Source organism: Porphyromonas sp. COT-108 OH1349 (genome assembly GCF_000768755.1).
GTDB classification, from domain to species: Bacteria; Bacteroidota; Bacteroidia; order Bacteroidales; family Porphyromonadaceae; genus Porphyromonas_A; species Porphyromonas_A canoris.
The window spans coordinates 115,344-173,014 of record NZ_JRAH01000003.1; the positions used below are offsets into that span (position 1 = coordinate 115,344).

53 protein-coding genes and 3 tRNA genes (2 of these 56 cut by a window edge) are annotated in these 57,671 nt (G+C 45.6%); 14 read left to right on the forward strand and 42 right to left on the reverse strand.

Annotation, left to right across the window (positions count from 1 at the left end):
• Together JT26_RS00705 and JT26_RS00710 are read left to right on the forward strand one after the other, a co-directional pair.
• Window positions 1–2,111: the 3' portion of a restriction endonuclease subunit S gene (locus JT26_RS00705; protein ID WP_036844710.1), read on the forward strand. Its footprint begins 1,684 nt before the window's first position; 2,111 of the gene's 3,795 nt are visible here — the last part of the coding sequence; its start codon lies beyond the left edge, outside the window; its stop codon occupies window positions 2,109–2,111.
• A gap of 4 nt (window positions 2,112–2,115) precedes the next feature.
• Window positions 2,116–3,039, forward strand: a complete 924-nt coding sequence (locus tag JT26_RS00710; protein WP_036844713.1) for a 5'-nucleotidase — start codon at window positions 2,116–2,118, stop codon at window positions 3,037–3,039.
• Window positions 3,040–3,233: 194 nt separating this feature from the next.
• Here the strand turns inward: JT26_RS00710 and JT26_RS00715 are convergent.
• The 4 genes from JT26_RS00715 to pncB form a co-directional block, all read right to left on the reverse strand.
• Window positions 3,234–3,318: transfer RNA gene (locus tag JT26_RS00715), tRNA-Ser, on the reverse strand.
• A 122-nt stretch (window positions 3,319–3,440) separates the two neighbouring features.
• A complete protein-coding gene (locus tag JT26_RS00720) occupies window positions 3,441–3,941 on the reverse strand; it encodes a hypothetical protein (protein WP_036844716.1) in 501 nt (166 codons plus the stop codon).
• Window positions 3,942–3,995: 54 nt separating this feature from the next.
• Window positions 3,996–6,014, reverse strand: coding sequence for an OPT family oligopeptide transporter (locus JT26_RS00725; RefSeq protein ID WP_036844719.1), 2,019 nt, complete (start codon window positions 6,012–6,014; stop codon window positions 3,996–3,998).
• A 75-nt stretch (window positions 6,015–6,089) separates the two neighbouring features.
• Window positions 6,090–7,277 (reverse strand): nicotinate phosphoribosyltransferase, encoded by a 1,188-nt coding sequence (gene pncB / locus JT26_RS00730; RefSeq protein ID WP_036844722.1) that lies wholly within the window; start codon window positions 7,275–7,277, stop codon window positions 6,090–6,092.
• Between the two features lie 573 nt (window positions 7,278–7,850).
• Here pncB and JT26_RS00735 point away from each other — a divergent pair.
• The 4 genes from JT26_RS00735 (at window position 7,851) to groL (ending at window position 11,661) form a co-directional block, all read left to right on the forward strand.
• Complete coding sequence (locus JT26_RS00735) at window positions 7,851–8,627, forward strand: acyl-[acyl-carrier-protein] thioesterase (protein ID WP_160217618.1); 777 nt, start codon at window positions 7,851–7,853, stop codon at window positions 8,625–8,627.
• Entirely contained in the window at window positions 8,617–9,642 is a 1,026-nt protein-coding gene (locus JT26_RS00740; RefSeq protein ID WP_036844726.1) for a type I phosphomannose isomerase catalytic subunit, read from the forward strand. Before JT26_RS00735 ends, JT26_RS00740 begins: the two co-directional genes overlap by 11 nt.
• An 81-nt stretch (window positions 9,643–9,723) precedes the next feature.
• On the forward strand, window positions 9,724–9,999 hold the full coding sequence (locus JT26_RS00745) for a co-chaperone GroES (RefSeq protein ID WP_036789922.1): 276 nt from the start codon (window positions 9,724–9,726) through the stop codon (window positions 9,997–9,999).
• 33 nt (window positions 10,000–10,032) lie between these two features.
• Window positions 10,033–11,661 (forward strand): chaperonin GroEL, encoded by a 1,629-nt coding sequence (gene groL, locus JT26_RS00750; RefSeq protein ID WP_036789926.1) that lies wholly within the window; start codon window positions 10,033–10,035, stop codon window positions 11,659–11,661.
• Window positions 11,662–11,972: 311 nt separating this feature from the next.
• Here the strand turns inward: groL and JT26_RS10575 are convergent, their stop codons facing one another.
• The 14 genes from JT26_RS10575 to rpmB all read right to left on the reverse strand — a co-directional run bounded on the left by JT26_RS10575 (window position 11,973) and on the right by rpmB (window position 17,408).
• Window positions 11,973–12,284, reverse strand: coding sequence for a hypothetical protein (locus JT26_RS10575; RefSeq protein WP_152566953.1), 312 nt, complete (start codon window positions 12,282–12,284; stop codon window positions 11,973–11,975).
• Window positions 12,197–12,613 (reverse strand): hypothetical protein, encoded by a 417-nt coding sequence (locus JT26_RS00760; RefSeq protein ID WP_036844733.1) that lies wholly within the window; start codon window positions 12,611–12,613, stop codon window positions 12,197–12,199. Before JT26_RS00760 ends, JT26_RS10575 begins: the two co-directional genes overlap by 88 nt.
• 12 nt (window positions 12,614–12,625) lie before the next feature.
• Window positions 12,626–13,339, reverse strand: coding sequence for a hypothetical protein (locus JT26_RS00765; RefSeq protein ID WP_036844736.1), 714 nt, complete (start codon window positions 13,337–13,339; stop codon window positions 12,626–12,628).
• Window positions 13,340–13,439: 100 nt separating this feature from the next.
• Complete coding sequence (locus JT26_RS00770) at window positions 13,440–13,718, reverse strand: hypothetical protein (protein ID WP_036844739.1); 279 nt, start codon at window positions 13,716–13,718, stop codon at window positions 13,440–13,442.
• Between the two features lie 155 nt (window positions 13,719–13,873).
• Window positions 13,874–14,404 carry a chromate transporter gene (locus tag JT26_RS00775; protein WP_036789936.1) on the reverse strand — a complete coding sequence of 177 codons (531 nt, stop codon included), beginning with the start codon at window positions 14,402–14,404 and terminating at the stop codon, window positions 13,874–13,876.
• 5 nt (window positions 14,405–14,409) lie between these two features.
• The gene (locus JT26_RS00780; protein WP_036844961.1) at window positions 14,410–14,967 is read right to left on the reverse strand and encodes a chromate transporter; all 558 of its coding nucleotides are present in this window, start codon (window positions 14,965–14,967) and stop codon (window positions 14,410–14,412) included.
• A 112-nt stretch (window positions 14,968–15,079) separates the two neighbouring features.
• A tRNA-Glu gene (locus JT26_RS00785) sits at window positions 15,080–15,151 on the reverse strand.
• A 28-nt stretch (window positions 15,152–15,179) separates the two neighbouring features.
• A complete protein-coding gene (gene rpsT, locus JT26_RS00790; protein WP_036789939.1) occupies window positions 15,180–15,431 on the reverse strand; it encodes a 30S ribosomal protein S20 in 252 nt (83 codons plus the stop codon).
• Window positions 15,432–15,475: 44 nt separating this feature from the next.
• A tRNA-Glu gene (locus tag JT26_RS00795) sits at window positions 15,476–15,547 on the reverse strand.
• Window positions 15,548–15,621: 74 nt separating this feature from the next.
• On the reverse strand, window positions 15,622–16,167 hold the full coding sequence (locus JT26_RS00800; RefSeq protein WP_052079527.1) for a DUF2721 domain-containing protein: 546 nt from the start codon (window positions 16,165–16,167) through the stop codon (window positions 15,622–15,624).
• 146 nt (window positions 16,168–16,313) lie between these two features.
• Window positions 16,314–16,583, reverse strand: a complete 270-nt coding sequence (gene rpsO, locus JT26_RS00805) for a 30S ribosomal protein S15 (protein WP_036790177.1) — start codon at window positions 16,581–16,583, stop codon at window positions 16,314–16,316.
• Between the two features lie 173 nt (window positions 16,584–16,756).
• Window positions 16,757–16,912, reverse strand: coding sequence for a DUF4295 domain-containing protein (locus JT26_RS10375; protein WP_081966348.1), 156 nt, complete (start codon window positions 16,910–16,912; stop codon window positions 16,757–16,759).
• 17 nt (window positions 16,913–16,929) lie between these two features.
• Window positions 16,930–17,118 carry a 50S ribosomal protein L33 gene (rpmG, locus tag JT26_RS00810; protein ID WP_036789941.1) on the reverse strand — a complete coding sequence of 63 codons (189 nt, stop codon included), beginning with the start codon at window positions 17,116–17,118 and terminating at the stop codon, window positions 16,930–16,932.
• A gap of 38 nt (window positions 17,119–17,156) precedes the next feature.
• Window positions 17,157–17,408, reverse strand: a complete 252-nt coding sequence (gene rpmB / locus JT26_RS00815) for a 50S ribosomal protein L28 (protein ID WP_036789944.1) — start codon at window positions 17,406–17,408, stop codon at window positions 17,157–17,159.
• 244 nt (window positions 17,409–17,652) lie between these two features.
• Here rpmB and JT26_RS00820 point away from each other — a divergent pair, with 244 nt between their 5' ends.
• Together JT26_RS00820 and JT26_RS00825 are read left to right on the forward strand one after the other, a co-directional pair.
• Entirely contained in the window at window positions 17,653–18,558 is a 906-nt protein-coding gene (locus tag JT26_RS00820; RefSeq protein ID WP_036844744.1) for a DUF2156 domain-containing protein, read from the forward strand.
• Complete coding sequence (locus tag JT26_RS00825) at window positions 18,551–19,210, forward strand: GNAT family N-acetyltransferase (RefSeq protein WP_036844746.1); 660 nt, start codon at window positions 18,551–18,553, stop codon at window positions 19,208–19,210. The genes JT26_RS00820 and JT26_RS00825 overlap by 8 nt, the downstream gene beginning before the upstream one ends.
• 726 nt (window positions 19,211–19,936) lie before the next feature.
• Here the strand turns inward: JT26_RS00825 and JT26_RS00830 are convergent.
• Genes JT26_RS00830 through JT26_RS10040 form a run of 8 tightly spaced genes read right to left on the reverse strand, consistent with a single transcriptional unit; the run spans window position 19,937 to window position 29,039 of the window.
• Window positions 19,937–21,463, reverse strand: coding sequence for an NAD(P)H-hydrate dehydratase (locus JT26_RS00830; protein WP_036844750.1), 1,527 nt, complete (start codon window positions 21,461–21,463; stop codon window positions 19,937–19,939).
• A 6-nt stretch (window positions 21,464–21,469) separates the two neighbouring features.
• Window positions 21,470–23,689: a cation:proton antiporter gene (locus JT26_RS00835; protein WP_052110262.1), complete on the reverse strand. Its 2,220-nt coding sequence runs from the start codon at window positions 23,687–23,689 to the stop codon at window positions 21,470–21,472.
• Window positions 23,690–23,709: 20 nt separating this feature from the next.
• Window positions 23,710–24,558 (reverse strand): 1-acyl-sn-glycerol-3-phosphate acyltransferase, encoded by an 849-nt coding sequence (locus tag JT26_RS00840; protein WP_036789954.1) that lies wholly within the window; start codon window positions 24,556–24,558, stop codon window positions 23,710–23,712.
• Entirely contained in the window at window positions 24,545–25,504 is a 960-nt protein-coding gene (locus JT26_RS00845; RefSeq protein WP_052110263.1) for a CDP-alcohol phosphatidyltransferase family protein, read from the reverse strand. Before JT26_RS00845 ends, JT26_RS00840 begins: the two co-directional genes overlap by 14 nt.
• Before the next feature lie 15 nt (window positions 25,505–25,519).
• Entirely contained in the window at window positions 25,520–26,251 is a 732-nt protein-coding gene (locus tag JT26_RS00850; protein ID WP_036844753.1) for an SDR family NAD(P)-dependent oxidoreductase, read from the reverse strand.
• A gap of 12 nt (window positions 26,252–26,263) precedes the next feature.
• Window positions 26,264–26,722, reverse strand: a complete 459-nt coding sequence (locus JT26_RS00855; protein WP_036789959.1) for an adenylyltransferase/cytidyltransferase family protein — start codon at window positions 26,720–26,722, stop codon at window positions 26,264–26,266.
• Between the two features lie 51 nt (window positions 26,723–26,773).
• Window positions 26,774–27,895 (reverse strand): 4-hydroxythreonine-4-phosphate dehydrogenase PdxA, encoded by a 1,122-nt coding sequence (gene pdxA, locus JT26_RS00860; RefSeq protein ID WP_036789962.1) that lies wholly within the window; start codon window positions 27,893–27,895, stop codon window positions 26,774–26,776.
• A gap of 31 nt (window positions 27,896–27,926) precedes the next feature.
• A complete protein-coding gene (locus tag JT26_RS10040) occupies window positions 27,927–29,039 on the reverse strand; it encodes a DUF4837 family protein (RefSeq protein ID WP_052110264.1) in 1,113 nt (370 codons plus the stop codon).
• Between the two features lie 932 nt (window positions 29,040–29,971).
• Between JT26_RS10040 and JT26_RS00875 the strand changes: the two genes are divergently transcribed.
• Window positions 29,972–30,616 (forward strand): hypothetical protein, encoded by a 645-nt coding sequence (locus tag JT26_RS00875; RefSeq protein WP_036844771.1) that lies wholly within the window; start codon window positions 29,972–29,974, stop codon window positions 30,614–30,616.
• A complete protein-coding gene (locus JT26_RS00880; RefSeq protein ID WP_036844774.1) occupies window positions 30,613–31,329 on the forward strand; it encodes a DUF3307 domain-containing protein in 717 nt (238 codons plus the stop codon). Before JT26_RS00875 ends, JT26_RS00880 begins: the two co-directional genes overlap by 4 nt.
• A 67-nt stretch (window positions 31,330–31,396) precedes the next feature.
• Here the strand turns inward: JT26_RS00880 and JT26_RS00885 are convergent, their stop codons facing one another.
• From JT26_RS00885 to JT26_RS00935, 10 genes are all read right to left on the reverse strand, one after another.
• Window positions 31,397–31,822 (reverse strand): hypothetical protein, encoded by a 426-nt coding sequence (locus JT26_RS00885; protein WP_036844777.1) that lies wholly within the window; start codon window positions 31,820–31,822, stop codon window positions 31,397–31,399.
• A gap of 15 nt (window positions 31,823–31,837) precedes the next feature.
• Window positions 31,838–33,247, reverse strand: a complete 1,410-nt coding sequence (lepB, locus tag JT26_RS00890; RefSeq protein WP_369793996.1) for a signal peptidase I — start codon at window positions 33,245–33,247, stop codon at window positions 31,838–31,840.
• A gap of 270 nt (window positions 33,248–33,517) precedes the next feature.
• On the reverse strand, window positions 33,518–36,529 hold the full coding sequence (secDF, locus tag JT26_RS00895; protein ID WP_036844783.1) for a protein translocase subunit SecDF: 3,012 nt from the start codon (window positions 36,527–36,529) through the stop codon (window positions 33,518–33,520).
• 647 nt (window positions 36,530–37,176) lie between these two features.
• Window positions 37,177–37,599, reverse strand: a complete 423-nt coding sequence (mscL, locus tag JT26_RS00905; RefSeq protein WP_036844968.1) for a large-conductance mechanosensitive channel protein MscL — start codon at window positions 37,597–37,599, stop codon at window positions 37,177–37,179.
• Window positions 37,600–37,870: 271 nt separating this feature from the next.
• Window positions 37,871–38,572, reverse strand: coding sequence for an energy transducer TonB (locus tag JT26_RS00910; protein ID WP_036789989.1), 702 nt, complete (start codon window positions 38,570–38,572; stop codon window positions 37,871–37,873).
• A gap of 110 nt (window positions 38,573–38,682) precedes the next feature.
• Window positions 38,683–39,966 (reverse strand): adenylosuccinate synthase, encoded by a 1,284-nt coding sequence (locus tag JT26_RS00915; protein ID WP_036844793.1) that lies wholly within the window; start codon window positions 39,964–39,966, stop codon window positions 38,683–38,685.
• A 39-nt stretch (window positions 39,967–40,005) separates the two neighbouring features.
• On the reverse strand, window positions 40,006–42,660 hold the full coding sequence (locus tag JT26_RS00920; RefSeq protein ID WP_052110265.1) for a hypothetical protein: 2,655 nt from the start codon (window positions 42,658–42,660) through the stop codon (window positions 40,006–40,008).
• A 508-nt stretch (window positions 42,661–43,168) separates the two neighbouring features.
• The gene (locus JT26_RS00925) at window positions 43,169–43,789 is read right to left on the reverse strand and encodes an outer membrane beta-barrel protein (RefSeq protein ID WP_036789995.1); all 621 of its coding nucleotides are present in this window, start codon (window positions 43,787–43,789) and stop codon (window positions 43,169–43,171) included.
• 51 nt (window positions 43,790–43,840) lie between these two features.
• Window positions 43,841–44,437 carry a LuxR C-terminal-related transcriptional regulator gene (locus JT26_RS00930; RefSeq protein WP_036844796.1) on the reverse strand — a complete coding sequence of 199 codons (597 nt, stop codon included), beginning with the start codon at window positions 44,435–44,437 and terminating at the stop codon, window positions 43,841–43,843.
• A 13-nt stretch (window positions 44,438–44,450) separates the two neighbouring features.
• Complete coding sequence (locus tag JT26_RS00935) at window positions 44,451–45,167, reverse strand: hypothetical protein (RefSeq protein ID WP_036844799.1); 717 nt, start codon at window positions 45,165–45,167, stop codon at window positions 44,451–44,453.
• Window positions 45,168–45,394: 227 nt separating this feature from the next.
• Here JT26_RS00935 and JT26_RS00940 point away from each other — a divergent pair, with 227 nt between their 5' ends.
• The gene (locus JT26_RS00940; RefSeq protein WP_052089953.1) at window positions 45,395–46,168 is read left to right on the forward strand and encodes an ion transporter; all 774 of its coding nucleotides are present in this window, start codon (window positions 45,395–45,397) and stop codon (window positions 46,166–46,168) included.
• Between the two features lie 156 nt (window positions 46,169–46,324).
• Here the strand turns inward: JT26_RS00940 and JT26_RS00945 are convergent, their stop codons facing one another.
• The 6 genes from JT26_RS00945 to JT26_RS00970 form a co-directional block, all read right to left on the reverse strand.
• On the reverse strand, window positions 46,325–47,488 hold the full coding sequence (locus tag JT26_RS00945; RefSeq protein ID WP_036790005.1) for a sodium ion-translocating decarboxylase subunit beta: 1,164 nt from the start codon (window positions 47,486–47,488) through the stop codon (window positions 46,325–46,327).
• Window positions 47,489–47,497: 9 nt separating this feature from the next.
• Window positions 47,498–47,980, reverse strand: a complete 483-nt coding sequence (locus tag JT26_RS00950) for a biotin/lipoyl-containing protein (RefSeq protein ID WP_036844804.1) — start codon at window positions 47,978–47,980, stop codon at window positions 47,498–47,500.
• A gap of 85 nt (window positions 47,981–48,065) precedes the next feature.
• Window positions 48,066–48,959 carry an OadG family transporter subunit gene (locus JT26_RS00955; RefSeq protein WP_036844971.1) on the reverse strand — a complete coding sequence of 298 codons (894 nt, stop codon included), beginning with the start codon at window positions 48,957–48,959 and terminating at the stop codon, window positions 48,066–48,068.
• Between the two features lie 33 nt (window positions 48,960–48,992).
• Window positions 48,993–50,546, reverse strand: coding sequence for an acyl-CoA carboxylase subunit beta (locus tag JT26_RS00960; protein WP_036844806.1), 1,554 nt, complete (start codon window positions 50,544–50,546; stop codon window positions 48,993–48,995).
• 63 nt (window positions 50,547–50,609) lie between these two features.
• Window positions 50,610–51,017, reverse strand: coding sequence for a methylmalonyl-CoA epimerase (gene mce, locus JT26_RS00965; RefSeq protein ID WP_036790014.1), 408 nt, complete (start codon window positions 51,015–51,017; stop codon window positions 50,610–50,612).
• 251 nt (window positions 51,018–51,268) lie between these two features.
• Window positions 51,269–52,645: a tryptophanase gene (locus JT26_RS00970; RefSeq protein ID WP_036790017.1), complete on the reverse strand. Its 1,377-nt coding sequence runs from the start codon at window positions 52,643–52,645 to the stop codon at window positions 51,269–51,271.
• A gap of 910 nt (window positions 52,646–53,555) precedes the next feature.
• On the opposite strand from JT26_RS00970, the gene JT26_RS00980 reads away from it, so the two are divergent.
• The 3 genes from JT26_RS00980 to dnaG form a co-directional block, all read left to right on the forward strand.
• Complete coding sequence (locus JT26_RS00980; RefSeq protein WP_036844813.1) at window positions 53,556–55,622, forward strand: hypothetical protein; 2,067 nt, start codon at window positions 53,556–53,558, stop codon at window positions 55,620–55,622.
• A gap of 63 nt (window positions 55,623–55,685) precedes the next feature.
• The gene (gene kdsB, locus JT26_RS00985; protein ID WP_036844816.1) at window positions 55,686–56,447 is read left to right on the forward strand and encodes a 3-deoxy-manno-octulosonate cytidylyltransferase; all 762 of its coding nucleotides are present in this window, start codon (window positions 55,686–55,688) and stop codon (window positions 56,445–56,447) included.
• A protein-coding gene (gene dnaG, locus JT26_RS00990) for a DNA primase (RefSeq protein ID WP_036844818.1) crosses the window boundary here: on the forward strand, window positions 56,417–57,671 show its 5' portion. It continues 764 nt past the right edge of the window; only the first 1,255 of its 2,019 coding nucleotides appear in the window; it begins with the start codon at window positions 56,417–56,419; its stop codon lies off the right edge, out of view. Before kdsB ends, dnaG begins: the two co-directional genes overlap by 31 nt.

A 57,671-nucleotide genomic window follows, 5' to 3' on the forward strand; every position in this document is an offset into this window, starting at 1 on the left:
AAGAGCGGGCAAGTTTCAAACTTTCTCAGTATGTCTCAGATATTAATGCAAACAATTCTATTGAAGTATTCTTCATAGAGCGTGCCGCACAGCTGTTAACACCAGGAGGTGTTGCGGGGATTATTCTGCCTTCTTCTGTTCTTTCAAATGGAAATATCTACTCCAGAGCACGAGAAATTATTTTACAGGAGTTTGATGTCGTTGCTATCGTCGAGTTTGGGAGTGGCACATTTGGCAAGACTGGGACAAATACGGTTACTCTATTTCTGCGGAAGAAAAATGATAAAGTGCGCATGGCGGAGCATTACCACCATCGAGTGCAAACTTGGTGTCGTGGCGACTTTAGTAAAGACGGAGTGTTTGCCGATGCGCATCTATTGGACGACTATTGCAGGATGCAGGGGATAGAACGAGGAGTTTATACCTCCTTGTTTGAAACATCTTCACAAGAAGATCTTTGGGCGCACGAACTGTTTAAGGCTTATAGAAATAAATATGCTAATGACGCAGAAGCCAAGAGGATAGCTAAAAAGAAAATCACGAAGAAATATACTGCAGAGCAGAAACAAGAAGAAATCGAAGCATATATTCTAAAGTCTATCCGCTCTATTGAGATGGAGAAGCTTTATTATTATCTTCTTGCTAAAAGCAATCCGCTCCCTACGCTCATTGTCAAAAGCCCCACAGACAAAGCAGAAATTAAACGCTTTCTCGGTTATGAGTGGAGCACTCGAAAGGGGGATGAAGGTATCAAGTATTTGAATACTTCAGTGCAGGGCGAAGACGAGGTGTTAACTCGAAAAGGACTGGACAGCATCCAAACACCACTCTTTAACCCCAAAGACTTAGACGACACGAGCCACATCAATACCTTGGTGCGAAGCTACTACTTGGGAGAGCCTATACCTGTCTCGGAAAAGTTAAGTTCTTACTGCTCCACTATACGCATGGAGGAAATGATAGACTTTAAGAGAACGGAGTTTGATATGGGGATATCAATTACTCAAACAAAACATAAGGTTAGCATTTCAAGTAAGTATCCTATTGTTCGTATAGAAGACTTTCCTACTATTATACGGAAAGGAACGTCTATAACGAAGAAAAAAGCAAAGGAAGGAGAATATAAAGTAGTTGCAGGTGGAATAGACTATGCTTATACTCATAGTGAGTACAATAGACCAGAACATACCATAACAATAAGTGCTTCTGGTGCAAATGCAGGATATGTGAATTATTGGAGTGAAAAGATTTTTGCTTCAGATTGTACTACTATAAATGTAGGTGAGATCGTATCAACTCTCTACATATACAATTACTTAAAGTCAAAGCAGAATGATATATTCTCATTAGCTCGAGGAGCAGCACAGCCTCATGTCTATCCCGATGACGTTAAAGATTTTCCAATCCCCCTTCCCCCTCCCGAGGTTCAACAGCAGATTGTAGATGAATGTGCTAAGGTGGATGCAGAATATGAAACCTCTCGTATGGCTATCGAAGACTATCGTCAGCGTATCTCTAAGATATTCACTGATTTAGAGGTGATTATTGATAGTAAAATAGAGGGGGGTAAATGGTTGATTATTAGTGATATAGGAGAAGTTAAGATGTGCAAGAGGATATTCAAAGAACAAACGTCTCCTTTTGGAGAGGTGCCGTTTTTCAAAATTGGCACTTTTGGAAAGATCCCAGATGCCTATATCTCAGTTTCTGTTTATGAAGAGTATAAGCAAAAGTATCCTTATCCCCAAAAAGGAGAAGTTTTGATTTCTGCAGCAGGTACTATTGGCAAGGCTGTCGTATATAAGGGGGAGGCTGCATACTATCAAGACTCCAATATTGTTTGGGTAAGCCATGATGAGAGCAAGGTCAAAAATTCATACCTCTATTATGTGTACCAGAATACCAAATGGAAACCTACAACAGGAGGAACAATACCTCGTCTCTATAATAAGGATTTAGGAGCGACAAGGATACCAGTGCCATCTCTTGATGTCCAAGACGAGATAGTATCAAAAATCAAAGAATACGAAAATAAAATAGCCGAAGCGCAAGCTATTATGGATAGTTGTTCTGCTCGTAAAGTAGTCATTCTCAACAAATATCTGATATAAGATTATGCCATACCCGATAGAGAAAAAACTTGTCATAGCCGTTTCATCGAGTGCCCTCTTTGATATGCAAGCGTCTGATGCCATCTTCAGGCAAGACGGAGAAAAAGCTTATCGAGAGTATCAGCAGAAGAATCTTGATGTTCCGCTAGAAACAGGCGTTGCATATCCTTTTATAAAAAGGCTTTTGAGTTTAAACGCCTCCTTCCCCGAGGAACAGCCGATAGAGGTCATTCTGTTTTCTAAAAATAGCCCAGAAACAGGATTAAGAGCATTTCGTTCGATTCAGCATTACGAACTAAATATATCTCGTGCATGCTTTTCCTCTGGCAGCTCGAATCATCAATACCTTCCAGCGTTCAATTCTACGCTCTTCTTGACTACTAATATAGAAGATGCAAAAGAAGCATTAGCTAATGGAATTACTGCAGGAGTTGTAGGGAAACAAGAGGTACATGATTCGAATGAAGAAGGGCTTTGTTTAGCATTTGACTTTGATGGAGTCATAGCAGATGATAGCTCAGAGAAGGTCTATAAAGAACGGGGATTGGAGACTTATCAAGAGTATGAGAAAGTGTATGGAACTCACCCCTTAGGCTCTGGACCTATTGCAGATCTTCTAAAGAGAGTCTCATCATTCCAGAAATTAGAACGTATCAAACAACAAAACAACCCAAACTACAATAGGTTGTTGAGAACCGCTATTGTTACAGCTCGTAATGCCCCTGCTCATGAGAGAGTTGTTTTTACACTCCTCAGTCTAGGGGTCGAGGTTGATGAGGTCTTTTTTATGGGAGGAGTAGAGAAAGCAAGATTGCTGAATATTCTAAAGCCTCATATCTTCTTTGATGATCAGACTACTCATCTTGAAAATATAAAAGACATTGCAGGGGTACACATCCCTTTTGGTATAGCAAATGCCAATGTTTAGCTATCGGTCCAAATGATAGTCTTGAACTCAACTCGCAAGCATTTCTTGCAAATTGGTTGTGAGAAGAAATAGAATACTCCAAAACAAACACTCCACCCAAATTGTGGTCTTGGGTGTGTTTTTTATTGCTCGTAAGTTTTTGGGTGTAAAAAAGGGTGTAAATCGCATAACTTGCTGATTTACACCCTTGTTTGCGGAGAGAGAGGGATTCGAACCCCCGGAGGCTCTCACCTCAACGGTTTTCAAGACCGCCGCAATCGACCACTCTGCCATCTCTCCAATGGTTATCCCATTTTTGCGATGCAAAGGTAAGGGATATTTTTTATTCAAGCAATAGATAGAGGGATATTTTTGTATTATTACATGAGAAGGTCTTTTGTCGGATGAGAAGAATGTAGTTTTTAGGGGGAGAGCAGTTTGTCGAATGCCAATCGGGGAGAACCATTTGCCAGATATATGATACCGCAATAGGCGAAAAGGTGTTGTTTCAAGATCTGTTGCAGTACGGCATTGTCTCGGTGTGTATCTATGCGGAGATAGAGATAGCGGGAGGCAGCAAAGTCAAAAACGGCAGAGGCAATCCCTCTAAGCGAACCATCCGAAGCCAGACGGTGAATAACGCCATAAGGTTTATCGTAAGACCAAGTCCCATCGTATATCTCGGAGTAGGTCGGATCCGGTCCATCCATCAGCACAAAATATCCGGAGGGCTGCCCCGACTGCTCTGTCTCCAAGATGACATACCCTACTCCCAGACGGATATCCTCCTCTATCATCGCTTTAGACGGGTAGCCCTCTGCCCATTGAGTAGGATTCCCATTCCGACACATAAAGATACGAGCCGCATTCAGTACTCGCAATATTTCGGGGATATGCTCCGGTTTTGCTTCGGTTATGTACATATATAATTATATAGAAAGGGCGGATAGAAAAATCTATCCGCCCTTATTTATCGATCAGTGTTTACTTTTCACCCTAAGAGAGATCTTCACGAAGAAGAATATGATGGCAAAGTACATCAGTACGGTCAATGCTTGAGACCAAGGATTGGCATTCCATTCTGTTTGGAAGATATTCACCTCGTAGTATCTGAGTATTGCGCTTACCACACCCATGAGAGCACCTCCGGCGATGAATCCGGAAGCTATGAGAGTTCCTTTCTCTACACGCTCCTTGTTGAGGTCGCTATTTTTGCTTCTGCTACCTACAAACCAGCTCACAAGACCGCCTACAAGCAGAGGAGTATTGAGTTGGAGCGGAATAAACATACCCAAAGCAAAAGGAAGTGTCGGCACTTTTGCAAAGTTGAGAACGAGAGCAATAGCGGCTCCGATGCCGTATAACGCCCACTTCGCCGAAGCTCCTTGCATCATCGGTTCTATCAGCGCAGCCATTGCATTGGCTTGAGGAGCCGCAAGAGCACCGGAGGTGAAACCGTAGGTCTTGTTCAACACCATGATAACCCCTCCTACCGTAGCGGCAGAGACAAGAGTACCCAAGAATTTCCAACTCTCTTGCGACTTTGGAGATACTCCAAGCCAATACCCAACCTTGAGGTCGGTGATGAATCCGCCCGCCATAGAGAGTGCCGTACACACTACACCTCCGATGATAAGAGCGGAGACCATGCCGTGAGGACCTTTAAGTCCGACCACTCCTAAGATAAGAGAAGCCAGGATAAGGGTCATAAGGGTCATGCCCGATACCGGATTGGAACCTACGATGGCTGTTGCATTTGCCGCAACGGTAGTGAACAGGAATGCGATAACCGCCACCAAAAGCAGAGCCACTACGGCATGCATCAGATTTTGAACAACACCGAGATAGAAGAATATCCCCGTAACACCAAGAGCCAGAATAGTACCCCATGCAATAATCTTCATCGGTATATCCTTATCTATCCTCTTCTCTGCTGCTACCGCAGTACCGGCAGATGCTTCCGGCTTGCTCTTCATCTCTTTTGCTGCAAGTCCGAGAGCAGATACGATGATCTTTCTACTTTTTATGATGCCTATGATTCCGGCAGTGGCGATACCCCCTATACCAATGTTTCGGGCATAGACCTTAAAGATCTCTTCGGGCGACATACTTCCTACCGGCACGGTTATGTTCGGGTCTCCGAATGTAAGGAGTGTATCCGGATAGATCAGAGACATGGCCGGAACGATGATATACCATATCAGGAACGAGCCGGCACATATAATAAAGGAGTACTTCAGACCTATTATAAACCCAAGACCGAGCACCGCAGCCCCTGTATTGATATTGAATATCAGCTTGGCTTTGTCCGCTATGGCGTTACCCATGCTCACCATACGGGAAGATATCTCTTCGTGCCACAGCCCAAGAGTGGAGACAAGGAAGTCGTAGAGCCCACCGATAATACCTGCCAAAAGAAGAGGCTTGGCTTGTGCACCGCCTTTCTCTGCCGAGATCAGCACTTGAGAGGTAGCAGTGGCTTCGGGGAACGGATATTTCCCGTGCATCTCCTTGACAAAATATTTGCGGAAAGGTATCAGAAGCAGGATACCCAATACTCCTCCAAGCAGGGAAGAGATAAAGATCTGCAAGAAGTTCACGGTCATTTCCGGATACTTCTCCTGCAAGATGTAGATGGCAGGCAGCGTAAAGATGGCTCCTGCCACTACCACTCCGGAGGCTGAACCGATAGATTGAATGATGACATTCTCGTGCAGAGAATTTTTTCTCTTGGTTGCAGACGACAGTCCGGCGGCAATGATGGCAATGGGGATTGCGGCTTCAAACACCTGTCCTACCTTTAGTCCCAGATAGGCAGCGGCTGCACTGAATATCACAGCCATAAGCACACCCCAGAGTACAGACCAAACCGTCACATCCGGAATAGACTTGTGTTCCGGCACAACCGGGACGTACTCTTCTCCCGGCTTGAGTTCTCTGAAAGCATTTTCCGGTAATCCTTTTATCGGATCGTCGGAAGAGGAAGTTTTACTCATAAGTATCTGTTTTTGATTAGGTAATACAAAAGAGAGGGTGCCTGTATCGGCTGTTTTGCTTTAGCTGTAAGGCTCTTAAGGCGTGCCTATCAGCAGCGTGCGTTGTGCCAGCTCTATCTCGCGTTTGTCACCTGTGTGCTTTCCATCGACATCAGAAAGCTTGACACAGTTATACCATGGTTGAGAGGAGGTAATCTGGCAGCGGAACAGCTTCATCACTATGTTGAGCGGTTTGATGCCGTTCCCGACATCATTTGTCAGGTTCGTCCCTATACCGAACGTGGCACCTATCCTGCCGGAGCAGTATGCTTTGATCTTCTTTGCCTTTTCTATGTTGAGGCTGTCCGAGAATACGATATACTTGATCTGCGGATCCACACGAAGCTCTTTGTATCTGGAGATCGCTTTTTCCACGAATCCGAACGGGTCGCCACTGTCGTGCCTTATGGAGGTGAAGAGCATGGCATGTTTTTTCGAGAAGTTTCGCATGAAGACATCGGTGGTATAGGTATCTGTGAGGACTGTGCCCAAATCTCCATCATAAACATCTATCCAGTGCTCCATAGCCATGTAGTTTGCCATCTTGTAGCCGAATATCGCTCCGTGAAACTGTATCCACTCGTGAGGATGCGTACCCGATACTCGCAGGTTGTGCTTCATGGCGTAGTAGACATTGGATGTACCGAAGAGATAGTTGCCGGCATGCTCTTTCAGGATGCTTGTTACCTTGTCTTCCACTTCGGAGCTGAACCGGCGTCTCATGCCGAATATCGAAGTCTGTATCTCGTGTTTGGCTATCTCTTCTGCCTTCCTTCGGGTCTCGTTCCGAATATGAACCCAGTCCGGAGTGGCTCCCGTTACTCTGAAATAGAGTTCGGAGACAAGAGCCAGTATGGGCGTTTCCCACATGGTGATGCGGTAGAGGAGTCCGCTGGCTACGATATGCAGGTGATTCTTCTCATCCATCCAGACCTCTATCTCTTCCGGATTGTATCTGTACCCTTTCAGAAAGTCTATGTAGGTCGGAGGCAGATAAGGGAGCATTTTGTAGAGGAAAGTCTCCTCTTCGGGAGTGAGACAGAGGAGAGACATCTTCTGTATCTCTTCTCTCACCAGTGTATCAAATCCTTTGGGATAGACCACTTCGTCTCTATCCACAAAACGAAACTCTCCTTTTGCGCGTGGGAACAGCTTGGAGTACGCATACCCTGTGGTAAACTTGTACAAGTCTGTGTCCAGAATGCTTTTAATAATACCGCTCATCTCTGTTGATCTGAAATAATATCGCTAAAGATAGTTATTTATTGTCTAATAGATATTGTCCGGCTGCACTCTTCCGGGAGAGGTTTTTCAGGGAGCTTTTATATAAAAACGGTCTCCCGGTTTCGCCCTCCGAAGCAGAGTATCTCATTGCGGATTTTTAGAGGTAAATGGGAGAAATGTGCCTTAATCTGCTTGAAGCCAATGCGGTATGAGAAATCGCGAATTTCGGATCAACGCTCTCCTTGGTCGGATTCAAGGGCTGTTTTCGCATTAATATAGGTGAATTTTAACACCATTGTTTGTAAATAAATTCTAATGCACTTTTAGGGCAAAAAAGAGCAAAAAAGAGGCAGAAAAGCATAAATAGCTATCTGTCAGTACTATAGCTAAAAATTCTAAACACGTTAATCGAATCCGGTAAACGTGTTTAATGAAATCGGTAAACGTGTTCATTGAAAAATTAAACACGTTAAGCCGAAAGAATATGCCCGAAAAAGGGCGAAAGACTCTATTATGAAGAAACATCTTTTCTATGTAAATTTGTCGGAGCAGAATCAAAAAACAGTATCGCTTATGATTTCTACCGAAATTGCTCCTTACGTCATACAAGAGGAGTTTCAGCTTTGGACGTTTCATCTGGATGCCGCAGGTCGCTTTCCCTTGAGCAAGCTGGTGAGCAGACTTATTCACACGGCCGGACTTCATGCCAATCGCTACGGATTTGGCGTGATGAAGTTGCAGGAGCAAGGTTATACTTGGGCATTGCATCGCCTTTCCATACATTTCGAGCAGCCGTTAAACCATGATGCCTCATTCAAAATAACCACATTCGTGACAGATGTAGGGGCAGTGAAGACTACTCGTAACTTCATGGTGCATCAGGGAGAGAAGCTCATCTGTACCGCAACGAGCTACTGGGTGGCTATGGATATGCAGTCCAGAAGAGCTATCCCGCTCACCCATATTCTGACCAAAGAAGTGGTGGTATCTGCACCGGAAGGGGTGGAGATGCCTGTGCCGGCACGGAGCGTATGGGGACGAGAGGAAGAGGAGAGTAAGATTGCGGGGCTTGATCATAAGGTGCGATACTCCGATCTGGACATCAACAACCATGTGAACAGTGCCATTTGGGTAACGATGGCAATGAACACTCTACCGGTGAACGAAGTACTCCGCCGAGAGGTTCAAGAGGTGGATATTCACTTTATAGCAGAGGCAGCCCACGGTGCAGAGCTTATCACGCACTATGCTCCATCGGGGCAGGGATATGCCGTAATGATCTCTTCCGCAGAGGGAGAAGCACCCCATTTTTGTATCAAACTAAAGCTAAAAGAGAGTCATGAACAATAATAAACTTTATCCGCTGACGTTCGTTCCCATCCTGAAAGAGATCATCTGGGGTGGACACAGGCTCGAACCATTCAAGGGACTGCCCTCTTCGGAGAAGAAGATAGGGGAGAGCTGGGAGATTTCACTCATTCCGGGAAGTATCTCGGTGGTAGCCGAAGGATCTCTTAAAGGACGATTGCTTTCGGATCTGATCTCGGAGTACGGATCGGAACTGCTGGGCAGGCAGGTGTACGAAAGGTATGGAGACAACTTCCCCCTCCTTATTAAATACATAGATGCCGCAGCCGACCTGAGCATACAGGTGCATCCGAACGATGAGATAGCCCAGCAGAGACACCACTCTTTTGGTAAAACGGAGATGTGGTATGTGGTGGATGCTGCTCCGGATGCTACGCTAAAGACCGGCTTCAGAGAGAAGATCTCCGAAACGGAGTTTGTGGCAAGATCCGAAGATGGTTCCATTGCCGATGCGTTGGCAAGCTATCGGGTAAACAAGGGAGACCTTTTCTTCCTTCCTGCCGGACGTATCCATGCCATCTGCAGTGGCTGTCTGGTGGCGGAGATACAGCAGAACAGCAACATCACTTACAGGATATACGACTACAAAAGGAAAGATGCGGACGGGAACGAGAGAGAGTTGCACACGGAGCTTGCCAAGGATGTCATAGACTATTCGGTATCGTCAGACTATCGCACGCAATACGATATGTCTCCCGCTCTGTCCGAGCATAGGCAGGTTGTGGAGTCGCCATACTTTATCACCTCTATCGTTCAGCTTCGGGGAGAAGAGATACATATCTCCCTTGCCGAAAGAGACTCTTTCACGGTCTGCATGGTAGTGGAGGGAGATGTGGAGCTGGAAGCAGACGGACAGAAATGCTCATACAAGATGGGAAGCACGATACTTGTTCCGGCATCTTGCCATGCATTGACACTTCGCTCGAAGGCAGGAGCAAGAGTGATGGAGTGCTTTGTTCCCGGAGTGGCACGGGGACTGACAGAACCGTCATGTTAGTTTCCGCTTTGAGCCGGTGGCATACATTTGGAGAAGTAAGACGATAGACATAAAACTTAAATAACATAATATTCAAAATCTATGAACATTAAACCGCTTGCAGACAGAGTAGTGATCCTACCGTCTGCTCAAGAAGAAAAGACAGTTTCAGGCATTATCATTCCGGACAGTGCAAAGGAAAAGCCTCTGAGAGGAGTAGTGAAAGCCGTAGGCCAAGGCACTAAGGACGAAGAGATGGTACTGGCTGTGGGTGATGAAGTACTGTATGGAAAGTATGCCGGAACAGAGATCGAGTTCGGTGGCGAAAAGCTGCTTATCATGAAGCAGTCCGATGTACTTGCAGTGGTAGAGAAGTAATGAAAGAACAGATAAACAGAATCAGATAAAGACATGGCAAAAGACATTAAATTCGATATAGAAGCAAGAGACCTGCTAAAGAGAGGTGTGGACGCTCTTGCCAATGCAGTGAAGGTAACACTCGGTCCCAAGGGACGCAACGTGATATTGGATAAGAAGTTCGGTGCACCGCACATCACCAAGGACGGTGTCTCTGTTGCGAAGGAGATCGAGCTGGAAGATCCGTTTGAAAACATGGGAGCACAGCTTGTGAAAGAGGTGGCTTCCAAGACCAACGATGATGCCGGAGACGGAACAACGACAGCTACCGTGCTTGCACAAGCCATCATCGGGGTGGGATTGAAGAACGTTGCTGCCGGAGCCAATCCGATGGATCTCAAGCGCGGTATAGATAAAGCTGTGGAGAAGGTTGTGGAGCATCTTCGCTCACAGTCCAAAGAGATCGGCGACGACTTGGCTAAGATCGAACACGTAGCGAAGATCTCTGCCAACGGAGACGAGAAGATCGGTGCACTCATTGCGGAAGCGATGCGCAAGGTAAAGAAAGAGGGCGTCATCACAGTGGAAGAGGCGAAAGGAATAGAGACCACGGTAGAGGTGGTGGAAGGTATGCAGTTTGACAAAGGCTACATCTCTCCCTACTTCGTGACCAATACAGAGAAGATGACCGTAGAGTTCGACAGCCCATATCTTCTTATCACAGACAAGAAGATCTCCACTCTCAAGGAGTTTCTTCCTATCCTTGAGCAGGTGGTACAGACAGGCAAACCTCTTCTTATCATTGCCGAAGACATCGAGAGTGAAGCGTTGGCAACCCTTGTGGTGAACCGTCTCCGCGGTTCTCTCAAGATATGTGCCGTGAAAGCTCCGGGTTATGGAGACAGACGCAAGGCTATGTTGGAAGACATCGCCATCCTTACCGGCGGTACCGTTATCTCTGAAGAGAAGGGTCTCAAGCTCGACTCCGCAACCATGGAGATGCTTGGCACGACAGAAAAAGTTACGATCGACAAGGATAACACCACTATCGTAAACGGTGCAGGATCCAAAGAAGACATCGCAACAAGAGTGGCTCAGATACGTGCTCAAATGGACTCTACTACGTCCGACTACGATCGTGAAAAGCTACAAGAACGTCTTGCCAAACTTTCCGGCGGTGTGGCTGTCCTTTACGTCGGCGCACCTTCCGAAGTGGAAATGAAGGAGAAGAAAGACCGGGTAGAGGATGCTCTGAGCGCAACCCGTGCCGCTGTGGAAGAGGGAACAGTGCCCGGAGGCGGTATCGCTTACATCCGTGCCGCGAAAGCTCTCGAAGGTCTCAAGGGTGAGAATGATGACGAAAACACCGGAATAGAGATCATCAGACGTGCCATCGAAGAACCTCTTCGTCAGATCGTGGCAAATGCCGGAAAAGAAGGAGCAGTCATCGTTCAGAAAGTGAAAGAACACGAAGCCGATTACGGCTACAACGCTCGCACAGAGCAGTTCGTCAATCTGTACGAAGCCGGCGTCATCGACCCCACAAAGGTTACCCGTGTTGCTCTTGAAAATGCCGCATCCATCGCCAGTATGTTCCTCACAACCGAGTGCGTCATTACCGACATCAAGTCCGAAGAGCCTGCCATGCCGGCAATGCCGCAAGGTATGGGCGGAATGATGTAACAGACCGGAAGAAAATATCATCAACACGAAGGGCTGCTTCCCGAATCAGAAGGGAGGCAGCCCTTCTTCTGTTTCTGCCTGGCAGGCACGCAGAACTGCTCCGAAAGGGAGCAATGAAAATTTGGGAAGCAACGGACTAATACCTGAAAAGTGCTTGATGAAAAGTCGGATTGATAATGAACAATTCTATATTTCAAACTTCGGACTCGGAAAGCTGTTGGGAGCATATTATAAAAGCAGTTCCCCACTTTTGTCAAGCGAAAAACTGCTCTTTTTACTTCAGTATTTGTCCGTTTCTTCAGCCGGAAACGTCAGCGAATATTGCAAGCGAGCTTCTGAAGAGTCTCGGCAAAGAGGGTGGCGAAACGTAGCTCGAAGGCTGCTCCGGTGAGGTCGCTGTCGATGGATACGGACTCGGTGGTCAGCACTACCTGATGTGTCTCCGGATCAAACTCGCGGCTCTCTCCCCACAGAAGTCCATCGTGATTGTAATAGTTGTGCACTTCCTGATGAGGAGCGCCGGTGGCAAGATCGGTTACGGCATAGTGAGCGTGGATGAGATGAGGTCTGTCCGAGTTATCGAAGAGGTATCGTAGGTTAACTTTTCGTTCTCGACACTCCACTCCCTGCGAATCAGATAAGGAAAGTGGATGAACTCGCATCCCGGAATTCCTGCCGTTTCGATCCCTCTTTCCTTGAGTGTGCTTTCCCATTCAAGCCCGAAAAAACATTTTACTTTCTCCTGAATGATCTCTCCTTCGGGAGATCTGCTCCGAAGATTTATCTCCATGACGTTGATGACATGAGGCTCATCTTTTGACTGTCGAATGGTTTCGGCAAGAGCTTTGCGGATCTTTTCAACCTTTTGAATGTGCGTCTTGACGGCAGAGGGCTGAGCATGAACGGCAAAAGAAAGCGCGAAAAGAAGGAGAAAAAGAGCGGTTTGCTTCATGAGATAAGGCGTTTAGAATTCGACATTGGAGACATTGTTGAAGGTGTCATAGAACGATCGGGAGATTTCCGCATCATCCCAAAGAAGCTTTGGCAGCGGCTTTGCTCCTTCTTGCTTCTGCTTTGCCCCGTTCGGAAGAGGCTTTCGGGTCTGAGGATCCAAAGGTGTCGTGATAGTGGTGTACCGGATGGCTTTTGTCCCGGCGTAGTAGATCCGCCTCTCGACACTTGCCGGCAGACTTTCGGAGGAGGCATTGCTTTCTGTCTCGTTGCCCTTGTAATAGGAAAACAACAGATCGCCGCTCTTGGGGTCGAATAGAAATTCGCGGTAAAACTTTTCCGTTCCGTAGTTCCAAGACGTGCGGACGAGATAAAGCTCATTGAAGGGATGCTCCTCATCCGTACCGGGAATGAAGAAAAACTCCGTAGTGAGTCGCGACAGTCCGCTGCCCGGCATATTGCGAGACATGGTTAGCGTCATGCAGTTCTCTTTATCTTTCTTCGCTGTGGAGTGCGTCGCCATTTGCGTTGCTTTATTATATGCCGCTCGGATCGAAGCTACCTGCTTGTCCGTCTTCGGATCGGATTGCGCGTGAACCACAAAGGAGATCAGGCAGAGGGAGAGTATTAAGATGAATTTTTTCATTTGCTGTTGTCTGTTTCTTGTATCACTTCCGAAGATAAGGTCTTTATCTTCGTCTTCTTTCCCCAAGAGTTGTCTCTCCATAACAGAGGACTTTTTAGGGTAAAAGAAAAGCGGAACTACGATATTATCGCATTCCGCTTCTCTTATTCCAAAACAGATCTTAGAGATCTTGTTTTAAGTCTTACTTCTTGTCCTTGCAGCAGTCTGCTTCGCCTTCTTTGTGCTCGCAGTTTTCCTTGTGCTCGCAGTTCTCCTTACCTTCGCAGTTTTCTTTGTGCTCGCAGTTTTCCTTACCTTCGCAAGTAGCAAGGCTATCTGTCGGAGTTTCTACTACTTCTACTACTTCTACAGGAGCAACTGTTTCTTCAGTTGTAGTTTCTGCAGACTTGTTACCTGTACAAGAAGCCAAAGCTACTGTGAAAATAGCAGCCAAAGCAACTTTGATAAATTTCGCTTTCATAACTTTTTTTTGAGAGTTATATATTGAACAATACTTCCATGGGTGCAAAATTACTTCATTATATTCATTGCACCAAGAGTTTGGCAATTTATTTTTATCAAATCCTATAAATTCCTTGCCATTACTATAATGTGCTGTAAATATGAAGCATTTCGCTATATGCTATAAACAATAAAACTTATGATTCCGCCTATAATAATGGTAAGAATCGGATGCAAAAGTTTCTTAATGGTAATGATGAGAGCAACAGCAAAAAAGAGGATGCTTTTGTAGTCTATAAAGTTTTCGCTGTTGCACAGAAGCAGTGCCGCTGCAGCAATAAGCCCGATGGCTGCAGGTCTTATCCCTTTGAATACAGCTTCCACATGCCTGTTGTTGGCAAACCGGGAAAAGGAGTAAGAGATGATGAATACCAGCAGGAACGAAGGCAGCATTACCGACAACGTGGCAAGGACACTGCCCCAAACAGATCCGGTAACAACGTATCCTATGTAGGTGGCACTATTGATCCCTATCGGTCCGGGAGTCATTTGAGAGATGGCGACAATGTCTGTAAACTCTTGAGCGGTCAGCCATTGGTGTTTCACCACTACTTCATCCTGTATAAGGGAAAGCATTGCATACCCTCCGCCAAAGCCGAAGAATCCGAGTTTGAGATAGACGTAAAACAGTTCCAAATAGATCATATCGGTTATTCTTTATTGGGATGAAGTCTTCTTCGGATATGCTCCGTATAGATGTAGCCCAAAGCTCCGGCTACAATGATGACTATCACAGGGGATATTCCGAAGTACCAGACCGCGATGGCAACAGCTATCGGAATCCATATTGTAGTGTGTGGAAGGTGCAACCTCTTCCATGTCTGGAATACCGGAGCGGCTATCATTGCCACAACTATCGGGCGCAAGCCTTTGAACACTCGCTCCACATACTCATTTTCTCTGATCTGAGAGAAGAAGAGAGCCAGTATAAGAATGATCAGGAAAGACGGTAGCGTTGCCCCAAGAGCACAAGCTACTGCTCCTATTGGGCCTCTTAGCTTGTAGCCTATAAATATTGCCATATTCACGGCAAAGACTCCGGGAAGAGACTGGGCAACGGCAAAGAGATCTATGAACTCCTTATCTGTCAGCCATTTTTTCTTGCTGACGATCTCTTCTTGTATGAGAGGAAGCATGGCATGACCTCCCCCAAAGGTGAAGCCACCTATTACAAAGAATGTTCGGAAAAGTTTCCAAAGAGATACCATAAGAGTTTTCTCTTGAGTGATCGTTGTTACTTCTTTAGGGTAGAATGCCTTTACAAACAAAAAAGCTCGTCCTCCCAACGAGAGAACAAGCCAATATTTGTCTTATTGTAAGTAGCCCATAGGGGAATCGAACCCCTCTTTCAAGAATGAAAATCTTGCGTCCTAACCGATAGACGAATGGGCCAAGAAGAAAGTTTTCTTACTTGATGCTGTTACAGGCTATTTGCGAAGCGAGTCAGCTTAGACTTAAGATTGGCAGCTTTATTTTTGTGAATACGTCTTTTGCTGGCCATTCTGTCAAGCATTGAAACCACTTCCGGAAGTCTCTCTTGTGCAATAGCTTTATCTGTAAGAGCTCTAAACTTGCGAACAGAAGAACGCATAGTACGAGCATAGTAGCGGTTGCGCAAGCGACGTGCTCTCGATTGTCTTATTCTTTTAAGTGCAGACTTATGATTTGCCATGTCTAAATTTTCTATCTAATGATCTTTAGTTTATTTTCTTTTAGTAGCCCATAGGGGAATCGAACCCCTCTTTCAAGAATGAAAATCTTGCGTCCTAACCGATAGACGAATGGGCCAAATGCTTTATAGCACTCTCCTTGGGAGGTTTAGCGAATGCAAAGATAGAGACTTTTTTTTAATCCTGCAAACCCTATGTGCTTTTTTGAATAATATTTTCTTTGCTCCTACCGGCTGGTTCTATCGTTTCTTGTTTTGTCCTGTTTTTTGCAGGCCTGCGACGCTTCTTCGTTGGGATGCTTTCTGTTTTACTTTCGGCAGTTCTCTGTCTCTTTCTTTTCTCGGAGATAAACAGACGGTCCAGATTGGCTTGAGTTGCTTTTGTGGAAGTCCAAATCTCCAATAGGCAGACAATAAAAGAGGCTGCCAGCAACACCAAAGCCAGTAAGAATGTATAGATTGCCAGCATACTTATATTCACGAGTGTGGCAATTGTTGAGATCACACACATCAGAAAGCTTATAGCTCCGAGGCCTTGCATCGCTTTTATCAGTCTCAACTGCTTGTGGAGGCTCTGTATCCGGTGCATGTAATTTCGTTCGGGATGTTTCTCTGCATGCTCTTGAAGACTTTCCACTGCGAATGCGCAGGAAAGACATCTGTTGGCAAAGAACAAGAGTATCAGAGAATAGATGCCGGTAAAAATCAAGGCAGGAATAGTAAGAGAGAGTATCTCCATATCGTTTGTGTTGTTTCTGTTGATTGCCTGTTGTGTCTTGTAAAGTGAGAGGGTAAGTCAAATATTTTGATTTTGACTCACCCTCTCTTTATGTTGTAACAGATTGTTACTGCTTTATAGGTGTCAAGGAAATCTTTTTCCTCTTATTATCTGCGGATTCCGAGTTCCTTGATTATAGCACGATATCTTTCAATGTCAATCTTGATGAGATAATTGAGAAGACGGCGACGCTTACCCACAAGTCTCTTTAGAGAGCGCTCTGTGTTGTAGTCTTTGCGGTTGCGTTTAAGGTGCTCTGTCAAGTGTGAGATTCTGAATGTGAACAGAGCTATTTGGCTTTCAGGTGAGCCTGTATCTGTTGTACCTTTGCCGTATTTCTCGAAAAGCTCAGTTTTTTTAGCTGAATCTAAATACATATCTTTCTAATGTTTTGTTTTGTTGTTTCTTGATGTATATAGTTTGCTTAATTCAAATGTAAAGCCTCGGTCAGCTTTCGGAAGCTTTACCACTACATTCTTCTTAAGCGGAGGGTTGAAGCCGGATTGCTTTTCTCTTTTCTATATCCGTATTGTTTTCGGAACGGAAAAGATTACTTCTTCGCAAGAGCTTCTTTTACGTTTTCGTTAGGTACCATCTCTTCTTGAAATACGTAAGCACCTGTTTTTGGAGACTTCACCATACGAATCACTTTGGAGTATGTACGCCCGTCACCGGTTTTGAAGGACGCCACTGCTTTCTTTGCCATAGCTTATACGTGTGTTGTTATTTAATTTCTTTGTGTAGGGTCATACGCTTAAGAATAGGATTGTATTTCTTAAGCTCCAATCTTTGAGTGGTGTTCTTTCTGTTTTTCGTGGTAATATATCTTGAAGTTCCTGGCATTCCACTCTCTTTGTGCTCAGTACACTCAAGGATCACTTGGATTCTATTACCCTTTGCTTTCTTAGCCATAAGTAATTTTCGGGATTAAAGTGAATAGATTAGACAAATTAGAGTAGAGTGTACTTTCTAAGAGTACCGTTTTCTGCTGCTCTTCTTAAAGCAGCATCCAAACCGATCTTATTGATCAGTCTCAAACCTGCTGCAGATACCTTGATGCGGATCCAGCAGTCTTCTTCTACCCAGTAGAACTTTCTGTCGAAGAGGTTCGCATCGAATACTCGTTTGGTGCGTCTCTTAGAGTGAGAAACGTTGTTCCCCACCATCGCTCTTTTCCCGGTTATTTGACAAATTTTTGACATCGTTGCTATCGTTATTGTTGTTACTAAAATAAATCAATTGCGTGTATTAGGGAGCGCAAAGTAAGCACTTTTTTCTGACTCTTGCAAACTTTACGGCCTAACACTCACCTCCTTCGGAGTGTTTGGATGTGGAATATCTGTTTTTAGCGTAACGGGTGCAAAGATACAAAATATTGTTGGATAAGGCAATAATAACCACTATCTTTGTGCCTGATTTTGAAAGTTATTCTATAAAAGATAACGAATGAAGATAGCCTTCCATCCCATAACATTACAAGATAAAGAACGCATACAACAGGTTGTATCGGGGTCTCCGTACCAGAATTGCGACCTTAGTTTTGCCAACCTATACAATTGGAGCAGCCATTATAAAACACAGATTGCTTTTCATAAAGGAGCCATGGTCGTTCGTTTCATGACGGATGGTGGTACAAGACCTGCGTATCTCATGCCCATCGGAGAGGTCGAGAACCTGAAAGATGTATTTGCAGACATGATGTGCGACTGCTGTACCAATGGCGAGCATCTCCTTCTGATGAGCATCACGGAGCCTTCATTGAAGCTGTTGGACGAGATCCTGCCCAACAGATACCGCTTGCTCCCGAACAGAGACTACTACGACTATATATACGAAAGAGAAAAATTGTGCTCTCTTTCCGGGAAAAAGCTGCAGTCCAAACGCAATCACATCAATAAGTTTGAAAGGAGTTATCCGGACTATATCTATGAACCCATCACCGCCTCCAACGCAACGGAGTGTATGGAGTTGGAAAACAAATGGTTTGCCCTTAGCGGTAAAACGGACGAAATCAATGCCGAGAGAGAGATCATCTGCCGCTCTTTGAGAGAGAAAGAAGCCATCGGACTTACCGGTGGAGCCATAAGAGTGAATGGCTCTATCGTGGCTTTTAGTATGGGGATGCCTATTAACTGCAACACATTTGACGTCAGCATCGAAAAGGCAGACCCTGCCATCCCGGAAGCGTTTGCAATGATCAACCGTGAGTTTGCCCGGCATATCCCGGAACAATACACCAATATCAACAGGGAAGAAGACTTGGGAATAGAGGGGTTGAGAAAGGCCAAACTCTCCTACAAGCCGGATATACTTTTGGAGAAAAACATTGTCATAGTCCACACCGATGTCTGATAGCTCTGCCTCCTCAATCTCTTTCTACTGCGTTCCTGCCGATATATCGTGGATGAGCCATCCGCATTGTTGGGAGATGATTGAGCTTATGACGGAGGCTTTCGGGCCTTATCACTCCCTTTTTTCTCACTTTGTAGAGTGTGTTGCCATCCCTTTGCAGACCTCTTTTGTTGCAGTGGATGAGGCAAAAGACCGCGTTGTGGCAGCACTGCAAGCCGTACCGTACCTCTATGTGAAGCCAGCCGATGCTCCTCCCGTTGCCTATCTCTATGCTCTTGTTACAGACTCCTCCCGAAGAGGAGAGGGGCTGATGAGCAGCCTTTTGACCTTTGCGCTAAAGAGCCGGCAGGAAGAGTGGGGCAGATGCGAGGCGATACTTATACCGGCAAACGAAGATCTTATACCTTATTATAATAAGAGAGGTTTTCGTCTTCTTGATACCATGTGGCAGGAGAAGGCGGATACCTCTTTTTTCGATCCTGATGCACTTCTTCCTCATCCTTTGGTACGACAGTATCAAGAGTGGGAGGAGCGGCAGCCCCTGCCGGATGATCTTCCGGAACAGCACGCACCTTTCCCTTTCCCGATGTTTTTACCGGACAGCCATACAGATTTGGCTCGTATTCCTCTCCTTCAGAACCCTCTGTTGTGAGAGGATTTTTATATATTTCATACCGAAAAATGCTCACTTTTTTCGGCTCTCTATTTTGATCGACCACCCTGTTTTTAGAGGGGATCCGGATTTGTTAAATCAGCCTGTTTTATTAACATAAATTCCGATACCTGTTTACCCCAAACGCTAAACGAGCATATTCTTTCGGCTTAACGTGTTTAATTTTTCAACGAACACGTTTAGTTATTTCATTAAACACGTTTACCGGATTCGATTAACGTGTTTGGATTTTTTTTCTTATAGTGTTGATAATTAGGTTTTTGAGCATTTTATCCTCTTTTTTGTCGTTTTTCGGCACAAAATTGCATTAGGATTTATTTACATGAGGTGGTGTTAAAATTCACACCTATTAACGCGAAAAAGCCCCATCAAACGGACTGAGAAAAAATTTTTTCCAAATTCGCGATTTTGTTGTATCAGGTTGTAAACAAAGAAGTTGCCTTAAAATGACTTCTTCAAAAATGGAAAATTCATCCCAAAATCTCATGTGAGAAGCCGCGGAGACCACCCTCCGTTTTTATATAAAAGCTCCCACCGAAAAGTTTGTTTCAGGTGGAGAAAAAGGAGAGAATTTTCACGAGATTTTAAGGTAGTGTCATGCCGGAAAAAATGTGTGCCGTCTCTGTTCGGAAGGATATAAAAAGAGAAGAGGGTGTAGCCGATCTACTGTTCGGCTACACCCTCTTCGTTATGGGGCTGAATGGATCAGTAATAGTTTTGCAACTTCTTGAAGTGCTTGAACACCACAGGAATATAATCTATGATGTCCGAGGCTAAGAGACTTTCCTGACAGTTGGATTCGGCATATCTGTCCCCGGCATATCCGTGTATGAATACCGCAAAGACGGCAGAGGTAAGGGAGTCGAACCCTTGTCCCAAAAAGCTTAACATCATTCCCGTAAGCACATCGCCCGATCCTGCCGTAGCCATTCCGGGATTACCGGTTTGGTTAAAGATGATCACTCCTTGAGGCAGACACGTAGCGGTGTATGCACCTTTGACCACTACGTAGACCCTGTGTTTCTGTGCAAATGCCGAGGCTTTCCGGAGCCGCTCATAGTCTGAACCGGACTCCCCCACCAGCCTGTCCAGCTCCCTTTTATGCGGAGTTAGGATAGAGTCGGGCGTGAGCAGGTTGAGCAGTGTAGGGTTACTTGCCAGAATGTTGATGGCATCGGCATCTATGATAATGGGCTTCTTGTACTGGTTCAGCAGGCTTTCCATAGCGGCGGCACTCTCGAACTGTGTTCCCAATCCGGGGCCTATCGCTATGGCGGAATACTTATTCACGTTTCGTACTTCCGTGAAGTGAGTGGGGCTTTTATCTGTTTCCACGATCGCTTCAGGGATAGTGGTATGGATGAGATTATCTTTTCCCTGCGGCACGTGTACCGTGATGAGTCCGCTGCCTGTACGCATACACGCTTTGGCTCCAAGTATAGCCGCTCCCATCATTCCTTGCGATCCGGCTATGAGAGCAACGTGTCCGAAGTCTCTTTTGTCGCAGAACGTGCCTCTGGAGTCAAGGTTGTTGTCTAAGTCCGAAGTGGTAAATATGAAGTTCTTGATATTCTTCTGCGGATGATCTTCTTCCAATCCGCAGTTGATCACACGCCATTTGCCCACATACTTTTCGTTGTCCGAGAGGAGGAGAGAGAGCTTTGCCCCATGGAATGTAAAGGTGTGATGAGCACGGATGATATTGTCCGGGTTGTTGTGCGAATTGTCTTGAGGGAACAGACCGGAGGGCATATCCACCGAGACGATGGTGTGTGCCTTGCTGTTGAGATAGTGTACCACGTGCTCCATATCCCCCTCTATGGGGACTTCCAATTCGGATCCGAAGAGTCCGTCTATCACGATGTCGTTTTCGGAAAGACGGGGTGGACGGAAGGAGGAGTTGAACTCCATGAAGTAACATCCGCACTGTTGGAGCTTGGTCTTATTGATTGTAACCTCTTCGCTTAAAGAGAGTCCCGGATTGAGGAGAAAGGCATCCACACTTCTGTTTATGCTGAACAGTATGCGAGCGATGGCAAGTGCGATGGCACCATTTTGGGATGGACCGGCAAAGACAATCACTTTGCGCTGGTCGTTGAACATTCTGTTGAACTGGTTACAAAACGCATTCCCCATCGTCTCATACAGCGTACTGGTAGAGATGATCTTGGAACCGGTTCTGGCATTTTCCTCTATATTGCGTATGTGTTCTCTGTCGAAGATCTTTAACATGGCTTACTATATGTCGGATTTAGGATATAGAATAAGAGTAGTAGGTAGCTGTTGTATGAGAGAAGGAGAGGCTTCAAAGTGTTTCTCCCAAGTGGTCTGCGACAGAACTACAAGGTCATACTTTTTCAGCTCATCCTCTTGCGCTTCCAATGATGAAAACTCTACCGCAGAGCGGACAAAGCTTGCATCTGCAAGGGCGGCTATAAGCTTTTGGTATCTTTCATGGATCAGCTCCGATGCTTCGGGGCTTTCCTTGATGATGAGAACTCTGTCGGAAACGGTTTTGAAGCCCTTATCCATCAACACACCGACATTACCCTTGTGCTCCTTGATAAAGATAGAGGTCTTCTCTCGCAGGAGTTGGGTGTTGAACAGAGCGGTAAGGATGGGAGAGCCCAGCTTGAATTTTGCTTTGTATTTATCCTCCAGGTATCTTACCTGTTTATCGTCCGGGTGGGCAGATAGATTGTGTCCGACACCGACGAGAAGCAGCTGCGCCTCGCTCTCTTCGGATCGTTTCAGTATGGTCTTAACGGGATTGTCCGTGACTTCATACAGCTCTTCCACCTTAATATCGTTTTCTTTTTTGTATCTGTTCAGCTCTTTGAAGCTCGCTTCCTTGAATGCGCTTGCCTGAATGGGGTTTATATCACTTCCGACAGTCATGTGCAGAGCCATGATGTCGGCGCTATGTGCTCTCTTTTTGAGGAGGCTGTGCAGGGTGTAGATCATAGCCATACCGGTCTCTGTCCGTCCAAAAGAGAAGAAGACATGCAGTACTCCGGCAATGCGTTTCTGCTTTACTTTTTCTATTCGTTTGTAGATGGCGTCTATGAGAGATACTGTAGGGGTGGTCATGAAAGTGGTTACCAAAGTCATGAGAACAAGCATGGCAAAAACAACAGGAGGGATGATACCCAACTCTAATCCCATAGTGAGCACTACAAGTTCCATAAGACCTCTGGTGTTCATCAGTATTCCGAGATAGAGGCTATCCTTGACATTCTCTCCGACAACTCTGGCTGCGATATAAGAACCACCAAGCTTACCTATCACTGCCACAAGAATGAGAAGCAGCGTTACAAACCATAGCTCCCAGCTGTTGAGAAGACCGATCTCCGTCCTTAATCCGGATACAACAAAGAACAGAGGCAAGAAGATAGAGTGCGCTACGTCTTCCACCTTTTCGGTAATAATGCGACGGAACTTGTGATCTTCGGGCATAATCACTCCGGCTATAAATGCTCCGAAAAGAGCATGAAGCCCAAGAAGCTCGGTAACATAAGCGGAGACCAGCATGGTGAGAAAGAGTAGAGAGACCACGCCTTTGCCTACAATCTCCGTATTGGTATAGGCATTCCCGACAACCTTAAAGAGTGGTTTGATGAGCAGGAACATGGCTAAAAGATAGAGTGCAGCAAATAATAAGGTGAAGACAATGCTGGCAGCCGATCCTGCTTGGGAGATGGCTAAGATCATTGCAAGGAGACACCATGCGGTAATATCACCATTGGCGGCACTTGCAAGTGTGATGATACCGAGGTTACTCTTCATTTCCCCTCGCTCTTGAAGGATACGTGCAAGGACGGGAAAAGCGGTAATGCTCATCGAAATACCGATGAAAAGCACAAACGGAAGCAGAGGAGTCTCTTCCGAAGCGTATCGTCCGTACAGCCCTACCGCCGCCACCGCTCCAAGTATAAAAGGTATGATGATGCCGGCATGGGATATGACGACGGTCTGTCTGAATCTCTTTTTTATTTCGGACAGATCAAGCTCCATCCCTATAACGAACATGAAGAGGATGAGACCGAACTGACTCAACAGCGCAATGCTGTCTATGCTTTCTACCGGAAAGAGTTTGGTGAACAAGCCGGGGGCTATAAGCCCTAAGATAGAAGGACCCAATGCAATACCTGCAATGATCTCTCCGATGACGGCAGGCTGTCCTACTTTTGTAAAGAGCCATGCAAATCCTCTTGCCACAACCAGAATGACAATGATCTGAAGCAGCATGAGTCCGAAGTCGGACGCGGCATGATGCTTGACAAAACCTGTAAAAACAGAAAACGCACTCTCGTTGTCTTGGCTCTCGACGGCTTGAGACAGTCCGGCATCCGTATATCTGCTTATCCAACCAAAGAGTAAAGCAGTGGCAAGAATAAGTGCAATATAGAATATACCCTCTTTACGGTACGCTTTAAGTTTGTTCGATTGTTTTGTCATGCTGTTTTTGGTGAAGTATTTTATGTGGAAGAGTGTACGGTTTTATCGTGAAAAAATTTTGCCAACTCCGTATCGCTTTCAATGTGTTGCCACTCGGACGGTTCTATGACCGGACGGATGTGTATGGATATTGTCTTTCCTTTTTTGTTGAAAATCTCGCAAGGAATCCTGACAACCTGCATCTTCAGGTTGATCATTCCGAAGATGTTATACAACAGAGAGTTTCGTCCTTCAAAATAGACCGGAAGAACGGGAACGTTGGCGGCACGTATCAGACGGATGGCACTCGGTTTCCAAAGTTGTTCGACGATTTGAAATCTTTTCCAAGACCATCTGGAGATTCCTCCGGCAGGGAACAGCCCGATAGGATGCCCCTCTGAAATCCTCGTCTTAACCTGCATCACGCCACTGATGTTCTTCGATGGGTCATACTTGTCTTCCCTATGTCTCATAAGAGGATGCGTGGGAATGAAGCTGTCGTTCATCGCTCCAATCTTGCTCAGGAAGCTATTTACAAGCATCTTGTAATCTGCTCTTCTCTGCCCCAGAATATCAAGAAGCATTATGCCATCCAGCCCTCCGAAAGGATGATTAGAGACTGAAAAGAAAGCCCCATCAGGGATATTGTCCAGATGTTCTGCGCCATGCAGCTTGTAACTGACATTGATATCTTCATCTTTGAGAATGGCGTGAGCAAACGCCGGACCTCTAAAATGGCAGTTACGGGCGTGAACATTGTTGATATTGTTAATCTTGAGTATAGACATCAAACGAGGAGTGAGCCACTTGGCAGAGTGATTGGATATCACCTCTTTCAGCATCTCTTCTATATCCTCCTGGTGTAAAACTATGGGATCAATCTCTTTCATTCTTGTACTTATTTTCTATATACTCGGTATAGAACTCGCATAACGTTTCGTGTTGGAGGCGACTGGTGAAGAGTACAATATTCAAAACCACGATCTCATAAGCGAGATAGATCCAGAGCTGTTGGAGTAAGATGGCGATGAAAAGCACTATGGAACGTCCGTTGAACGTGAGTAGATCTATCAGCTTCATGACTATCATACTCCCTTTACGGAATCGCAGACTCTCTTCTTCGGGCAGTCTGAAGCCTTTGAACTTTCTCCGTACTGTTTCGACCATCTTTTGCAGCTTGGGTGTTGCTGCCATTTGAGCAGTGGTATAGTACTTGTAGAACCAGAAGAACAGCTTGTTCAGTCCCGGTTCCATATCATTGTACTTTTTGTTGATGCTCTCAATATCGTCAAACTCCGCTCCTTTTTCCGGACTGATAAAGAGAAGATGCAGTGTCTTATAGTAATCCGTCAATGCCGCTTGCGATAGATGCGACACCAAAGAAAGGGCTGCAAAGATGTAGAATATAGATGTATTATGCTCGGCTACAAGCCTCATGGAGATCCCCACATAGATAGAGAAGAACCACAAATCGCCTGCAATCCCGTCCAGAATACGGCCGATATTGCTTTTCTTACCCGTAAGGCGAGAGAGCTGACCGTCCACGCAGTCGAGAATATTGGCTATGACAAGGAATGCAATACCGAACAGCCCCCAAATATAATTCTCTGAGGAGAAGTATATCATAGGACCGCAAAGCACTCCTATAAGGATACTGATAATGGTTACAGTATTCGGAGAAACACCCGTAGGTACAAGAGCCACGGCTATTTTATATCCTACCTTGCGATAGAATACTCTATCAATTTTATTCTCAGTCTCTATGGACTTCAGAGATGCAAGGTAATCCTTTTTGGATGTACCTGAAGGAATATCCTCTTTTTCGATATCTAACATAAAGGGTCATTTTGATTACCGGTAGCTGTATCCGCCATCTACCACTATGAGTTCTCCGTTGAGATAGTCCGTTTCCACCATCATTTTGTAGATTTTGGCTATCTCATCGGGTGTCGCAAACCTTTGCAGTGCAATCTTGCTCTCTATACTTCTTCTCACCTCAAGAGGTTTGTTCTTTTGCCACTCCGTGTCTATGAATCCGGGGATCACGCCATTGATCCTGATACCTAAGGGAGAAAGCTCCTTTACCATGTTTTTGACCAATGCATGAAGGCTGCTCTTGGATACTCCATAGGGGATAGAGACGGAGTGGGGGTGCAGTCCCATGAGAGATCCGGTGGCTACGAAGCAAGAACCTTTCGGCATGAGCTTGCCGAAATGACGGATCAGCATGATGTTGTAGAGCAGATTACCCTGCAAGACTTTCATCCAATCCTCCTCCTCTATATCCCAAAAAGAGGTTCTGTTGGTTACTCCGGCGTTGAGGACGACGGCGTCCGGAATGACGTTCATTTCCTTTAGCTTATCCGCCAATACCTTTGCAGATCCCGGAGCTTCTATATCGCTCGAAAGCACCAGAAGTTGTTTCAGGTGAGGATGTTCGGCTTCCAGCTCTGCTTTTACCGCTTCCGCTCTCTCTTTATCCGCTCCGTAAGTCAGGATCATTCGGTCTGCAGAGGGGAGCAGAGCACGAGCCACAGCCAAGCCGATACCCTTTGTCCCCCCTGTGATCAGTATGGTCTTCATACTCCAATGCTTTTATCCTTTGTTGATCTTCTCCGGTTTGTGTTGTCTGGCAGTGTTCAAGCTCGCCTCATAAGATTGTTGGATAGACTGCTTGATACTTGTCGAAGAGACACCGGTACCGTATGGGAAGTAGAACACCTGTACTCCGAGATCTCGCAGATAGTCATACTTGCCTGTCCAATCGTCTCCCACCACAAAAGCATCTATATTCAGCTTCTTTACCAGCTCCGTATGGTCCAAAGAGTGTTGCGGGATAACAATGTCCGGTGTCTTTAGAGCTTCGATGATCTGCATCCGTTCGTTGAAAGGGATTACAGGAGGTGCCTTATAACTCTTCACCAATTCGTCCGTGCTGACACCCACTATAAGGATATCGGCAAGAGCTCTCGCGTAGTTTATCATACGCAGATGATTGTAGTGGAACATATCGAATGTTCCGGAGGTGTACACGATGTTCTTGTTCTTAAACATAGTTCTTATACTTTAGAGGTTAACTGATGTCTCTTGCTTCATTGGGGATGCTCACTCCTCATCCTCCATTTTTGTCTGCAAGTCTTCCAGACCAATATCTTTCCCTTTGTCATAGAATGTTTTTCTGAGCGGATTTCGCACAGCTTCGTCAAACCTTTCTCTGTTGTGATAGACGTCTATGGCAAGATAGAGAGCGTTTCGGAAGGAGGTCTCATCCGCTGTTCCGCTGCCGGCTATATCGTAAGCAGTGCCATGGTCGGGCGAGGTACGCACGATGTTGAGACCTGATGTGAAATTGACTCCAACCTGCATATGTTTGATCTTAAACGGTATCAAAGCCTGATCGTGATACATACAGAGCGTTGCATCAAACTTTTCATCCATACTGTTTCCCCAGTATCCGTCCGGAGAGAAAGGCCCGAAAGCGTGTATCTGATGCTCGTTGAACAGCGTCTCGATAGCCGGTCCGATGATCTCTATCTCCTCTCTACCGAGAAGTCCGTTCTCGCCCGCATGAGGATTGAGAGCCAGTATGGCAATCTGCGGTTTCACTATTCCGAAGTCTCTTCTCAGTGCCATGTCCAGCAGGATACACTTTTCGACGATCAGGTTTACCGATAGTGCTTCCGGCACATAGCGTAGAGGAATGTGATTGGTTACCGGGGCAACGATATTCTCTCCGGCTACCATGAGCATCAGAGATTTGTTTTCGATCGTGGCAAAATGGGAGGTAAGAAACTCCGTATGCCCTTTGAAAGGAAACGCTTCATGGTGAGCAGTATATTTGTCGATAGGGCCTGTAACGATACACTTGATATGTCCGGCATCGAGGTCTCGCTTGGCTGCGAGAAGGGATGCTACCGCAAAAGAGCCGGCGGCAATATCCGCAGAGCCGGGATTGACCCTGAAGTTGTCATCTCCTTCTCCCGATGTCGGCACGATGTTTACGATATTAGGCTCTGCCTCTTCTGCCGATTGGATGAGATGGTACTGTATCGTATTGTCCGGGTCTAAGCTCTTCTTGTAGAATGAAAATATTTTGGGATTGGCATACAGAATGGGTGTATGCAGATCCAGAATAGAGTTGTCTAAAAGTGTTTTTATCACCACTTCGTAGCCCACACCGTTGGGATCTCCGGGGGTGATTCCTATTTTTATTTTGTTGTTGCTCATTGTGTTGTCTTTGAACCATGATATTTACAAACTACTTCTCCGAAGTCTCACCCTCTTGAGCTTTCTCGCCCTCTATCTTATAAGGAGCTATGACGGGTGCTTTGGGAAACAGTTTGCCGTATTCTATCTTATCGCCTGCGAGCCTTAGCGTGTAGAGTGCCGACTCGTTCAGGAGCATCAATCTCTTTTTTCTTACTTCCGGTGCATACACAAACGCTTCTGCCACCAAGACCTCCTTGCCGTTCGGGTGCACCATCGCGTGCATCACGAAAGGTCCTCCCATCATATCTCCGTGCATATTCCAGAGACCGCGCAGGATTACACGTGCTGTACCGTTCACTTCTCCTTTTACCGCCATGGGATCTGCGCGATGCTCTGTCTGCATATAAGAATCTTTGTACTCTCCCGGCATCCACTGGCGCATGATGGAGTCTCGTTTGTGGATCAGATAAGAGGTCTCGAAAGTATTGACATCCGTATAGGGGAAAGTGTAGACCACCATATCCATCCGTCCGCGATTGCCTACGCCCTGATCGGTAGCCCAGACAAATCCGTTATTGACCCTTGTCCACTTCATCTCTACCGGTGCATTTATCGTAACCTCACCGATATACTTCTCCACCTCTTTGGCAAACTTGCTACTGTATGTCCGCTCCAAATCCGTAATATGTCTGAGGACATCCGAGCGGTACACCTCTTCCATGATTTTGGGTGCTTGCAGTCTGATGAGAGCTTTGGCGGTAACGAGGTCCGGACTTTGTGCCGTGTAGACATTCTGCCCTTTAGCCCAAACGTTTCTCGACAACCGCAAAACGCCTTGGGTGTATCTGTTCGGATCTATATCGTAGATAAGGATGTTGCGATACGCTTTGAAGATTGTGGTGAAGTTGTTCTGTAATGTGAAAGAGAGATCAACGGATGCTTCCGGCTGAGGAAGCAGGGGCACCGGCTCATTGAAAACCTCTTTGCTAAACTCCCTGAGGGTGTCTGATTCGGTTTCATTAACGGGTAGCACAACGATCATTTCGCGAGACTTTCCGGTGGAATCGAATGGAGACTGTTTCATGTCCGTACAAGAGGATAAGCCTGATACCACAAGAAGTGATACTGCGAAAGAGAGAAGTGAATCTATGTACCTTTTCATGTCCGAATTTTGAGGTTTCTATGGTTGTGCAATATGTTTCTGTCTGCGCCCTTGGGCTTCTTTACAAAGATACTATTTTTTGTTGAGGAGTGTAAGTGTTTGTTTTGTCCGTTTTCTCTTTGAGGAATGAGAAGAAAAATTTTTTCGGAGCTCTCTTTTTTCTTCTCCTTTTTTCCCTCTCTTGCCGGCTCCATTTTTATATATTCCATCCCGAAAAATGCCTTCTTTTTTTTGGTCTCTCTATTTTGATCAGAGGGGTCGTTTTCAGAGCACGAGCGAATTGTTAAATTCGCCCCATTTTATTAACACAATTTCCGATACCTGTTAAGCGAAAACAGTAAACGAGCATATTCTTTCGGCTTAACGTGTTTAATTTTTCAACGAACACGTTTACCGATTTCATTAAACACGTTTACCGGATTCGATTAACGTGTTTGGAATTTTTGCTTATAGTGTTGATAGATAGTGTTTTGTACTTTTTGCCCTCTTTTTTGCCGTTTTTTGCCCCAAAAGTGCGTTAGAATTTATTTACATAATAGGGTGTTAAAATTTGCTTCTATTAACTCGAAAACGGGGCATGAAACCGATCGGGAGGAGAAAAAATCTCAGGATTGAAAAATTTGTAGAATATTGATTGCCAATGTTCTAAGATCTTTCAGAGAAGAAGGTCATCGGAAAAAGCTCTTGAAGCAAGAGGTTTTGAAAGGCTTTTTGAGGACTTCATTTTTATATAAAAGCTCCCTTGAGAGCGGTTGAAATATCAGGAAAATCCGCTTTTATGAACCGCTTAAACGGATGATTTTACAACCGAAAATGGTTGTTTTTACGATTACAACCAAAAACGGTTGTTTTTAAGAATACAACCGAAAATGGTTGTTTTTCTGACGGCTAAAACCTATCTTTGTTTTACTATTTACCTAAAAGCAGATTGTATGGATATAAGGGGAGTCATAACGGGAGATATTGTTACTTCTTCGGCAATACGCGGAGAGTATCGGGATATTCTGTTGGAGATGCTCAATGGAATAGTAGAGGAGTTGAGAGATACCCTCTCGCCCGCCAAGATGGAGTTTTTCAGAGGGGACAGTTTTCAGATTGTTGTGGAGCATCCGGAGGAAGCAGTGAAGATGGCAGTGCTTCTCCGTGCCGGCATCAAAGGGCAGACACCCGAAAGGTTAAAGCGGGCTTGGGATGTGCGTTTGGCTATCGGAATAGGAGAGGTATCCTATCTGTCGGACAAAGTGGTGCTTTCCGACGGGGAGGCTTTTCACTTTTCCGGCAGGGAGCTGGACGATATAGGGAAGCGGAGACTTACGGTAAAGACCCGCTGGGAAGAGCTGAACGAAGAGCTGGAAGTGAGTACGGCTTTTGCGGATGACATCATCTCCCGATGGACTATATCGCAGGCAAAGGCTCTCTATTCCTCTCTGCTCTATGGCTCGACCCAAAAAGAGATGGCGATGAGTATGGGAATGAGCTCGCAAAATGTGGGAAAACTGTTGAGAGCAGGTAAGGAAAACCTTATGGCTCTCTATATTAACCGGTCGAAAAAGATCATAAAAGAGAAGATGCTATGAGTTGGGATATTCTGTTGAAACTGCTTTTGGCGCATCTTCTTGCCGACTTTGCTTTCCAGCCTAAGAAGATCTGCATTGGAAAGAGACTACCCGGAGTAGGGAAGTGGAGCCATCTGCTACTACACTCTTTCATCCATACGGTGGTGGCCTACCTGCTCTTGCAGGAGTGGGATGAGTGGATTGTTCCTTCTATCATCTTTGTTTCTCATTTGGGTATAGACTATCTGAAGTCTGCCTTTATGCGGGAAAATGCGTGGTCGTTCTTTATAGACCAGCTGCTACACCTGGCTGTGCTGCTTTTGATATGGGGCTTCCTGTTTGGCGGAACGGATGCTTTGTGCGAATGGTTGGGAGAGTATGAGATCTCTTCCGGCTTCTGGATCGTTGCCATAGCTTATCTGCTGGTACTTAAACCTACTTCCATCGTGTTGAGTATGTTTTTCCACAGATGGAGCAAAGAGGCAGAGGAGGCAAGTCTTCCCAATGCCGGCGAGTTCATAGGCTATCTGGAGCGGATACTCATCCTCACGTTTATCTTGACCAATCATATCGAGGGTGTGGGATTTCTGCTTGCGGCAAAGTCCGTCTTCCGCTTTGGCGATCTGAGCAAGGCTAAAGAGATCAAGACGACAGAGTATGTCCTCATCGGAACATTAGCCAGTTTTACTATCGCCATAGTGATCGGGTTTGTTTCTTTGGCACTGATAAGATAAGTGGAATAGCGATTTGTCAAAATGAAAAAGTCTGCTCCTTTCGGGAGGCAGACTTTTATTTTTGCTGTCAAAAGGGTATAAAGGCAACCGCTTTACCCACGATGTGCGAAGGTGGACACCACCACAACCGATGGATGGAAATCGCTTTGCTCCTGGGATCCGACTCGTTGGAGATACCATAATAAAGGATTTCGGGATGCTCCGGATCTCTCTTGACCTCCACGATATAGCCGTAGAGCTTTTCTCTTGAAGGAGACTCGATGGGAGTGAAGATCACTGCATCGCCTCTCTTCAGAGGGTCATAAAATCTTTTCTGTATAAGTATCCACGCACTCTCCGAAGCATTGTTGCCACCGCTTCTATGCACACGGACCGGCTCCCAAACAAATACTCTTATGAGCAGAAGTGCAGAGAGCAAGGTAAGAACTCCGATAGAGATCTTGACCGTTCTACGTTTGGCAGATCTATCTTTCTGCTTTCCGCTCCGAGCCATATATCGTTATTCCGTTTATTCTATCTTGGATGCCGGAAGGAGAAACCTGTTCCAGCGAATCTTTCCACTGAATAAGCCTTTGTCCTTATCGAGTGAGAGCCAAACCCAAACGGGTGAACCCACGATGTGATCCTCAGGTACAAATCCCCATGCACGGGAGTCGGCACTGCGATGTCTGTTATCACCCATCATGAAGTAGTAGTCCATCTCGAAGGTATAAGTGTCCGAGACCACTCCGTCAATGAATATGCGACCCTCTTTTACAGCGACAACGTGCCCCTCGAAGTTGTGTATGCAACGGATGTATAGGGGGAGATTTTCCAAAGTGAGATTGATAGTCGCTCCCTTTTTAGGTATCCAGATAGGACCGTAGTTGTCTCTTGTCCACGATTTTTTCATGTCCACAGGATAGGTCGGATCGTCTTCTGCGGAGGGAGAAGGCTCTATAACCACATTCTTAACGGAGGAGACTGCTTTGATCTGCTTTACCATCTCTTGAGTCAACGGCAGCTGATGGATCAGTCCGTAGCTTCCATTCGATAAGGTATCCAGCTTCAGATATTGGAAGAAGCCGAAGTTTTGTGGCTCCGAACCGTCCAACAACACCTTGCGATCATCCATAGAGATCTTGAGATCATCAAGCAGCTGTTCCGGTATGACTCTTCCGTCTGTCTGAATATAGTAAGTGTGTTGCAGATTTTTCGGGTCTTTGATTCTCTCTCCATTGATATAGACGTCATTGTTTCTCACTTCAAGAGAGTCGCCGGGTAAGCCTATGCACCTTTTGACATAGTGTTCGCGCTTATCCACAGGCCTGTAAATGATCTCCCCGAATCTCTCTTTGTTCTCTCGGAGATACTGTCTGCCATATGTGTTTACCAGTGTATAGTAGTCCGGATTTTGCTCTTTAAGGGCTATGGTATCTCCCGCCGGAAAGTTGAAGACAACGATATCATTGCGTTTGACTGAACCGAATCCCTTCAAACGGCGATACTCTGCTTGCGGTTTGTCCAAATAGCTCTTTCCTCCCCAAAGGAAGGTGTTGTGTATGATGGGGAACGAGATAAGAGTCTGCGGCATACGAGGTCCGTAGCTCAACTTGGATACTAACAGATAGTCGCCCACAAGGTAACTTTTCTCCAGCGAAGAGGTAGGAATCTGATAGTTTTGAAAGAAAAACAGGAAGAAGACATGCACCGAGAAGACCACCACAACGATATCTTCCAACAGTTTCATCGCACTCACCACTTTGGGATTCTTGGACGACTTCCACCAACGCCAATTGATCTTTTTAGTGATATAGCCGTCTATGATGAGGAGTACACCCGGCCAAAGCCACGGGGAACCTACCCAAATGCAGAATAGAATGTATAGAATGAGGACGATGGAGAACTTAATCCACGTTTTTAGAGGTTTATTTTTCAGTATATCTTTATTCATTGTTCTGTTGCTGATTCTTTATAATACAAAACCCTTGCTCCTTTGCCGAAAATCTTCAAAGGAGAGAGTCTATACACAAAACCATTGTGTGAAAGGCTCATATAAGCTCTACCAAAGGTACATAAATATTTGCAATTTGTTTTGGATGCTCCTGATTGTGATAAGAGTAGAAGCAAAGAGGCTTCCTAAGTCTGTCTTAGGAAGCCTCTCTATGTATTCGATCTCCTATAAGGAGAGTCGGGTTATCGGTTGTGCTTACTTCTCTTCTTTGTTTCTCTCTTTTCTGCTTGCGATCAGGTATGCTATCGGCGAAGCAACAAAGAGTGTACTGATGGTACCGATCACCACTCCGAGAATCATTGCAAATGTAAAGCTTCGGATTGTAGGACCTCCAAGGATGAAGATAACAATGATGGTGATAAGTGTTGTAAGAGATGTATTGATTGTACGAGCAAGTGTAGAGTTCAACGCATTGTTGAATACTTCTCTCTTATTCTTGTTCGGATAGATGCCCGATACCTCACGGATACGGTCGAAGACTACCACAGTGTCATTGATAGAGTAACCAATGATAGCCAACAACGCTGCTATGAACGTTGTATCGACCTCCATAGAGAATGGCATGATCTTCCAAAGAATAGCATACAGAGCTATGATAGAGAATGTATTTACCGTTACTGAGACGAATGCTCCTGCGGAGAATGCAATGTCTCGGAAACGTATAAGGATATAGAGAGCCATGAAGATAAGAGATATTGCCACGGCAATAAGAGCATCTCTTTGAATGTCATCCGCCATGGTTGCTCCTACCTTTTGTGAGCTTTGTACATACTTGTCTACAAAAGTATCGAAGGATGTTCCTTCCGGAAGAAGGCTTTTCACGCCTTCAAATACAAGCTTCTCGATCTCTTCATCCGTATTCGGGTTAGTATCTGTGATACGATAGTTGGTAGAGATACGCACTTGATCCGGAGTACCGATATTGATTACACGTACATTGCCGGCAAGTTCGTCGTTCAACATAGATGCTACTTCCGCTGTCGAAACATTCTTATCAAACTTCACGATATAGTTACGACCACCTGTAAAGTCGATACCCGCATTAAGTCCGATAGTCGCCAACGCCGCGATACCGGCAGCAATAAGAAGTCCGAATACAGTGGCAGAAATCTTTCTTTTAGCAAGGAAGTTGACAGAAGGATTCTTGAGGAAGTTCTTTGAAATCGCTGTCGTGAAGGTTGTTTTGTCCATCTTGCCTCTCTTAGCAAGAGCTTCAAATATAAGACGAGTGATGAACACCGCCGTAATGAACGAACAGATAAGACCCACAACAAGTGTTGTGGCGAAACCGCGAATAGGACCGGTACCGAACATAAACAGGATGATACCTGTGATGATAGTGGTAACGTTGGAGTCGATAATAGCGGAGAACGCATTGCCGTAACCATCCTTGATGGAGCGTTGCATATTCTTTCCGGCGGCAAGCTCTTCCTTGATACGCTCGAAGATAAGTACGTTGGCATCCACCGCCATAGCAAGCGTAAGCACAAGACCGGCAATACCTGCAAGTGTGAGTACGGCATGAAGAGAAGCCAAGATACCGAGAGTAAAGAAGAAGTTCAATACCAGTGCAAGATTCACAACCATACCCGGAAGCAAGCCGTAAACCAAACACATATAAAGCATAAGGATGATAAGAGCTATGACAAACGAGATAATACCTGCCTTGATAGCCTCTTTACCAAGAGACGGACCGATAATATCTTCTTGTACTATATCTACAGAAGCAGCCATCTTACCACTCTTGAGTGTGTTGGCAAGGTCGTTTGCTTCGTCCGGTGTAAAGTTACCTGTGATGCTGGAAACACCGTTAGGAATTTCACCATTTACTACCGGAGCAGAATATACAAGACCATCAAGAACGATGGCAACCTGCTTTCCTACATTGTCGCGAGTAAGACGAGCCCACTGCTTAGCACCTTCATTGTTCATGTGCATAGATACTCCCACATCGCTTCTACCCACGTGGTTGTTTACTTCTGCACGAGCTTCTGTTACAACCTCACCCGATAGAGCTGCCGAACCATCCCTTTTAGAGCTTTTAAGTGCATATAGTGCATACACTTTGCCTTCTTCGGAATAAGGTTTTGCAGACCATCTCAGATAGATATTGCGAGGGAGTTGAGCCTTCACTTCCGGTATGGAAAGAAGAGAGTCTATCATCGCCATGTCTGCTGCCTGAGCATATCCGACGATAGCACCGGGAGCGGCTTGACCATTTACGTTGGCGTTTAGAGAAAGAACAGAAAGGAGAGGATTGTCTCTCTTTTGATCTTCTGCAGATAGTTGCGACTCTGTTCCGGATTGAGCTTGAACCTGTTGGCTAAGATCTGTGCTGTCTGCTTCTGCCGGAGCTGCTTCCGTTTCTGCCGGAGCGGTTTCCGCTTCTGCTTCTGGAGCAGCCACTTCTGCCGGTGTCTCTACTTCTTGCCTGCTTCCACGCTTGTTGAGAGCAGCAAGAGCATCGTTTGCATTGAGAAGAGGGCGGAACACTTCAGACATATCCGCTGTTTCCCAAAACTCAAGGTTCGCAGCACCTTGAAGAAGTTTACGTACACGTTCCGGCTCTTTGATACCCGGAAGCTCTATAAGGATACGGCTGTTGTTCTCCAATCTTTGGATGTTTGGAGCCACAACCCCGAAGCGGTCGATACGGTTACGAAGCACCTTGAAAGAGCTGTCTATCGCATCGTTCACTTCGCTTCTAAGTACTTTTTCTACGTCTGAATCGGATGCAGTGGTTGGGATTCTGTCCTTTAGTTCGAGCGTGCTAAAGATAGCAGCAAGTCTCGCACCCGGATCCGCTTTGTGAAACTCTTCGATAAAGAGCGTTACAAAGTCCTTTTGGCTTTGAGTCTTTTTCTTGTTTGCTTCTTCGATAGCCTTTAGGAAGTTGGGATCTTGGCTGTTACCGGAGAGTGAGCGTAGCACGTCTGCCTGATTGAGCTCAAGCACTACGTTCATACCCCCTTTGAGGTCAAGACCCAATCCGATCTCTTGGGCACGTACTTCTTTTAGTGTGTGTCCGAACCACACTGTCTTGTTAGAGAGCGAATCCAAGTATCTGATCTCTTTCATTGGATCGCCTTGAGCATACTCCTTTGCCGCAGAAGTATATCTGCTCGATACGAAAGTAAACGAGAGATACCACGCACTGAGGACCACCATAAGGAGAGCTACAATCTTGACTAAACCTTTGTTTTGCATCTGTTTGTGATTATGTTATTAAATTTTATTCGTTTGCTCAATCTTTTCAGACGTATACCGTGGTTTGACGCACGGGCACTTTGATTGGCAAAGATACAATTTTTTACTATTAAAATTCATACATCAAGGCTACTTTCTTCATAAAAATGAGCTGTTTGTACGGTCTGATTTCCATGAGATTTGCTTTTGGTTTGTCTCTTTCTGCTCTCTGCTCTCTTGTTTGGTCGGGTTCGGCTCTTGATGGTCTCCTTTTTGCGGACGATTTTTAGCTGTTTCTTCTCTCCTTTTCTTCTCTGAAAATATTGTTTTGACCTGTTCAAAAAGTTATTTGAATAGGGATATAAATTGCTTTTGACAGGTATAAAACTAAAAATCATGCTTTGGTCGCCGAAAATCAAGATGCGATTTGTGGAAAGCAAGCCTTGATTTCTGCAACCCGAATCGTGATTTCAATCTCTGTAAACGATTAGAGCAACATTTATCCCTGTATAGAGGATTTTTTGAATAGGTACGATCTCTTTTGTCGGCAGGATAGATCTTCTCTTTATCGTCAAAAAAGAGAGACAACCACTCGGATGCTTTGAGCCCCAAGTGGTTGTCTCTGTATTTTTTTGAGGTGATACGCAGAGGTATCACGGCTTTTTGCCTTAGCGGTTTTCCTTGCGAAGAAGATCTCTGATCTCTGTGAGAAGCTGAATATCTGCCGGTGGCGCTGCCGGTTCGGCCGGTGCAGCTTCTTCTTTCTTGCGAAGAGAGTTCATGCCTTTAATCATCAAGAAGATGACAAAAGCAATGATGAGGAAGTCCACAACGGTCTGGATGAAAGCTCCGTACCTGATAGCCACTTCTTCTGCAAGCACTTGTTCTCCTTCCATGACTGCTTGAGAGATGACAACCTTTAGGTCTGTAAAGTTGACTCCACCGAGCAGCTTACCTATCGGAGGCATGATAACATCGTTTACAAGCGATGAAACAATTTTTCCAAAAGCTCCACCGATGATGATACCGACTGCCATGTCTACTACGTTACCTTTAACGGCAAATTCTTTGAATTCTTTAATTAAACCCATTCTAATCTTTCTGTTTTTGATGTTAATACTTGCTGCCTCTCCGGTTGTTATCATTCTTCAGAAGCAGATATCTAAACTCTTTGAGAATCTTTGGAGGTAAAGTTGTACGATTTTTTTAGTTTTGGCTTCACAAAGACCCCCTCTGTCGGCAAAGATAATAAAAAACAAAAGTTTTTGCTTCTCTTTTATCTATTGTTTCATATAAGAAAAGAGACACAGCCATCAGATTTTGTCGTTTAGCTGTGTCTCTTTTATGTCTGTCTTTATATTCTTAAGCGTTCTGTAGCTGGAATATTACTGTTACTTCGTAACGGCAACGCACCGGAAGACCTGCTTGCTTGCCCGGTTTCCATTTAGGCATTTGCTTCACTACGCGCATCGCTTCTTTGTCCAGAGAAGGCTCGATACCTGTAACGATATGAACATCCACGATAGAACCGTCCTTGTTTACAACGAATCCTACACGAACACGTCCTTGGATTCCATTGTCTGCTGCGATTTGAGGATAAACCAACTTGCTTGCCAACCAAGGGCGAATCTTGTTGTTACCACCGGGGAATTCAGGATCTTCTTCCACAAAGTCGTGGATCTCTTCACTCGCTTGCTCTACCTTACGAACAGATGCAGGAGGAGGAGTAAATGTTACTTCCTGAACTTTGTTCAAGGCATCATCCACGCTGAGAAGCTCTTGGTTTTCTACCTTTACTTCGTCTTCCACTACATTTATAATATCTGCAACCACTTTTGTATCAGGCGGTGGCAGTTCGGGTGGAGGCGTTTCTTCAGGAGGCGTAATCTCGATCTCTTCTTCTTCTATAAAGGTACTGACCGTAGCAATCTCGTTAAAAACAAGATCTCTTTTGCCCCATTCAAATGCTGTGAATACGGCTGAGAGTGCTACTACAAGCCCCATTAGGAAGAATGTCGACTTGCGACTCTCAAGATTCGCACGAGGCGTTTTCTTTTGTTCCATAGTACTTGTATCTAAATTGTTATTTGTATTTCCTACTGAAAGCACCTTCTGCGTGCTTCGCCAAAGTTAGATATAGTTGAGGATATATGCAAGGGTTTTCCGTGTAAGAGTTACTTTTCGGACATGAAACCTTTTCTCAGGATCGTCTGCTTGCGATCAGGTCCCACGGAAACCACAGAGATAGAGACTCCCAGATACTCTTCTATGAAGTTCAGATAGGTCTTGAATGCAGCCGGAAACTCCTCTTCTTTTTCTACTTTCGTCATATCTTCCTGCCAGCCATCGAAGATTTTGTAGACAGGAGTAATATCCATTTCAGCGGAGAATGGGAACTGGTCTGTCTCTTTACCGTCTATGATGTAGGATGTACAGACGTTGATCTCCTCAAACATATCGAGTACATCGCTCTTCATCATGATTAAGTCTGTCACGCCATTAAGCATCACGGAGTAGCGTAGAGCCACAAGGTCGAGCCAGCCACAGCGTCTTTTTCTTCCCGTTACCGAGCCAAACTCATTGCCTTTACGGCACATCTCCTCGCCGGTAGCGTCATGAAGCTCTGTCGGGAACGGGCCGCTTCCAACTCGTGTACAGTATGCCTTGAAGATACCGAATACTTTCCCGATTCTTTTTGGAGAGACTCCCAGTCCGGTACAAGCGCCTGCCGTCACGGTGTTGGAGGATGTAACGAATGGATATGAACCGAAATCTATATCCAGCAACGTACCTTGAGCTCCTTCTGCAAGTATCGCTTTGTCGTTCCGTAAGGCATCGTTGATGAAAAACTCGCTGTCTATGAAGCGAAAACTCTTTAGAAACTCTATTGCATCGAACCACTCTTTGTCCATCGCAGCCGTATCTTGCACGTAGTGCAGAGCCGCCAAGATCTTGAAGTGATCGCTCTTAATCTTATCGTATTTCGCTTTAATGTCAAGCTCTATATCACCTACTCGCAATCCGTTACGACTTATCTTATCCGTATAAGTGGGGCCTATGCCTTTGCCGGTAGTACCGATCTTTCCGGCTCCTTTTGCTGCTTCTCTGGCTTGATCCAATAAACGGTGAGTGGGGAGTATGAGATGAGCTTTGCGCGAAATATACAGACACCTCCGAATATCGTGCCCCGACTCCATCAGTGCTTCTGCTTCTTGCTTGAACAATATGGGATCCAACACCACGCCATTGCCTATGATGTTGATCTTGTTACCTTGAAATATGCCGGAAGGAATAGAGCGCAGGACATATTTCTTACCTTCAAACTCCAAAGTGTGTCCGGCATTAGGACCTCCTTGGAAGCGTGCTACCAAATCATATTTGGGCGTAAGAACGTCCACTATTTTGCCTTTTCCTTCATCTCCCCATTGGAGACCTAAAAGAACATCTACTTGCTGCATAACGTATTTGAGGTTGTTCGTATTGTGATACAAATATAACTATTCTTCCGCAAAGAAACGAAGAATGGAATCTATCTCCGAGGCAAAAAGATTGTCTGCATCGAAATAGCCTTTGAGATGTGTACGGCACTCTTTTGCAAAAGAGAGATTTAGGTCTGAAAGTTTCTCCAAACAGCGTAAGATGAGTACCTGTTCCGTCTCCGAAACCACCTCTGAACAGATGGCGTGTTTTACCCTTTCGATCCACTTTTCGAGGGTGGAAGCAGGAGGCATCACACGCTTTTGCATACTTGACTGAGCCAATAGCAGGTGTGGAATGGAAGCCACAATGCCATCGTGATGAGGCGTATACAGCAGATCATCAACGAGAGTGTAGACGTAAGATTGGTGAACAAGCAGTTCGCGAACGAGCTGCTCCGCCTCTTCCAATGTCTCCACATCTCCGCATCTCTCTACTGCTTGGAGATAGTCAAGCTCTTGGCCTTGCAGCATGAAGATGGATAGCAGAGGAAACTCACGCACCTCTTTCTGATACCTTAGCAGTTCTATCAGCTCCGGATCCGGCTCCATCGTCTTGGCTATCTTTTTCAGACGAAACAGGGTAACACCGAAGTTTGTTCTGTGTTCGATACCACCTTTTCTCATGCTCTCTGCCACAACGCCATCCATAGCGTTATGCAGTCTTCTTCTGAGCTGTTTGAAGGTGTCGTGATACCTGCCAAGCTCCAGAGTCCGACTCTTTGCACTGTTCGGACTGTCGTTACACAGAGGAAGTGTTCTGTATACTTTGTTGTATCTGTTCATCTGTTCCAGATAGGTCTCGGACGTATCCAGCGTAAGCTCCTCCACGCTTCCGTCGGACGAATATCGCGCTTCCATTCTCGGATTGATAAACCCTTTGAACGGAGACAGATGCAGTACCTCGAAGCGTTTTTTTGCAGAAACGTATATCTCGGACGGGACATCCGTGGCGTATGTACGTATAATCTTCTCCGCCTCTTCGTATAACCCTTTGCTCTTGATCTCTTGTATCCGATAGAGCAGATGCCCTATATTCTCTCTCAGCTTCGTGTATGAGTGAATCTCTATAAAGAAATCTCCTGCTTCGTTTTGCTTTAGTTCCAAACAGTCCGCCCCGCATTTGTCCAATAGGTATCGGGCGATGAGCGCTCTGTTTCTCATGTGCGACTCCTGTATCTTTTCCCCTTGTTTCAGACGGGCAAGCTGAATAATGGCTCCGCCGGTAACATATAGGTCGTACTGTGCCTTATAAGCATCTTCCGGAAGAAGCCCCATCTCCACCAGCTTCGAGTCTGCAATGTAGTACAATGCATACAGGTCCGCCCGTGCCTCTTCTATGGTTGCACTCCACTCTTTAAGGGCATCTTCCGAGACGCCTTCTTCGAGTCTTCCGGAACCGTGACCAAGACACTCGTGAAGATCGGTATGGAGATCATTGGTCAGAGAGCCGAATGTCATGATTCGTCTCCTTACCTCTTCTTTCAGGAAGAAGCTTTCGAGATACTCTCCGGAGTAGAGCGTGCTATCCACTGCATGGGATATGTTCGACAGGGTAACGGACTTGGAGCCGTATCTCTCTCTTATGGTGTTGTTGTTGGGAAGGTTGATTCCGAGAGGAGATGCCGGATAGCAGTCGCCTCCCAACATCAATGCTTCTATGACGGAAGCCTGAATGCCTTTCACTTCGGGCTTACGATGTGCCGGGCTGACCGGGCTATGCTCCTCGAACCAACGGGCATTATCGGATAGCAGCTTCGTGCGTCGAGAAGCCTCTCTGTCGTAAAGCTGTACCAGACCTTCCCATGTGGCTTTTCTTCCCAAGGGGTCTTGATAAGTCTCTATAAAGCCATTGATGAAGTCGACATCGGTTTTGTCGGGGGAGTGATTGAGCCAAGCCAAAGAATATGCTCTGAAATCTTCATCCGCTCCACTCTTATAGTAGGTCGTGAGCTTTTCTATGATCGCTTTCTCCCGGTCTGTTTCGGCATAGAAGTATGCGGCTCTAAGGGCGGAGACTATCCGTTTGAGAGCCGGAGCATATCTGCCGGAGGTGCTGTATGTCTCTTCATAGAGGTTGTTGTCGGCATCTTTCCTGAGCTTGCTTTGCAGTCCCGGAGAGAGTTCCGGATCTTTGGAGCGGGCGGAGTAGAACGCTTCGACCTCTTCTGTGGTGATGCCTTTGTCGTAGAAGTTTACCGATGATTCTTCCACGTTTTCGGCTGTTCTTATGGGAGCGAACTCTTTATTGAAGATGTATTCGAGCAGCAACTCTTTATCGAAACCACTATCTCTCCATTCGTTGCGCTTGTTTTCATCGATCTTTTCCCATAGTAAGGAGAGGTAGCGAGAGCTGAAAAGCGGTTCGTGTTTCCTTTCACTGTAATGGTGATGAATACCGGATGTGAAAAGGATTTGCTTGTAGTAGCAGAGTAGAGCATCGTACTCCTCTCTTTCCGTATCCGGGTTTGCGACTGCTACCATTTCGGAGACAGCCTCTCGGAGGAACAGGTTGTACGGATGGTGTTGATCGAACAGAATGTCTCGTCCTCTAAGGGTAGCTTCGGAGAGGAAGTAGAGATAGAGCTTTCTCCTGCGGGACAGCTTCGGGAAGCTATCGACATCGTAGCGGAGAATGAGGATGTCTGCAAATTTATCTACTAAAAAGTTGCTCATTGGGGATAAGTGTTAGGTGAAAGATGGAGCCGGTATCGGTTTCGGACCATAAGCGGTACGCTTCTGTTCTCATGGAATGAAAGAGTTGCGATATAGCCTTTCAAAAGATGGTTTGATCCTGTTTATTTTCTCTCCTGAACAGGATAAAAAGTGAAAACCGGATCTTGGTTTGCACTATTCAAGCTTTGAATGGTGTAAGTCGAACCTTGAATGCTGCAAATCATGCTTTGGTTTTGAGAATTGTTGCTGTTCAGAAGAGTTTGTTTACGAGTTAAAAAGAACTTTCAAACGGGTTCAAAATCTTTTTGAAAGGGGGTAATATGGCAGAGCCTTTTCTATTGTTTCTTCTCCTGCCCCTACTCTCCTCACAAAATGAGACGGATTGATAAGGCGCTACCGCTCTTAAATCTTTGTGTCAGATGATTCTGTCCGATATGTTCTCACATTCAAGAGGCTGTGTCAAGACAATATCCCGACACAGCCTCCCGATATAAGAATGTCTGCAGGATCAGAATAGATATGCCGCAGATATGGTTATTGTCTTGTTTTTGTTGTTGTAGAAGTTTTCTATGAGTGCACTTGTGCCGGTGTACTGATAGTTGCTCTTGAACGGAGCTTCGTATTGAGCGGTGATTTGTAGCTTCTCGAACAACTCGATACCCATACCGGCTTGGAATCCGAAGCTTGCCTTGTTGAACTTAACTTCGTTGAACGACTGTGTTTTGAGCTGGTCGAAGTTGTTGCTGATAGAGTAAGCAAAGTTGGGCCCGGCAAACAAAATCACTCCGAAATTCTCAAAGAAGTCCAGTTTGACCTTTGCATTCAAAGGGATGATCAAGAGGTCTTCGCGAATTTTTTCTGTTGCATCTTTGCTCTTGTCGAAGATGTTTGCTCCTTTTCTGGAGTAGAGAAGAGCCGCATCTGCATACAATGGCAAGAATGGCACTCCCACCTCGACACCCAAACCTGCATGAGCAGAAAGTATATCTTGTGCTTTAATATCCAATGGCTTGTTTGGGAACTGAGAGAAATTGGCTCCCGCCTTTACAAAAATGTCTATCTGAGCAGATGCCGCCACAGGCAAGGCGAAAGCAAGAAGTGCTACGAGAGTAAGTAATCTTTTTTTCATGATAAAATACACTGTTTTAAGGGTTAGAAATTTCTGTTTTTATAGTTAATACTAAACGTCTCCGCCCACTACGCTCTCTACCTCTTCCGAAGAAAGTATTCCGTTCATGAGAGCATAAAACGTGAGACCGGACACGGTCTTTATTCCCAGTTTTGTGGTGATGTTTTTGCGGTGAGTCATCACCGTATTCATACTGATGTCCAAGAGATCTGCTATCTCTTTGTTGGTGCGTCCGAGGGAAACCTCTTTCAAGACCTCCATTTCGCGGAGAGAAAGATCCTTTGCCATGTTTGGAGAGTAGAGCTTCCGCTTGAGGGTCTGAGCCAATGCGCTCCTGATCTCTCTGGCATCCCACTGAGTACATATCCCTTGTATATCCTCCGGAGAGTCCGGAAGCGGAACTCTGTTGGTGTAGACCGGCACGATACGAAACTTGCGACCTCGTAGAGCCTCCTCGTTAAGAACCAGCTGCGTGTCCTCCATATAGACGATGTCGTACCTTTCGATGTCCGATGCGAAGAAGATCTGAAAGCTGTCGAACGTGTCTATGAGGCATCTTTCCCCGACAGAGCGCAGTATAAACTCAAGCCCCGCCCTGCGGAGGGTCTCGGAAATTACTATCGCTACGTATGTCTTGGATGATGCCATGTGAGGTTCTCTCCTATTTTATATGCTCTACACCCAACTCTGCTTCCATGGCTCGCAGCATGGGGAAGAAGAGTCGGCGTCTTAGTCTGTTGTTGCACGCGAGATCTTTTTCGATCATGACGAGGCTGAACAGCACGGCATAGCTTAAGTTGTCGTTGAACTCGCCGGATAAGTGCTTAATCATCACTTCCTGAATATCGCTTATCAGCTCTTCGCTCTTATCTGTCGTCTCTTCGGACGGAGTGCCGAGAGTGATACGTTTGATATCCTGTCCGAGTCTCTCGTTAAGAGCCCTGAAGTGGGGGAGAAGCACTTCTGTATCGTAGGCTATCCGTTTTAAGAGCAACTCTTTGAACTCTCCCAAAAATCTTGACAAGAGCTTTAGCGAAGGATTGTCGTTACTGTCGCGCAATAGAGGAGACATATGTACCTCTATATTGGGTATCTGTGCATCAATATAGAAAGCATTTGTCCTTGCAAGGTAGTCCGCCATCATTTGAGGATAGAACGGAGAGAGTCTGACCTTCTTCAGGTATGAGGGGTCTATGTAGCTGTTTGCAATGTGAAGGAAGGACTCTATATCTATTCCTTTTTCTTCGCATACAGCCTTCATACTCTTGTCTCCCAATCCGAGACGTATCCCAAATCGGTTAAGCATGGGAAGCAGTATGACGTGCTGCCTTACCACGTTGCTGAGTACACTGTTTTCTTGTATGAGTATGGTAGTCATCAGTCTGTTTCCGGCATAAAGTGGTACTATATACCATTCCAAAGATAGGAAAAACAAGCAATATTAGGCTATAAACGGGGCTTTTAATGCCCACAAGATGAGTGATACGGCTGTTTTTACTCTTTCCTCTGCCGGTTTAGGCTGCAAGTTCATCGAAGGAAAGGCTTGTTTTTTATCCAAACTTGTAACTTTACATCCGAAATAGATAAAAAACTTTAATAGAGATAATGTCCCCGAATAATGCTAAGCCGTATCAGCCGCAGTCGCTGAGAGAACGACTCTTTATCCTTATAGAAAAAGGAGAGTGTGGCAACAGATGGAGCCATGCCTACGATATTTTTATGGTCATAGCCATAATGGTGAGCATCGTACCCCTTATGTTCATGACGAATTATCCGATATTCCGGCAGATGGAGCTGGTAACCGTCTGCATCTTTATCGTGGACTATGTGCTGCGTTGGAGTACTGCCGATCTTAAACTGAAGAGAGGTGGATGGTCTTTCCTTATCTATCCTTTTACCATCATGGCCATTGTGGATCTTCTCTCCATACTGCCGGCTTTGGCTATATTCTCTCCTGCGTTGAAGGTTTTCAGGCTTTCCCGTCTGGTGCGGATATTCCGGCTGTTTAAGTTTTTCCGATATACGGATAAGCTTGCCATCTTTCTGAATGTGCTGAAAAAGGAGAAGAAAGTGTTGCTGTCCGTGCTGGTGATAGCCCTTTTTTATATCTTCCTTACCGCTCTGGTGATGTTCAACACCGAGCCTTATATCAATCCGAAAACCGGTGAACCGACATTCTCCTCTTTCTTTGATGCTCTCTACTGGGCTACTGTAACCCTTACCACCGTGGGATACGGCGATCTCTGTCCCGTGACGGAAATGGGAAGAGCCATCAGTATGTTGTCTTCTCTGTTTGGTGTGGCTATTATTGCGCTGCCGTCTGGTGTGATAACAGCGAGCTATTTGGACGAGCTTAGAAAAGAGCGGGATTCGGAATGACGTTTTTTGTTTTGCCGATACTTTGTGGCAGAAAGAGGATTGTCGCTCTTCGTAGACAAGTATCTCCCGGGTGTTTTGCTCATTTGCTATAAAATAAAAAGGAGAAGATCTCAAGCGAAATCTTCTCCTTTTATATTATAAATGTCTTTATCCTTTTTAGCTGAGGAAGCCGAGCAGAATACCGGCGGCTACGGCAGAGCCGATGACTCCGGCAACATTCGGCCCCATGGCGTGCATGAGCAGATAGTTGGTGTCGTCATACTCCAATCCGACATGGTTCGATATACGAGCAGAGTCCGGAACGGCAGATACTCCGGCATTGCCGATGAGAGGGTTTATCTTGTTGTCCCCTTTTAGGAAAAGGTTGAAGAACTTGACAAACAGTATCCCTGCACAAGTAGCAAGCATGAAGGAGAACGCTCCAAGCCCGAAGATAAGAACCGACTGCGTGGATAGAAACTGAGATGCCTGCGTTGATGCACCTACGGTAACACCGAGCAAAATCGTTACAACGTCAATAAGCGGTCCTCTTGCAGTCTCTGCCAATCTTCTTGTAACACCGCTTTCTTTGAGGAGATTACCGAAGAACAGCATTCCTAACAAAGGTAGTCCGGAAGGAACAATAAAGGTAGTGAGCAACAAACCAATGATAGGGAAGAGGACTTTCTCCGTATGAGAGACCTGACGTGGAGGCTTCATGCGTATAAGGCGCTCTTTCGATGTCGTGAGCATACGCATGAATGGAGGCTGGATAAGCGGTACCAACGCCATGTAAGAGTAGGCAGACACAGCAATGGCTCCAAGCAGATTCGGAGCTAACTTTGAAGCAAGAAAGATCGCAGTAGGACCATCTGCTCCTCCGATGATACCGATGGCTCCGGCTTGATGCGGTTCAAAACCGAAAGCTAAAGCCAAGGCGTATGCTCCGAAAATACCAAACTGAGCCGCCGCTCCAATCAAAATAAGCTTGGGATTGGATATGAGAGCAGAGAAGTCCGTCATTGCCCCGATACCCAAGAATATAAGAGGAGGATACCACCCCTGTCTAACCCCTTGATAGAGGATATTCAGTACCGAACCCTCTTCGTAGATACCTATCTGTAAACCGGCTTCTTCATTGAATGGAATATTGCCAATGAGCATCCCGAAACCTATCGGGATGAGCAGAAGAGGCTCCCACTCATATTTGATGCCTAAAAAGATGAAAAGCAATCCGAATGACAACATTACAAAATGCTGCCATGTGGCATTCGCAAACCCCGTATTGCTTATAAACATATCGAGGCTGCTGCTAAGCACATCTAAGAATGCTTCAAACATGAGAGCTTATTATGAAATAGTAACGAGGGTATGACCTTCTTGGATGCTTTCGCCTTTAGCCACATTGATAGATGCGACAACACCGTCTCTGTCCGCTTTGATGTCGTTCTCCATCTTCATTGCTTCCAAGACAAGAAGCTTTTGCCCTTTTTTCACAGCATCTCCCACATTACAAGTGATATCCAATATTACTCCGGGAAGAGGAGATTTAACGGCATGACCTGAGCCTGACGCTGCAGGAGCAGGAGCAGGAGCAGGAGCCGCAGGAGCAGGAGCCGGTTGAGGTGCAGGTGCTGCAACGGGAGCCGGAGCTGCTTTAGGTGTTGGAGCCGGAGCGGAAGCCGGTTGAGGTGCAGGCGCTGCTGCTTGCTTGCCTTCCTTAGTTACGGTATATGGTGTGCCATTTACACTAACGGCTACTTCGTTACCTTTAGTCTCTCCAATGGTTACTTCGTATTCCTTACCATTGATAGTGTATTTGTAAGTTTGCATTGTTCTGTATTCTTTGAGTGTAAATTTATTATAGGTCTTTCCTCTATCTGTTCGGGCAGATAGACGGACTCTTCCAAGCGTTCTATTATCTTGGGTACTGTCTCATGGTTTGTATTTTAGAACTCCATGGAGAATAGGCTCTCTTAGCCGGAGAGATAGTGATCCGACCGTCTTTTTCATAGCCTGACTCGAAGTGTTCATACATAGCCATCGCAATAGCTGCATAGACAGCGTCGTCCGCATTTCCCTTACGAGACGTTGGCTTGATGCCCGCATCCGACATGTCTTTGACATTTCTTCTTCCTTCCTGATTGCGAGTAAAAGATTTCCCCACAGGCTTAAACACAAGGAAGAAGACTATAAGTGCTAAAAATACTACTAACATAGATATTACTATTATTGCGACACCGTAAGGGTCATTGACCTTTAAGTTTTCCACTTTAGTATTGGTGTCCAAAGTGACGTTATTGGTGTCCGGAGTTATTTTTTTAAGTTCAGACCATCCGGGTTTGCCGTCTACCGTTCTTCCGTAACTGATATCCGCTCTTTGTCCGGCAGGTACCATTATTTCGTCTATAAGCGTTTTGCCATCGGCGTCATAGAGGGCAAGATAGTTCGGTCGATCTGTTTTTAACGTGAAGTTGACATGAAACGTCCCTTTCTCCGGAGAGTTATCAGCCCAGAAAAGAGTGTGCTGAAACGGAGCGATCTTTGTTTTTACGTCTCCTCTCGGAATAGGATATTTCTTAGGATTGCTTTGATCATCAGTCAGAAAGCAACCTCCTATGTTTACCGTTCCTGCGGAGTTATTGTATATTTCTATCCAAGCACTCCTGTTGCCGTAACCGTCAATAAAGTTTGTTTCATTAACTACCAGTACTTCATTCAGACGCAGAGCTTTTACGCTCTGAGCCGATATGCCCAAAGGAAAGATAAAACATAGGAGAAGGAGCGTACTCCTGATGAAAAGTTTATTCATCTTGCAAGAATTCATGTCTGAAGATAGAGTACATTATAGCGGAATGTTGTCGTGTTTCTTCGCCGGGTTGTACACTTTCTTTGTTTGAAGCTGCTTCAATGCTCTTACGATGCGGAAGCGAGTATTTGCAGGCTCGATAACATCGTCGATGTAACCGTAAGATGCAGCATTGTATGGGTTTGCAAATGCATTGCGATACTCTGCTTCTTTTTCTTGTGCAGCCAATGCCGGATCGCTTGCAGCAGCAACTTCTTTCGCAAAGATCACTTCAACAGCTCCCGATGGACCCATTACGGCGATTTCCGCAGAAGGCCAAGCGTAGTTGATATCACCGCGCAAGTGTTTAGAGCTCATTACGATATAAGCACCGCCATACGCTTTGCGAAGAATGATTGTAATCTTAGGCACGGTAGCTTCTCCGTAAGCATAAAGAATCTTTGCCCCGTGAGTGATGACGCCGTTGTACTCTTGACCGGTACCCGGAAGGAATCCAGGAACGTCCACAAGCGTAACAAGAGGAATATTGAAAGCATCGCAGAAGCGAACGAAACGAGCACCCTTGCGAGACGCGTTACAGTCCAAACTACCCGCCATCACCTTTGGTTGGTTGGCAATGATACCTACACTCTGACCGCCGAAGCGAGCAAAACCAACGATGATATTCTGCGCGTAGTCTTTGTGTACTTCAAGAAACTCACCATTATCCACGATAGCACCGATCACGTCATACATATCGTATGCACGGTTAGGAGAGTCCGGAATGATGTGGTTCAACGCATCTTCCATTCTGTTTACAGGGTCGGTGCATTCGATAGCCGGAGCATCCTCCATGTTGTTTTGCGGCATGAAGCTGAGAAGATGGCGGATAAGATTTAGTCCTTCCTCTTCTGTATCCACTGCGAAGTGTGCCACGCCCGACTTGGTTGTATGAACATCTGCTCCACCAAGCTCTTCTTGTGTTACATCTTCATACGTTACGGTCTTAACCACTTTAGGACCGGTAAGGAACATATAGCTTGTTCCGCGGCACATGATATTGAAGTCGGTAAGAGCTGGAGAGTAAACCGCACCACCGGCACAAGGACCGAAGATGGCAGATATTTGAGGTACCACACCGGAAGCAAGGATATTGCGTTGGAATATCTCTGCATATCCTGCAAGAGCGTTTACGCCTTCTTGGATACGTGCACCGCCTGAGTCGTTAAGACCGATAACGGGAGCCCCCATCTTCATAGCCATATCCATCACCTTACAGATCTTAGCAGCAAGCATTTCAGAGAGTGCACCGCCAAATACGGTAAAGTCTTGAGCAAAGATGTAAACCAGTCTGCCGTCTATTGTACCGGAGCCTACCACTACACCATCACCGAGAAACTTTGTTTTATCTATACCAAAGTTCGAGCATCTGTGCTGTACGAACATATCGAACTCCTCGAAACTTCCTTCATCCAAAAGGAGTGCTATACGTTCGCGAGCAGTATATTTTCCACGAGCATGCTGGCTTTCGATACGTTTTTCGCCGCCGCCCAGGCGAGCTGTATTTCTTTTCTCGATAAGCTCTCTTATCTTGTCTAACTGAGTACTCATTCTAAATTTCGTGTTTATTTTGTTTGTCTTTCTGATCTAAAAGTTTCGGCTCTTCGCGGAGTATTATTCGCAAGAGCAGCAAAGCTCCGTAAGTACGCCTCTTGTACTTTTCGGGTGAAGGAATGCGATGTTTAGACCTTCTGCTCCTTTACGGGCTTTCTTGTCGATGAGCTGGACACCTTTTTCTTCCAACAGTGGCAGCTCTGCATTCACATCGGCTACAGAGAATGCAATGTGGTGGATACCTTCTCCTTTTTTCTCTATGAACTTCGCAATAGTACTGTCTTCTGAGGTTGGTTCAAGAAGCTCTATCTTGGTTTGTCCTACCTTGAAGAAAGCGGTTTTTACTTTTTGGTCTTCTACTACTTCGATGTTGTAGCACTTTAGACCCAAGACTCCCTCGTAGTATGGAAGAGAATCTTCGATGCTCTTAACGGCAATACCCAAGTGCTCAATGTGAGAAATATTCATAATGAAATGTATAAGTGTTTGTGTATAAATCTTGCTTACGTTATTCTGTTATGCAAATATAGAACATTATCTTTATTAGGACAATTTTTTAAGAGAGTCCGATTTTATTGGCAAATGTATCGCTTTTGAGTCTTCTTTGCTGCTCTCCGTTCGGGGGAATAAAAGTCATTCGGCGAACCTCACACAGTTTATCAGGTGAGACTCGCCGAATATTTCTTTCCACTTATAAGTGTTTGATGAGCAGCTTCACGTTATAGCTTTTTAAGTTCTACTGTGAAGTGACGCATCACGGGTTGTTCAAAAGTTATCGCATATCCTTTTGTGATGCTTTCCCTGCGGTCATATACATTTTTCACTGCTGCGGCAATCACATCCATGTGGTTGTTTGTATATGTACGGCGAGGTATTGCAAGACGAAGCAGTTCAAGCTCCGGATATCTGTTCTCTTTGGTTTCAGGATCCCGGTCTGCAAGGATGGCACCGATCTCTACACCGCGTATTCCGGCTTCCAGATAGAGTTCCACTCCCAATGTTTGGGCTACGAACTCTTCGCGAGGCAGTTGAGGAAGGATCTTTTTGGCATCGAGGAAGATGGCGTGTCCGCCTGCCGGACGTTGATAAGGTATGCCATACTCATCGAGTTTTGCCGCAAGATATTGCACCTGACGTATTCTGGTGTCCAATGTATCGAATTGAGTGCCTTCGTCCAAGCCTACTGCCAAAGCAGCCATATCTCGTCCACTCATACCGCCGTAGGTGATATATCCTTCGTTCATGATACAGAACATCTGGCATCTTTTCCATAGCTCTTCGTTCTTGAAAGCCACGAAACCGCCCATGTTTACGATAGCATCTTTCTTGCTGGACATGGTCATCATGTCTGCATAAGAGAACATTTCGCGCACGATCTCTTTGATGCTCTTGTCTGCATAGCCCTCTTCTCTTGTCTTGATGAAGTAAGCATTTTCCGCAAAGCGTGCAGAGTCCAACAGCAATGGAATATCATACTTGCGGCAGAGGTTGTGCACGTCGCGTATATTCTTCATAGATACGGGCTGACCGCCTGCCGTGTTGTTGGTTACCGTAAGTACCACGCAAGGGATCTTCTCTTTAGGGTTGTTTGCCAATACCTTTTCCAGCTTTTCCAAGTCTACTTCTCCCTTGAACGGAAGCTCAAGCTCTGTCTGTGCTGCCGCTGATATGGTACAGTCTACGGCATGAGCCTTGCGGTATTCTATATGACCTTTTGTGGTGTCAAAGTGAGAGTTGCCCGGAAGATAGTCGCCCTCTTTTACGATTGTAGAGAAAAGCACGTTCTCTGCTGCTCGTCCCTGGTGAGTAGGTAAGAAGTAAGGGAATCCGAGGATCTTTTCGATAGCTTCTTTCAGCTCGAAATAGCTTTCTGCTCCGGCATAGCTTTCGTCTCCCATCATCATGGCAGACCATTGGCGGTTGCTCATTGCTCCGGTACCGGAGTCTGTAAGGAGGTCGATGAAAACGTGTTTACTGCTTAGCTTGAAGAGGTTATACTTCGCCTCCTTGATCCATTGTTCACGCTCTTCACGAGTCGATCTGTGGATCGGCTCAACCATTTTGATGCGGTAAGATTCTGCAAATGGTATTTCCATAACTTTCTTGTGTTATATCGTTAAATATGGTACATAATTCAGTATTCGATTCCATTTCGGGAAGCTCTCTGTTTTCTCCGGTTTGGGTTGTGGTTTTTACCAAATCGGAGAGATCTGTTTCCCAAAATCGGGATAAATTTAGGGATTATTTTTTTGTCATGCAAACTCTGAAATTTTGTTGAAAAATCAAAATTCGCCGACCCTTTCATTTTTATATATTCCATACCGAAAACGCTTCTCTTTTTCCCTCTCTCTATTTTGTTCCGACACCCCATTTCGGGAAGGTGAACGAATAGTTAAAATTGCTCTTTTTATTAACATAAATTTCGATTCCTGTTCACCCAAAACGATAAAGCAATATATTTTGTCGGCTTAACGTGTTTAATTTTTCAATGAACACGTTTAGTGATTTCATTAAACACGTTTACCGGATTCGATTAACGTGTTAAGATTTTTCGCTTACTTTGTTGATAACAAGTATTTTAGCGATTTTTGCCCTTTGACGTTAGTTTTTGGGGTGATTTTTGTATTAGGATCCATTTACATTTGACCCTGCATATTTTGATGTTTATTAACGCAGAAATGGCGCCTGAAAGCGACCAAAGGGAGAAAAGTTCTCAAATTCGAAAAATCTATGAACCTGTTGGTTTATAGGTTTTTATCTCTTTTCTTAAGGCGTGGGCGCAATTTGAGGAGAAGATGAGCCGGTCGGAAAAAATGGCTTCATCTCCCTGTTTTTATATAAAAGTGCACTTTGCCGGAGCATCTTTCCCCTATGCCCTTTTTTCTTCTTAATAGTATTTACTTTGTTCGTTCCCCTAAAACGTTTTATATTTACATGGATATTTTAATCTCTTTTTAGCGAAAGAGATCTCCAAAGAAATAGTACAACCAATTTAGTTAAGGACCTATGAGACGATTAAATGCAATCTTGCTTGCGACTTTCGCGTTACTGCTCTCTGCCTGTGCCGGACAGAATAAGTGCGGTACGGATAAGTCGGAGGCGGCAACCTCTATCACTATGGAACAGATACAGAAAACGACAGACACCCTAAAGATGTTGCATGGGAAGTCCTCCTTGTTCAGAATAGAGCGTGGAGTCTCTCAAGTGGCAGCGTTGTGGCGTGCCGAAGATGGCACAGCCGAAGAGTTTGAGGCTTTTTGCCGCAAAATGTTTGTGGCGGATGAGGCAGAACTCTCCAAGCTGTACGACACTCTGGAGCGCAATTTTGAAGTTATGATCGGACACTTTCATAAGATAGACTCTCACCTGAAACGCCCTTTGCACGTATCGGGACCTGCCACAACGGAGCTGGATATGCTCTTTGGCTACTACGATGTGTATGCTCACTTGGATGACGATATGTTCTCCGGGAAGGTGGCATTCGTTACGGCACTCAACTTCCCATTCTATACGCTCGAAGAGAAGAGCCGTCTGGGCGAGAGCTGGAGCAGAAGAGAGTGGGCTTATGCACGGATGGGAGACCGCTTTATCTCTCGCGTACCGGCAGCCATAAAGCAAGAACAGTCCAAGGTACTTACCGAGAACGACACCTATATAGCCGAATACAACATCGTAATGGGCAATCTTGTGGACGAAAAGGGGCAGAGACTCTTCCCGGAAGAGATGAAGCTCATATCTCATTGGGGGTTGAGAGACGAGCTTAAATCCAACTATGCCAACAAAGAGCAGGGACTAACAAAACAGCGGATGATCTACCAAGTGATGAAGCGAATAATAGATCAGACCCTGCCTGAAAACGTTGTGGGCAATGAAGAGCTGCTTTGGGAGCCTTACAGCAATAAGATCGTGGATGCTTCCGGAGCCGATGTGGCGGCGAAAAGTTCGGAAGACAGGCGTTATGTGGCACTGCTCAACAATTTTCTTTCCTCAAAAGCTCTGGACCCTTACTTCCCTCACTATCCCACCCAGATAGACAGAGCCATAGATCGAGACATGGAGATTCCGCTGGCTGAGGTTAAGTCGCTCTTCATCAGTCTGCTTACATCGCCTCAGGTGAGAGAGGTGGCATCGTTCATAGCAGAGCGACTCGGTCGTCCGTTGGAGCCTTTCGATATTTGGTACGATGGATTCAAACCTCGCGGAACCATGTCCGAAGATGAGCTTACAAAGATCACTTCCAAGCTCTATCCCAATCCGGATGCTCTCAAAGCAGATCTGCCTCATATCCTTGTAAAGCTCGGCTGGACACCGGAAGAGGCTGAGCGTATCACTTCACTGATTGTGGTAGATCCTTCAAGAGGTGCCGGACACGCCATGGGCTCTATGATGAGAGGCGATGTAGCCCGACTGCGTACAAGAATAGGGGAGAAAGGGATGGACTACAAAGGCTACAACATTGCCGTACACGAGTTCGGACACAATGTCGAACAGACCATTTCGATGAACGATGTCGACTATTATATGCTCAACGGCGTACCCAACACCGGCTTTACAGAGGCTCTTGCTTTCTTGTTTCAGCTGAAAGATCTTCAGCTGCTCGGATTGCAGACCATTTCGGAAGAGGATATGTACTATATGGCTCTCGATAAGTTTTGGAGCTGTTACGAGATCATGGGTGTGTCGCTCGTGGACATCGCCGTGTGGGAGTGGATGTATGCCAACCCCGAAGCCTCTCCGGTAGAGCTCAAAGAGGCTCTCTTGAGGATCTCCAAAGAGGTTTGGAACAGCTACTATTCCGACATACTCGGAGGAAAAGACGAGACCCTGCTGGGAATTTATTCTCACATGTTGGTCTATCCGCTCTATTTGCCGAACTATTCCGTAGGGCATCTTATCAACTTCCAGATAGAAAAATACATGGGAGATAAGAACTTGGCAAAAGAGGTACAGCGGATGTTCTCTGTGGGACGAATACTTCCGAACCATTGGATGAAGCATGCCGTAGGTGCTCCCATATCTACTGAACCGATCCTGACATCCACTTCGGAGGCCTTGCGTGTCTTGAGAAAATAAATCGGGACACCGTAGGCTTTTTCCGCTATCTTTGCAGAGAGATCTTTAAGTATAGCAATGTCGATGAAAACAATAGCAATCATTCCTGCCCGGATAGGCTCTCAACGCCTGCCCCGTAAGCCTTTGAGACTGCTTGGCGACCTGCCCATAGTGGTACATGTTTACAATCGTGCAAGTCGGTATGCGGATCTTGCCGTTGTCGCAACAGATTCGCAAGAGATTCTGGATGCCGTGGAGGCACACGGGGGAAAAGCCATCATGACCTCTCCGGACCATCAAAGCGGAACGGATCGTTGCCTCGAGGCGTACAGGAAGAGCGGATTTGTGGCGGATGTCATCATCAATGTGCAGGGGGATGAACCTTTTGTCTCAAAAGAGCATCTGGATCTGCTTCGCAGTGCATTCGAAGATGCCAGGACGGATATAGCGACTCTCTGCATAGATTTGGCTAAAGAGGGGGATGTCTCGGAGCTGGCAAAGAATCCGAATGTGGTGAAAGTGGTCAGGGATCTTTCCGATAATGCACTTTATTTCTCCCGTCTGCCGATTCCGTACTCCCGAAAAGATGAGGGAGGCATACCGGCAGATCTTTCCGGCGTTTACTATAAACATCTTGGAATGTACGCTTACCGACCGGAAGCATTGGAGAAAGTCTGTGCTCTTCCACGCTCTCCATACGAGTGTATAGAGATGCTGGAGCAGCTTCGTTGGCTACAAAACGGCTTCCGGATAGTATGCCGAGAGACGGACATCCCGACTATCGGAATAGATACAGAGGAGGATCTTGAAACAGCATGGAGGGTGTTGGCGGAAAATATAGGATAGATGCCAGAACGGTAGACGAGGTTCTGGACAGAGCAGAGATAGTAGACGTGGTGAGCGACTTCGTATCTCTGCATCGTCGTGGACAGAATTATATAGGTCTCTGTCCGTTTCATCAGGATCGCAATCCTTCTTTCTACGTTTCTCCTTCCAAGAATATATGCAAGTGTTTCAGCTGTGGAGAGGGCGGTTCTCCTCTCAACTTCATCATGAAACACGAGCAACTCTCGTGGGTCGATGCCATACGATACCTTGCCAAAAAGTATGGAATAGAGATTGTGGAGCGCGAACTCTCGGCGGAGGAGCTTGAAGTCCGAAACGAGAGAGAGGCTCTCTTCATGGCAAACAGCTTTGCCCGCGACCTTTTTGTCCGCGAACTGTTTGAAGTGCAAGAGGGTCGCACCATCGGTCTATCCTACTTCAGAGAACGAGGCTTCCATGAAGAGGTCTTGAAAGCGTTTCAGATAGGCTTTTCTCCCGATAAGCAAGGGTATCTCCACTCAGAGGCTATGAAAAAAGGTCTCAAGGAGGAATCTCTTATCAAGGCAGGACTTATAACGAAAGGAGAAGACGGGCGCATCTGGGAACGTTTCCAAGGTCGGATCATATTCCCGATACATACTCTCTCCGGAGGTGTAGTTGGTTTTGGAGGTCGGATCCTGAAACCTTCTCAAAAAGCAGCGAAGTACGTCAACTCTCCAGAAACGGATATTTATAGTAAAGGAGACGAGCTATACGGACTTTTTCAGGCAAAACAGGAGATCGGCAAGCAGGACAAATGCTTTGTTGTAGAGGGTTACATGGATGTTTTGGCACTTCATCAGGCAGGAATAAAGCATGTGGTGGCATCTTCCGGTACGGCTTTGACAGAGTCTCAAGTGCGTAAAATCAAGAGGTTTACTCACAATATAACGCTCTTTTTTGACGGAGATGCTCCGGGACTTAAAGCGGCTCTTCGTGGTATTGATGTGGGATTGGAGCAGGGATTGAACGTTAAGATCCTCACGCTTCCTCCCGAACACGACCCCGATACATTTGTCAAAGAGAAAACACTTGAAGAGTTTTACGCCTATGTCGATACCAACGAACAGGACTTTGTGAGCTTTAAGAGCGATGTACTGATGCGAAACAAGGGACAGGACGTACAGGCTCGCGTGCAGATGACGAGCAGTATTCTATCCTCTATCGCACTCATTCCGGATGAGCTGACAAGGGAGTTTTACATCA

Coding starts and splice junctions, on each gene's coding strand:
- JT26_RS00710 (WP_036844713.1), top strand. CDS start 2,116: ATGCCATACCCGATAGAGAAAAAACTTGTCATAGCCGTTTCATCGAGT.
- JT26_RS00720 (WP_036844716.1), bottom strand. CDS start 3,941: ATGTACATAACCGAAGCAAAACCGGAGCATATCCCCGAAATATTGCGA.
- JT26_RS00725 (WP_036844719.1), bottom strand. CDS start 6,014: ATGAGTAAAACTTCCTCTTCCGACGATCCGATAAAAGGATTACCGGAA.
- pncB (WP_036844722.1), bottom strand. CDS start 7,277: ATGAGCGGTATTATTAAAAGCATTCTGGACACAGACTTGTACAAGTTT.
- JT26_RS00735 (WP_160217618.1), top strand. CDS start 7,851: ATGATTTCTACCGAAATTGCTCCTTACGTCATACAAGAGGAGTTTCAG.
- JT26_RS00740 (WP_036844726.1), top strand. CDS start 8,617: ATGAACAATAATAAACTTTATCCGCTGACGTTCGTTCCCATCCTGAAA.
- JT26_RS00745 (WP_036789922.1), top strand. CDS start 9,724: ATGAACATTAAACCGCTTGCAGACAGAGTAGTGATCCTACCGTCTGCT.
- groL (WP_036789926.1), top strand. CDS start 10,033: ATGGCAAAAGACATTAAATTCGATATAGAAGCAAGAGACCTGCTAAAG.
- JT26_RS00760 (WP_036844733.1), bottom strand. CDS start 12,613: ATGAAGCAAACCGCTCTTTTTCTCCTTCTTTTCGCGCTTTCTTTTGCC.
- JT26_RS00765 (WP_036844736.1), bottom strand. CDS start 13,339: ATGGAGAGACAACTCTTGGGGAAAGAAGACGAAGATAAAGACCTTATC.
- JT26_RS00770 (WP_036844739.1), bottom strand. CDS start 13,718: ATGAAAGCGAAATTTATCAAAGTTGCTTTGGCTGCTATTTTCACAGTA.
- JT26_RS00775 (WP_036789936.1), bottom strand. CDS start 14,404: ATGATCTATTTGGAACTGTTTTACGTCTATCTCAAACTCGGATTCTTC.
- JT26_RS00780 (WP_036844961.1), bottom strand. CDS start 14,967: ATGGTATCTCTTTGGAAACTTTTCCGAACATTCTTTGTAATAGGTGGC.
- rpsT (WP_036789939.1), bottom strand. CDS start 15,431: ATGGCAAATCATAAGTCTGCACTTAAAAGAATAAGACAATCGAGAGCA.
- JT26_RS00800 (WP_052079527.1), bottom strand. CDS start 16,167: ATGGAGATACTCTCTCTTACTATTCCTGCCTTGATTTTTACCGGCATC.
- rpsO (WP_036790177.1), bottom strand. CDS start 16,583: ATGTATTTAGATTCAGCTAAAAAAACTGAGCTTTTCGAGAAATACGGC.
- JT26_RS10375 (WP_081966348.1), bottom strand. CDS start 16,912: ATGGCAAAGAAAGCAGTGGCGTCCTTCAAAACCGGTGACGGGCGTACA.
- rpmG (WP_036789941.1), bottom strand. CDS start 17,118: ATGGCTAAGAAAGCAAAGGGTAATAGAATCCAAGTGATCCTTGAGTGT.
- rpmB (WP_036789944.1), bottom strand. CDS start 17,408: ATGTCAAAAATTTGTCAAATAACCGGGAAAAGAGCGATGGTGGGGAAC.
- JT26_RS00820 (WP_036844744.1), top strand. CDS start 17,653: ATGAAGATAGCCTTCCATCCCATAACATTACAAGATAAAGAACGCATA.
- JT26_RS00825 (WP_036844746.1), top strand. CDS start 18,551: ATGTCTGATAGCTCTGCCTCCTCAATCTCTTTCTACTGCGTTCCTGCC.
- JT26_RS00830 (WP_036844750.1), bottom strand. CDS start 21,463: ATGTTAAAGATCTTCGACAGAGAACACATACGCAATATAGAGGAAAAT.
- JT26_RS00835 (WP_052110262.1), bottom strand. CDS start 23,689: ATGACAAAACAATCGAACAAACTTAAAGCGTACCGTAAAGAGGGTATA.
- JT26_RS00840 (WP_036789954.1), bottom strand. CDS start 24,558: ATGAAAGAGATTGATCCCATAGTTTTACACCAGGAGGATATAGAAGAG.
- JT26_RS00845 (WP_052110263.1), bottom strand. CDS start 25,504: ATGTTAGATATCGAAAAAGAGGATATTCCTTCAGGTACATCCAAAAAG.
- JT26_RS00850 (WP_036844753.1), bottom strand. CDS start 26,251: ATGAAGACCATACTGATCACAGGGGGGACAAAGGGTATCGGCTTGGCT.
- JT26_RS00855 (WP_036789959.1), bottom strand. CDS start 26,722: ATGTTTAAGAACAAGAACATCGTGTACACCTCCGGAACATTCGATATG.
- pdxA (WP_036789962.1), bottom strand. CDS start 27,895: ATGAGCAACAACAAAATAAAAATAGGAATCACCCCCGGAGATCCCAAC.
- JT26_RS10040 (WP_052110264.1), bottom strand. CDS start 29,039: ATGAAAAGGTACATAGATTCACTTCTCTCTTTCGCAGTATCACTTCTT.
- JT26_RS00875 (WP_036844771.1), top strand. CDS start 29,972: ATGGATATAAGGGGAGTCATAACGGGAGATATTGTTACTTCTTCGGCA.
- JT26_RS00880 (WP_036844774.1), top strand. CDS start 30,613: ATGAGTTGGGATATTCTGTTGAAACTGCTTTTGGCGCATCTTCTTGCC.
- JT26_RS00885 (WP_036844777.1), bottom strand. CDS start 31,822: ATGGCTCGGAGCGGAAAGCAGAAAGATAGATCTGCCAAACGTAGAACG.
- secDF (WP_036844783.1), bottom strand. CDS start 36,529: ATGCAAAACAAAGGTTTAGTCAAGATTGTAGCTCTCCTTATGGTGGTC.
- mscL (WP_036844968.1), bottom strand. CDS start 37,599: ATGGGTTTAATTAAAGAATTCAAAGAATTTGCCGTTAAAGGTAACGTA.
- JT26_RS00910 (WP_036789989.1), bottom strand. CDS start 38,572: ATGGAACAAAAGAAAACGCCTCGTGCGAATCTTGAGAGTCGCAAGTCG.
- JT26_RS00915 (WP_036844793.1), bottom strand. CDS start 39,966: ATGCAGCAAGTAGATGTTCTTTTAGGTCTCCAATGGGGAGATGAAGGA.
- JT26_RS00920 (WP_052110265.1), bottom strand. CDS start 42,660: ATGAGCAACTTTTTAGTAGATAAATTTGCAGACATCCTCATTCTCCGC.
- JT26_RS00925 (WP_036789995.1), bottom strand. CDS start 43,789: ATGAAAAAAAGATTACTTACTCTCGTAGCACTTCTTGCTTTCGCCTTG.
- JT26_RS00930 (WP_036844796.1), bottom strand. CDS start 44,437: ATGGCATCATCCAAGACATACGTAGCGATAGTAATTTCCGAGACCCTC.
- JT26_RS00935 (WP_036844799.1), bottom strand. CDS start 45,167: ATGACTACCATACTCATACAAGAAAACAGTGTACTCAGCAACGTGGTA.
- JT26_RS00940 (WP_052089953.1), top strand. CDS start 45,395: ATGTCCCCGAATAATGCTAAGCCGTATCAGCCGCAGTCGCTGAGAGAA.
- JT26_RS00945 (WP_036790005.1), bottom strand. CDS start 47,488: ATGTTTGAAGCATTCTTAGATGTGCTTAGCAGCAGCCTCGATATGTTT.
- JT26_RS00950 (WP_036844804.1), bottom strand. CDS start 47,980: ATGCAAACTTACAAATACACTATCAATGGTAAGGAATACGAAGTAACC.
- JT26_RS00955 (WP_036844971.1), bottom strand. CDS start 48,959: ATGAATAAACTTTTCATCAGGAGTACGCTCCTTCTCCTATGTTTTATC.
- JT26_RS00960 (WP_036844806.1), bottom strand. CDS start 50,546: ATGAGTACTCAGTTAGACAAGATAAGAGAGCTTATCGAGAAAAGAAAT.
- mce (WP_036790014.1), bottom strand. CDS start 51,017: ATGAATATTTCTCACATTGAGCACTTGGGTATTGCCGTTAAGAGCATC.
- JT26_RS00970 (WP_036790017.1), bottom strand. CDS start 52,645: ATGGAAATACCATTTGCAGAATCTTACCGCATCAAAATGGTTGAGCCG.
- JT26_RS00980 (WP_036844813.1), top strand. CDS start 53,556: ATGAGACGATTAAATGCAATCTTGCTTGCGACTTTCGCGTTACTGCTC.
- kdsB (WP_036844816.1), top strand. CDS start 55,686: ATGAAAACAATAGCAATCATTCCTGCCCGGATAGGCTCTCAACGCCTG.